Below are 55,239 nucleotides of genomic sequence, written 5' to 3'. Positions count from 1 at the left end.
ACCACAGGGACGGACCAGATCGATGCCGAGGAGACCACGATGCGCGTGGTACGCCACGAGATCGCTCACCTGGCCCTCGGGAATTGGCTCGGCAACACTCCGCTCTGGCTGAACGAGGGCCTCGCCGAGGTCGTCGAGCGTCTGCGTTTCGAGCTCTCCTCGGCGACTGCCCCTGAACCCGGCAAAGACATCAGGGACGTGGCTCGACTCCGACGCTCAGGTCGGCTGCCGCCTCTGCGCACGTTCCTCGCGATGGGTCGAGCCGACTGGAATCGGATCGGTCCGGAGATAGCCTATCCCTATGCCTGGTCTATGGTGCATTTTCTGTTGGAAAGCCCGCAGCGTCGCTCCCTAACGACCGCGTATCTGAACACGATTGCGCAACATCGGTGCCGCGCGTTTGACCACGAGGCGCACCTGCACCGGGTGTATCCGGGTGGCCTGAGTGCGTTTTCCGCCGACTGGGCAGCCTGGTTGGCCAAAGGGCGACCGCTCGCGCTTCGGCATTAACGGCCCTCTCGGCCCTCAGTAGCGCTTCAAAAGATCGTCGTAGGCATCGAATCCGACCAGCTCGCGGAGCGTGCGGAAGTCGACGCGGCGTTGCGGTGTGCGTCCGGCGGCCAGGTCGGCGAGGGCCTCGCGCATGGCGAAGACGGCGGCGCTCAACAGGGTCAGCGGGTAGGCGGCGATGCCGTAACCGATCTCGGCGAGCTCGGTCGGCGTGAGGATGGGCGTGATGCCCTCCTCGAGCATATTGGCCATCTTGATGCCGGGGACCTCGGTGCAGAAGCGGCGCATCTCGGCCTCGTCGCGCGGTGCTTCGAGAAAGAGGATGTCGGCGCCGAGCTCCGCGAATGCCTGCATCCGCCGGAGCGCTTCGTCCAGGCCGATGGCGCTGCGGGCGTCGGTGCGGGCGACAATCAGGGTGCCTGCTCCTGCATCGCGTGCATCCACCGCGGCACGTACCCGGCGGATCGCCTCGTCGCGCTCCACGACCTCCTTCACCCCGGTGTGGCCGCAGCGTTTCGGCATCACCTGATCCTCGATCATGACGCCGGCGAACCCGGCACGGGCGTATTGATCGACGGTGCGTCGGACATTGGCCGGATTGCCGTGCCCCGTGTCGCCGTCCCCGATGACCGGGATGCGCACCGCATCGCAGATGGCGCGTCCCTGGTCGAGCATCTCGGTCACCGAGATCAGCCCGGTGTCGGGCAGGGCGAGGCGGCTCGCCGAGACGGCGAAACCGCTCATGAAGGTCAGCGGGAATCCGGCCTGCTCGATCAAGCGTGCCGACAGGGCATCGAAGCAGCAGGGCATGACGAGCATGTCGCCGCGATCGAGGAGTGTGCGCAGCCAGGCGGCGGGCTCGTTCAAGGGCGTCGATCCTGTCGTTGTTGCCGAAGCTCGAGTATAGCCGTCGACGGCGATCTGAGCGGCTGCTGCCAAACATTGCTGCGCCTTGACGATCGATGCCTGGAAGTCTATACGTAACGTATATATTCCTAGTGCCGAAGGTTCCGATGGAAACAGCAAAGCTCTTCTTGAACGGCAGCAGTCAAGCCGTTCGCTTACCCAAGGAATACCGCTTCCGGGGTGATGAGGTGGTGATCAAGCGTCTAGGCAATGCCGTGGTGCTCTTGCCCAAGGACGATCCCTGGCAGGTCATGTTCGATGCCTTGGCGGAGTTTCCGGATGACTTGACGCTGACGCGCGAGCAACCGGACACACAGGAACGGGAGCCGATCGCGTGATCGTCCTTCTGGATACGGACATCTGCATCTACGCGATCAATCAAAAACGGCCGGACATCCTTCGTCAGATCCGGAACTATCGCATCGGCGACGTCGGTATCTCGTCGATCACCTATGCCGAGCTGCGTTTCGGCGTGGAGAACAGCAGCCGGGTCGACGACAACCTGGATCGGCTGGAGCGCTTCCTGTTGCCGCTGGAGATCCTCCCTTTCGATGCCGAAGCCGGGCGCCGCTACGGACGGCTTCGCGTTGCGCTTAAACGCGCAGGCTGCGTGATCGGCCCGAACGATCTCTTGATTGCGGCCCACGCCCTGAGTCTCGACGCGACCCTGGTGACCAACAACATCAATGAATTTAAGCGGGTCGAGGGGTTACGGGTCGAGCAGTGGGGTTGAGCGATCGCGCGTACGGATCCATGTTTCGGCCATCCCGAAGAACATCCCGGACAGCGACGCAACCACACCATGACCGCATTCACGGCCTATTTCGACGGCGGCTGCCCGCTCTGCAGCAAAGAGATCGCCCATTACCGCCGGATCGACAAGGCGGGAGTGATTCACTGGGTCGACATTACGGATGACGGTGGCGCATTGGCCGAAGCCGGGATCGACCGCACGGACGCCATGCGCCGCATTCACGCCAAAGAGACCGACGGCCGCATCCTGACCGGTGTTCCGGCGTTCGTCGCGATCTGGCGTCGTCTGCCGGGATACCGCCGTCTTGCGGCCTTGGTGCAGGGTCTGCGCTTGGTCGGGTTGCTCGATTGGGGTTACGCGCGATTCGCGGATTGGCGGTTGATGCGCCGCTGTAAAGATGGCTCCTGCAGCTTGACGCCGTGAGGGGGGCGTCGGTCTTGCCTCCTGCCTCCAGCTATCAGCTCACCCAAACCTAAAGAAGCCCTCGCTCGGCCAGCGAGGTGCCCTCGCCGTCGCCGATGATGACGTGATCGAGTACCCGCACGTCGATCAGGCTCAGCGCCTCCTTGAGACGTTGCGTGATCCGCAGGTCCGCCTGGCTGGGTTCGGCCACGCCCGAGGGATGGTTGTGGGCAAAGATCACCGCGGCGGCGTTGGTGGCGAGAACCCGCTGCACGACCACTCGAGGATGAACGCTGGCCCCGTCGATCGTGCCCTGGAACAGCTCGTCGTAGCTGATGACCCGGTGCCTGTTGTCGAGGAAGAGGCAGGCGAAGATCTCGTGGGGCGAGCCGTAGAGACGCAGCTTGAGATAGTCGCGGGTGGCCTCCGGGCTGGTGAGCACATCCTGGCCTCGAATCCGCGAGAGTAGGTAGCGGTGGCTGAGCTCGAGGACGGCCTGAAGCTCGGCGAACTTCGCCTTGCCGAGACCTTTGCCCTCGCAAAAGCGTTTCTGGTCCGCGGCGAGCAGCCCGACGAGACCGTCGAAGTCCGCGAGCAGCTCGCGCGCCAGGTCCACCGCACTCTTGCCGCGCACGCCGGTGCGCAGAAACAGCGCCAACAGCTCGGCGTCCGAGAGTGCGCCCGCCCCCCGCTCCAGGAGCTTCTCCCGCGGCCGTTCACCCTCCGGCCAGTCCTTGATCGGCATGCGACCTCCGTCGATGGGTTGCGTTAAACTGCGGCCTGTTCCGCAGACGCAGTGTACACGTAAAGGTCATGGATCCAAGCCCCCGCAATCAGGTGCTGCTCGGTGTCGGCGGCGGCATCTCCGCCTATAAATCAGTGGACCTGGTGCGTCGCCTGCGCGAGCGCGGCTTCGTCGTGCGGGTGGTCATGACACACGCGGCGACGGCCTTTGTCGGTCCTTTGACCTTTCAGGCGGTCTCCGGGCATTCGGTGCGAACCGATCTACTCGACCCGGCGGCCGAGGCCGGTATGGGACACATCGAGCTGGCACGCTGGGCGGATCGGCTGCTGATCGCCCCGGCGACCGCGGACCTGATGGCCCGTCTGGCGGCCGGGATCGCCGACGACCTGCTGACGACCTTGGCCTTGGCGACCGAGGCGCCGCTGATCCTCGCCCCGGCGATGAATCAGCAGATGTGGCGTCACCCGGCGACCCAAGACAACCTGGCCCGGCTGGTGGCCCGCGGCGCGCGGATCCTGGGGCCGGGCGTGGGCAGCCAAGCCTGCGGCGACCAGGGCCCGGGGCGGATGCTCGAGCCGCTCGAGATCGCCGAGGCGCTGAGCGGCTCGGATCTGCAACCGCTGGCCGGCGTGCAGGTCCTCGTGACCGCGGGTCCGACCCGTGAGCCGCTCGACCCGGTGCGCTATCTGGGCAATCGCAGCTCCGGGCGCATGGGCTATGCGCTGGCGAGCGCGCTGACCGATCTGGGTGCACGCGTGGTCCTTATCAGCGGACCGAGCGCCTTGGCGCCGCCTGCCGTCGCCGAGCTGGTCAAGGTCGAGACCGCCTTGGAGATGCATGGCGCCGTGACGGCGCGCAGCCGCGACTGCGACATCTTCGTCGCGACCGCCGCGGTGGCGGACTACCGGCCCGCGGAGCCCGCGGAGAACAAGATCAAAAAGACCGCCGATGCGCTGGAGATCCGGCTGGTGCGCAACCCGGATATCCTGGCCGAGGTCGCCGCCCTGCCGAAGCCGCCCTTCACGCTGGGCTTCGCGGCCGAGACGAATGATGTCGAGCAGTACGCCCGGGGCAAGCTGAAGGACAAGCGGCTGGACATGATCGCGGCGAATCGGGTCGGGGGCGCGTCGGGCGGCTTCGAGCGCGACGAGAATGCACTCTTGGTGCTCTGGAACGGGGGGCAGCGCGCGCTGCCCATGATGTCGAAGGTCGAGCTCGCGCGCGAGCTGGCCGTGCTCCTCGCGGAACGTTATGCCCAAAGCCATGCTGCATCCTCTTGAGGTCAAGATCCTGGACCCGCGCCTGGGCCGCGATTTCCCCTTGCCGACCTACGCGACCGAGGGCTCGGCCGGGCTCGATCTGCGTGCCATGCTCGAGGCGCCGCTCGACCTCGCACCCGGCGCGGCCGAGCTGCTGCCGACCGGCATGGCCGTGCACATCGCCGAGCGCAAGGTCGCGGGTCTGATCCTGCCGCGCTCGGGTCTCGGGCATCGCCACGGCATCGTGCTCGGAAACCTGGTCGGGCTGATCGACTCGGACTATCAGGGGCCGCTCATGGTCTCCTGCTGGAACCGCGGGACGGCGCCCTTCCGGATCGAGATCGGCGAGCGCATCGCCCAGCTCGTGCTGGTGCCGGTCCTGCAGGCCGAGTTGAGGATCGTCGAGGACTTCGACGCGTCCGCGCGCGGCAGCGGCGGGTTCGGGCACACGGGCCAGCACTGACGCACCGCCGCCCATGGCCGAGGTCACCCCCGCTGCGCCGCCCGAGATCTTCCGCGCCTACGATATCCGCGGCATCCTCGGCCGCCAATTGACACCGGAGATCATGCAGGCGATCGGCTGCGCCATCGGCAGCGAGGCCGCGGCGCGCGACGATCGCACGGTCATGGTCGGACGTGACTGCCGTGCATCCAGTCCGGCCCTGACCAAGGCTTTGATCGCCGGGATCCGCGCCGCCGGGATCGATGTCGTCGACCTCGGCATCGCCCCGACGCCCCTGGTCTATTTCGCCTGCTGCGAGGCAGGCTCCTACGCCGGGGCGATCGTCACCGCCAGCCACAACCCGCCCGATTACAATGGGGTTAAGGTCGTTTTCGGCGGCGTGAGCGCGGATGCGGCAACGATTCAGGGCCTGCGGCGGCGCATCCTGGAGGGCGACCTGACCAGCGGTTCCGGTGGTCTTGTGAAGCGCGATATCTCCGAGCGCTACCGCGAGCGCATCGTCCGCGACATCCACCTCGCCCGGCCCATGCGGCTGGTGCTGGACTGCGGCAACGCCACCGTTTCGGCGATCGCTCCGGCCGTCTTTCGCGCTCTCGGCTGCGAGGTGATCGCGCTCGACTGCGACCCGGCCGCCGGGATGGGCGCGCGGGTTCCGGATCCGGCCCGCCCCGAGTGCCTTCAGGCTCTCGCGAAGCAGGTGGTCCAGGAGGGCGCCGATCTTGGGCTCGGCTTCGACGGCGACGGCGATCGCCTGGGCGTGATCGATTCCGGCGGCGGCTTCATCGCGGCCGACCGGGTCCTCATGTGTCTCGCCGTCGATATCCTGACCCGACACCCCGGAAGCGAGGTCATCTTCGACGTCAAATGCACGGGCCATCTCGCCGAGGTAATCCGTCGCGCGGGCGGTCGCCCGGTGCTGTGGCGCTCCGGTCATGCGCCTCTGAAGGCCCGGCTGCGCGAATCCGATGCGCAGCTTGCCGGCGAGCTGAGCGGACACATCATGCTCAGGGAGCGCTGGCTCGGGTTCGACGATGCACTCTATGCCGGGGCCCGGCTCCTGGAGGTCCTGGCGCGCGATGCTCGCCCGACGGACGCGGTCTTCCGCGACCTTCCCGGCGGTATCGCCACACCCGAGCTGGCCTTGCCGTTGCCCGAGGGGGATGCCGAGCGGATCATGGCGCAGGTGATCCGGCGGGCCGATCGCGTCGAGGATCTGACGGTGCAGACCATCGACGGTCTGCGTCTCGACGGCCCGGCCGCCTGGGGACTGGTGCGCGCCTCGAACACCTTGCCGAAGCTGGTCTTTCGCTTCGAAGGCGATGACCCGGCCGCACTCCGTGCCATGCAGGAGCGGTTTCGACTGCTCATGGCCGAGGCCGCGCCCGGGCTTGCGCTGCCCTTCTGATCCTTTCCGACCCGTTCCAATCCGAGCAACACCAAGCCGAGCGATTCCAAACCATGTCCATCCTCAACGAACGTGCCCACACCATCGCCCATGTCCTGATCGAGGCGCTGCCCTATATCCGGCGCTTCCGCGGCAAGACCATCGTGATCAAGTACGGCGGCAATGCCATGGTGGACGAGACCCTCAAGCAGGGCTTCGCGCGCGATGTCGTCCTCATGAAGATGGTCGGGGTCAACCCCGTGATCGTGCATGGCGGCGGGCCGCAGATCGGCTCCCTGCTCAAACGACTCGGCAAGGCGAGCGAGTTCGTTCAAGGCATGCGGGTGACGGACGACGAGACCATGGACGTGGTGGAGATGGTTCTCGGCGGGCTGGTGAACAAGGAGATCGTCAACTTCATCAACCGGCACGGCGGCTCCGCGGTCGGCCTCACCGGCAAGGACGGCGACCTGATCCGCGCCCGCAAGCTCCTGCTGCGGCGCGATGCGCCCGAGCTGGAGGCAACGGAGATCATCGATATCGGTCATGTCGGCGAGGTCGAAAGTATCGACGCCGCAGTCGTCCATATGCTGGTCGAAGGCGACTTCATCCCGGTCATCGCCCCGATCGGCGTCGGCGAGGACGGTCGTTCCTACAACATCAACGCCGATCTGGTCGCGGGCAAGATTGCCGAGGTGCTCAAGGCCGAGAAGCTCTTGCTCCTCACCAATACGACCGGTCTGCTCGATGCCGAGGGCAACCTGATCACGGAGCTGGATGTCGGCCGCGTCCACGCCCTGATCAAAGACGGCGTGATCGCGGGCGGCATGCTGCCGAAGGTGCAGTGCGCGCTCGACGCGGTGCACGGCGGTGTGAAGTCGGCGCACATCATCGACGGACGGGTCGAGCATGCGGTCATGCTCGATCTCTTCACGGATGAAGGCGTCGGGACCCTCATTCGCAGCCGTTGATCCGTGAAGAGCGTAGTTGTGCCGAGCCGAGCGAGGCACAACCAATCGTCGGCGCAAGTTGTGCTTCCTATCGTCAGCACAACCTACAGGCACGGATTGTTTCGGGAAACACCTATACCCCGTAGCGAGCTCGGTAGGCCCGGACGGTTTCGGCGAAGGCATCGAGCTCGGGCTGCTCGTCGAGATAGGTGACGAGGTCGGTCAGGCTGACGATGCTGAAGACCGGGATGCCGAAGGTCGCCGTCACCTCGGCGACGGCCGACCGTCCGTCCCGGCCCTGCTCCTGCCGATCGAGCGCGATCACCACGCCCGCCGGCTCGGCCCCGGCATCGCGGATGATCTGCACCGATTCGCGCACCGAGGTGCCCGCGGTAATCACGTCGTCGATGATGAGGATACGTCCGGTCAAGGGGCTGCCGACGATGAGTCCGCCCTCGCCGTGATCCTTGATCTCCTTGCGGTTGAAGGCGTAGGCGGTGTCGCGGCCGGATTGCGCGGCGAGTGCAATGCTGGTCGCCGCCGCCAGCGGGATGCCTTTGTACGCTGGCCCGAACAGCACGTCGAAGGCCGGGGCGGCATCCAGGATGCAGCGCGCGTAGGCGCTCCCGAGCCGGGACAGCCGCTCGCCCGTATTGAAGAGGCCGGCGTTGAAGAAATAGGGGCTTTGGCGTCCGGACTTCAGCGTGAAATCGCCGAAGCGCAATGCGCCGATCTCGGCGGCGAAGGCCAGGAATTCGCGTTGGTAGTCTTTCATACGGGTTTCCTTATCGAACCGGTGAGCTGATTGGCGAAAGCTAACAGCTAACAGCGCACTCTAAGACGAGGTACCGAGCATGATCGAGACAGCACCGGGGATCTACCTGACCGCCTTTCTGGTCGGCCTGCTGGGCGGCGTCCATTGTCTGTCGATGTGCGGCGGCCTGGTGGGTTCCTTGACCCTGGGTCTGGACCCGCGGATCCGTCGCGACCCCTGGCTGATGCTGCCCTATCAGGTGACCTACAACCTGGCGCGCATCGCAGGATACGCCACCGCCGGCGCCTTGTTCGGCGGACTTGGCGCTCTGCTGCTCCAGCTCGACGCCTTTCAGGTCATGCAGCGAGTCCTTTACGGCCTCGCCGGGGTCGTGATGATCCTGCTCGGACTCTATCTCGGCGGTTGGTGGCGTCTGATCGCCGTGGTCGAGCGCGCAGGCGTCCTGCTCTGGCGACGTCTCGAGCCCTTGGGGCGACGCATCCTGCCGGTCCGTAACCCCATGCAGGCTGCAGCACTGGGCTATCTCTGGGCCTGGATCCCCTGCGGTCTCGTCTACAGCGTCCTCATCACCGCGGTCGCCACCGGGAGCGTCCTGAACGGTGCCCTCGTCATGCTGGCCTTCGGCGCCGGCACACTCCCGAATCTGCTCGGCATCGGCCTCTTGGCCGGCGCCGCCGCGCGCATCTCCGAGCGCGTATGGGTCAAGCAAATCGCCGGGCTCCTGGTCATCGGCTTCGGCCTCTACGCCCTCTGGCAGCTCTATTAAACCGCGCCCTATTGCTCTATGCGGCGTTATCAGATGGTTTGGCGTCATCCGCAACTTTAAGCGCCGGAGCTGGCGCGGTTTAAGTCTTTAAAATTAAATCACTTAAACCGCGTCCGCTCAAAGGTTTGTTAGCAGCCGCATGCGTCCGCTTTAAGCCAAACCTCTCCTGTCGCTAAGAGACGCGGTTTAATCCGTGAAGAACTGCTGCTGCAGCTCGATCGCCGTGGGCTCGCCACCGGGCGGGGTCACCTGGATCTCGAAATCCACGATCTGCAGATCTGCGATCGGAAACTGGCCGACATAGGAGACGCCTTCCCCGACGCGGATCTCGCGCATCGGGATCATGCCTGCGGGGCCGTCGCCGGTGCGTGCGGTTGCCTCGACCTGTGCGGGTACGTTTTCACGCGTCCCGTCCGGGTGCGGCTTGACGACCGAGACGGTCAGCACGCCGTTGAGCTTGCTGCGCTGAATTCGGTAAAGATTCGCGATCTCGGGGTTGAGCGTCTCGGCCGTCATGGCGTTGGCGTAGATGCTGTAGTCGCCTGCCGTGACCGGGCCTTCGGCCCAGGCGCTTTGGGCGGCGAGCAAACCGGCGGCAATCAGAATCCCAAGGGACCGTTGAATGAACATGGTAAACCTCGTTTGGCGGATAAGATGAACCGCATCCATCGCGACACACATCGTCAGCACGTGGGCTCGGACGCACATGAATCAACGGCCGTCACAGTAAACGCGGATCAGAAGTTAAGAAAAATCTCTAAACCGCGCCAGCGCCGAGGCGACAGAGTTACTGCGGCACCGCGGGCCGGATGCAACAGGCCATGTCACTGCGAGCGCGGTTTAACCGGGATCGGGAAGCTCCGCGGCGCCTGAATCCGCAGACGCTTGTATCGCGACTGCTCGCCGCCGATGACGGACACCTTGGACGGCGCGACGCCGAAGGCATCGGCGATGAATTTCCGCAGCGCCATATTGCCCTTGCCTTCGACCGGGGGTGCCTTGATGGCGACCCGATAGTGATCGCCATCCGGCCCGATGAAGGCATCCTTCGGTGCGCGCGGTTTCACTCGCAGCGTCAGCTCCAAGTCATCGCCGTCCCATCGGTACCAAGACGCGGCGTCCGAGCCGCTTGCCGGCGCCGTGCTCGAGCGCGGCTTCAGAAGGGACTGCCGACCAGCCACTTCAGCGGCGGGATCAGCAGCATCTCGAGCAGAACCAACCCGATGATCACCGCCATGGGCGAGAGGTCGATCCCGCCGATGGGCTGAATCAGGCGCTGCGCCGGGCGCATGATCGGATCCGTCAGGCGTGTCAGGAGCGCGACCGCGGGGTTGTAGGGATCCGGATTGACCCAGCTCAGGATGACGCGAATCAGGATCCCGAACAAAAAGATGTTGATGAAGAGCTCGACGACCGCAGGCACGGCCCAACCGAAGGCGCCGAACCAAGGTGCGTTCAGCCCCAGCACCGCCACGAGCAGCCCCAGCTCGACTGACTTGAGCAGCCAGGCCAGCACCAAGGCGGCCAGATCCATGCCCGCATAGCCGGGAATCACCTGACGCAGCGGGCGCAGCACGGGCGAGGTCAGCTTGACCACGAACTGCGAGATCGGGTTGTAGAAATCGGCCCGCGCCCATTGCAGCAGGAAGCGGATCGCCACCAGGGTGATATAGAGCCCGAACAGGGTCTGGATCAGGAAGACGGCCGGGTTGGTCAGATAGGACGCGCTCATGCTTGCTCCGACAGGCTCCGTGAGATCTCGACCGCACGATCATGTGCGGCGTGCGCGGCGCGCTTCATCAGTGCGTGCAGATCGGCCTTGAGCAGGTGCTCGAGCGCACGTTCGGTCGTGCCGCCGGGCGAGGTGACACGCTCGCGCAGCTGTCCGGGCGTATCCTCGCTCTCCACCGCCATCTTGGCCGCGCCCAACGCGGTCTGGATGGTCAGGAGCCGGGCGGTCTCGGCGTCCAGCCCGAGCGAGATGCCGGCCTCCTCCAACGCCTCCATGAAGAGGAAAAAGTAGGCCGGACCGCTCCCCGACAAGGCGGTCACCGCGTCGATCTGGGCCTCGGTCTCGACCCAGCGGGTCAGGCCGACGGCGCGCAGAATGGTCTCGGCACGGTTACGGCCCTCCTCGCCGACCTCCGGACTGGCATGCAGCCCGATCGCACCCGTCTGCACCATCGCGGGTGTGTTGGGCATGGCTCGCACGACCGCCAAGGTGCCTCCGAGCCAGCGCTGAATCGCCTGCTCGGGCACCCCGGCCATGATGGAGAGCACGAGCGGGGTGCGTGCCGACGCGGCATCGGCGATCTCGGAGCAGACCTGCGCGGCGAGCTGCGGTTTGACGCAGAGCACCAGTGTATCGACCTCGGCCAGTGCCTCCCGATTGTCGGCGAAGACACGCACCCCGTAGCGGGTTTGCAGCATCTCGCGACGATCCGGGTTGGGGTCGGCCACCTGGAGCGAGTCCGGCGCATAGCCGTCGGCGACGAGTCCGGCGATCAGACTGGTGGCCATGTTGCCGCCACCGATAAAGGCAATCCTGGTTGTCGTCATGTCGAGCCCTAAAAGAGATCGGAGTCGTTGAGATGAGCGTTTAGCCGGCATTATACGGCCGCGGCCCGAAGACTGCCGTCCCCACCCGAACCAGGGTTGCGCCTTCGAGGATCGCCGCCTCCAGGTCGTCGGACATGCCCATCGACAGACAGTCGAGCGGGCGGCTCGGGGTGGCCAGCCGATCACGCAGGAGACGCAGGGCGCGAAAGGGCGCGCGCTGAGACTCTTCGTCCTCGGCGGGTGCCGGGAGCGTCATGAGTCCGCGAACATCCAGACCGGGCAGGGCCTCGCAGGCGGCAATCATGGCCGCGACCGCGTCCGGCTCCACACCGCCTTTGGATGCCTCGCCGCTGACGTTGACCTGGATGCAGACCTTGATCGGGGGCAGGCCGCTCGGACGTTGCTCGCTCAGTCGACGGGCGTGGGCCGGGTCGGACAGGCCGTGGACCCAATCGAAATGGGTTGCGATTTGACGGGTCTTGTTGGCCTGGATCCGGCCGATGAAGTGCCACTGGATATCCGTCAGGTCGGCGAGCAGTGCGATCTTCTCGATCGCCTCCTGCACATAGCTCTCGCCGAATGCCCGTTGACCGGCCGTATAGGCCGCACGCACGGACTCGGCGCCGTGGGTCTTGCTCACGGCGAGCAGCGCGACGCTGTCCGGCGGGCGCTGCGCGCGCTCGACGGCCGCGCGGATCCGGGCCTGCACCTCGCGCAGCCGCCCCGGGATGCCGTCGTCGCCGATCGCCTCGCGCCTGTCCATCGTCCGGCCCGTCAGACGTCGGTGCCCACGGACTCCAAGAGCGCCTGCAGCGCACGCAGGGCCTGACCCCGGTGGCTCAGACGGTTCTTGGTCTCCGGGTCCAGCTCCGCGGAGCTGCACCCGTGCGTCGGCACCCAGAAGATCGGGTCATACCCGAAGCCGTGCTCCCCGCGCGGGGCGGTGAGGATCGAGCCTTCCCAGGTGCCCTGACAGATGAGGGGTGTCGGGTCGGCGGGATGGCGCAGATAGACCAGGACACACTGGAATCGCGCGGTGCGCTTGGATTCTTCCACCCCCTCCAAGTCGGCCAGCAGCTTTTGCAGATTGACCGTATCGGATGCCCCGGGACCGGCGTAGCGCGCGGAATAGATGCCGGGCGCACCGGCGAGTGCGTCCACTTCCAGGCCGGAATCGTCGGCAAGGGCCGGAAGATCGCTGTAGCGTGCGGCGTGGCGTGCCTTGAGGATGGCGTTCTCCACGAAGGTCAGCCCGGTCTCGGCGACCTCCGGCACGGCAAAATCGCCTTGAGGAACCGCCTTGATGCGGGCGCTCAGCAGCAGTTGGTTGATCTCTCGGGCCTTTCCGGGGTTGTTGCTGGCGAGGACGAGGGCCTCGCCGGCGTGCGGGATACTCATGCCTTTCTCCTTGTCTGCTGATCGGGTGCGAGCACCCCTGTCATGCGCCTTCCAGTGCGGCGCGCTGAGCGGTCTGGATCTCTCGAATACCGGCGGCCCCGATCGCGATGAGTGCGTCGAGCTCGGCGCGGCTGAAGGGCACGCCCTCGGCGGTCCCCTGCACCTCGACAAAGCGGCCTTCGCCGTCCATCACCAGATTCATGTCGGTCTCTGCCGTCGCGTCCTCGGCGTAATCCAGGTCGAGAACGGCCACACCCTGTACGATGCCGACGGAGACGGCGGCGATCTGCGTGTGCAACGGATCGGTCGTGATCTCTCCGCGCGCCAGAAGCCCGTCGATCGCGTCGCGCAAGGCGACCCAGGCGCCGGTGATGGAGGCTGTGCGGGTCCCCCCGTCGGCTTGCAGGACATCGCAGTCGAGCGTGATCGAGCGCTCGCCGAGTGCGTTTAGATCCATCGCCGCGCGCAGCGACCGACCGATCAGGCGCTGGATCTCGAGCGTGCGGCCGCCCTGTTTGCCTCGAGCCGCCTCGCGCGGACTGCGCGTATCGGTCGCGCGCGGGAGCATCCCGTATTCGGCGGTCACCCAGCCTTTGCCCTGACCCTTCAGGAAGGGCGGAACCTGCGACTCGACGCTCGCCGTGCAGAGCACGCGCGTCTCGCCGAACTCGACCAATACGGAGCCTTCCGCGTGGCGGGTGAAGCCGCGGGTCAGGCGAATCGGGCGCAGCTCGTCGGGGCGGCGTCCGGAGGGTCGCACAGAGGCGTTTGCAGAGGTGTCTGTCATAGCGATGCTCGATCTCGAAACCGGAAAGGGTGTGGCGTGGCGGGACTATTCGGATGCGCTCGACGGTATGCCCGCAACCCTGTCCGGGCTCCGGGCCACCTCCTCGAGCACCGCCGCGAGGAGCTCTCCGGCATCCTGTGGACGGTCGCCGACCTCCAGCGACATCGACCAATCGACCAGCCTGAGCAGTGGGAAAGGATACCGGGTTTTCAGCTCCACCGTGGCCGGAATCAAGGTGTCCTCCTTCTGGCGCTCGGGTGCGGGGGGCGGGGTGCGCCCTTCCATGCAGGCGCGGATGCTGGCCCCGACTGCGTAGACATCGGTCCAGGGCCCGATGTGACCGTCGCGCAGATATTGCTCGATCGGCGAATAGCCCGCCGTGATCACCTGTCCGCCACGCGCGCGTCCCTTCGCCAAGGGGTGCACGGCGCCGAGGTCGAGCAGCATGGGTCGATTGCCGTGTCTCAGATGGATGTTGCCGGGCTTCACGTCCAGATGGACCATGGAGCGTCGATGCAGCAGCGACAAAGCATCCAGGACCGGGATGAAGACATCGAGGATGAAGGTCGTGCTGAGCCCGCCGCGACGTTCCGCGACATAGGCCCCCAGGTTGCGTCCCCGCTCGTTGGGCATGACCAGATAGCCCGTATCATTGGCGAGAAAGAAATCCAACACCCGAACGATCGATGGATGTTTCAGCGCGGCAAGGGCCTTGGCCTCCTGAAAGAATAGCTTGCGCCCTTGATGGAGATTCTCGGCAAGCTGCGGCTCACTCGCCATCACGCGCCTGGCACGGTCGCGCCGCGCGATCTTTTTGGGCATGTATTCCTTGATGACGACCTCTTCGCCCGAGTCCTCGTCGTAGGCGAGGTAGATGAGACTGAACCCGCCCTGCGCGATGGTCTTCACGACCCGGTACGGCCCCAGCAAGGTGCCGGCGGGAAGGCTGTCTCGGGCGACGGCCATGATGGTCTCTGTCGGTCTCCGTTCGATGTTCGGCGGCACGCAGCCGGCCGCGGGGGCGTCAGCCGCCCGGGACGGAATCCTGCGCCCGCGAGCGAAACAAGGCAATCGATCGACGGGCAGGGGCGGTCGATTCCCGACGGGATCCCGCCCGGGCTCGCCCGGAGCCCGGCAGACTCCGAACAAGGCGCACTCGCAACCCTACGCGCTAGGACCCGGGACTGACGGGTGGCATCGTGCGTTTCGCCGTTTCGCCGTTTCGCCGTTTCGCCGTTTCGCCGTTTCGCCGTTTCGCCGTTGCGTCGGACAGGTCGACCCGGATAATGGAAGCCCCGAGTCCGGATCCATGCAGAGGGTTGCGCACTCGGTCTCGCTGCCGCTCGACGCGCCCGAGCGCCGACGCCCATATCGTCACCCCCACACCACCCCATCACCCAAGGGACGACCCCATGATCAAAAGTATGACGGCCTTCGCACGCGAGTTGCGCACCGGTGATTTCGGCGAGCTGACGTGGGAGCTGCGGGCCGTCAACCACCGCTATCTCGAGCCGCACCTGCGGTTGCCCGAGGAGCTACGTGCGCTCGAAACCAGCGTGCGTACTCGCCTGGCGGCCCGTGTCCAACGCGGCAAGCTCGACTGCAACCTGCGCTACGTCCCGGCGGTCGGGCTTACCGGAAGTCTGCGGGTCAACCGCGCCTTCGTCGAGCAGCTCTTGGCTGCGGGGCAGGAGGTCGGCTCCATTATCGGTCGCGGGGTCGAGCCCTCGCCCTTCGAGCTGCTGCGCTGGCCCGGCGTGCTCCAAGAGCAGGACCGCGACCTGGACGAGGTGACAGCCGCCGCGCTGGACCTCTTGGAGACGGCCATCGACACCCTGCTGGCGACCCGCGAGCGCGAGGGCGAGCGCCTCGAGCGACTGCTGGTCGATCGCTGCGATCGCCTGCAGGAGAGCGTGGTTCGCGTGCGCGCCCGGATGCCCGAGGTGATGACGAGCGTGCGCCGACGGCTCGCCGATCGACTCGCCGAGCTTCGCGCCGAGCTGGACCCCGCGCGCTTGGAGCAGGAGATGGCGCTGGTCGCGGCCCGTCTGGACGTCGACGAGGAGATGGACCGTCTCGAGGCCCATGTTGCCGAGGTCCGCGACGTCCTCAAACGCCGCGAGCCGGTCGGGCGCCGCCTGGATTTTCTCATGCAGGAGCTCAACCGCGAGGCCAACACCCTGGGCTCCAAGTCCGCCGATGTCGAGGTCACCCGCGAGGCGGTCGAGATGAAGGTCCTGATCGAGCAGATGCGCGAGCAGGTTCAGAATCTGGAGTGACGCGGCGTTTCCGAGAGTCGCCTCGAGCGTCGGGCCGCGATCGCCGAACGCTTCTGCGTCAGGCGATTGAGCTGATCCGCAAATCGGTCGAGCGCGCAGCCTATCCGAGCGGCGAGGGCGACTCGGCCCCTCTCTCGCATCAGGCCCCGAGGATGCGTCGATAACCGGCCTCGACCCGTTCCAGATGGCGTCGGGGGGAAAAGAATTCGGCGCGAGCGGTTCCCTTCGCACGCAAGGAGGCGTGCATATCATCGTCCTCCGCAAGGGCGTCGATGGCGTGCGCGATCTCGCCGGTGTCGCGCGGATCGACGAGATAGGCCGCGTCCGCGGCGATCTCCTTCAGAGAACTGTTGTTTGAAGTAATCACCGGAGTGCCCATCTGCATGGCCTCGAGCACGGGAAGACCAAAGCCTTCGTAAAGCGAAGGGAAGATCATTGCTCGCGCACCCTTGACCAGGTACATCACTTGCCAATAGGGGAGATATTCGAAGCGCCGGATCCGACCCTCCCGCGCATCGTTCTCGCAGAGCAGATCGAGCCGATGGAGCTCGTCGCGACAAAGCCAGCCGGCTTTGCCCGCGAAGACGAGCGGTAGATCGGATCGTGCCATCAAGTAGGCATCGATGAGCCGCATCACGTTTTTCTTCGGCTCGATCGCACCGTGAAACAGAAAATAGCCCCCGGGCTCAAGGCCGAAGTTGGCCTTCAGAAAGCGGCTTAGGGTTTCCGCTTCGATCTGTCGAATCTCCTCGGGAATACTCACAGATTGATAGGTGACGTGCAGACGCTCTTCCGGTAGGTCGAGCAGTGTAATGAGGTCGCGCTTGCTCTGCTCCGAGACGGCGAAGATGCCATCGGCATGACGCAGCGACGCCCGCATGATCCGCTGGTAGTGCAATAGGTTCACGGACGTGCTCTCGGGCAGGACAAGCGGAATCGCGTCGTGCGCCGTGACCACGTTGGCCACATTGTCCATGCGCACCGGCAACGGCGAGCTCAAGTGGAAGATCTCCACCTCGGGAAGCGCGCGAATCCGCAACGAAGTCCCGAAGATGCCGGCCATCGCTTGGGCGGAGCGATAGAGAGACGCGATATTGTGGGTTCCCGTGAAGACGGGACATCCGTCCGGCAACAGAGTGACGGCGTTAGTCCGGGTTTCGGGTATCGAACGCGCCCGCAGCGGTCTACCCAGCACGTGGGCGATGACGTATAAGGGCAAACGCGGCATCCAGGCACGCCAGTCCGCTGCCTCCGGCTCGCCGCGGGTCGCCAAGGCTTGCAGCAGGCGGGCGCGCAGGAGCGACTCTTTCCGGCCGATGCCGCCGAGACCATAGATGATCTCGACCTGATGCCCGTAGCGGGTGAGCGTATTGGCTAATTCTCGAGAGTAGGTAGAGAGCCCGGTTCCCTGCCTCAGACCCAACGCAAAGCCGTCGATCGCGATCTTCAACGCCGTTTGACCCCGGGGGTATTCGCCGTCTTTGCGGTTTTGACTCTTTGGGACACCTTCGCATGGGCATGGTATCCGCCGTCGGGTTTAACGAACTCCAGGAGCCTCTCCCGATCGGCGCGCAGCGGCTCGAGGATCCGGACGATCCGATCGACAAAGATCGCGGGGTCGGCCTGGATGGTATCGACGCGAAACACATGATGCGGCGACTGCAGCGACTCCTGAAAACGACGCACCTTTTCGGTGTGATTCAGTGCGACCTCGATCAGCCTCTCGCGCTGCTCCTCCCAATCGCGCCCGTCGTGACTTGCGGACGAACGGGCAATCTCGAGAGGATCACGATACACGAACAAGAAGCAGGGATTGATCAGGAGATCCTTGACTCGATCGATGTAGTAGATGTTGTTCGGAACCTTCCATCCCCAGTGCCGACGTAGGAGGTTTCTGCGGCGAATGACGGGGGCGAGCCGCTCCAATGCCTCGCCGGCTTGTGTCGGGGGGATCCTGAACTCCGGGTCTTCGTACTGAAGCGTCCGATATCGCCCCATGTGGACGCCGGCCGCGCTCAACGCACCCGCCAATAGACTCGTGCCGCCCCGTGGGCATCCCAGAACGACGAAGGTGCGACGCGTGCGTGTGGGCAAGTACTTCAAGAGGGTCGTTGCGACGGATGTCATGGCTTCGACCCTGCCGCGAGGCGTGTCAACCGGCTCGGAAAGTCAGACAGCCATTGCTCGCAACGGTCATTGACGTAATCGAAGACCTGATAATCCAGGCGGTTGCGCTTGACGAACAGGGTTCGGCCCTCGTCGCTGCTCGGGTAGGAGGTCGCGACATTGCGTTGCAGTGTGGCGGGCGGTGCCATCCCGAATGCCTCCGCCGTGCAGGCAATCAGGCGGCCGACCTCGGCGTGCGGAACGACCGCGATGTAACGCTGCTCGAGGTGGGCGCGCACCCGCGCAAACGGCCACCATCGCGTCGATCCACCGAAATACCGAGCCAAGTAATCGACACCGCAGCCGTATCCGTTGCGCACCGCGATCTCCACGGCCTCGCCGAGCGTGCGCTCGCCGATCAATGGGTAGGCCGGGTGTCGGGGTCTAAGACACACGAAGGCATGGAATGAGCGGAAGCGTTCGAAGGGGTCGCGCACCGCGGCAAGATAGACCGCGCGCCGCTCGAAGCACCCCTCCCAAGCCCCGAAGTGAAAGTGTCCGGACAACAGCCGAATCCGGTGACGATCCGCGGCCGCCATCTTGTCGGGGCGTTCAGTCCCGCGCATGCGAAGGTCCACAACCTCCCCGGTGCCCAGGATTTGCATGAGCGATCGGACCAAGGTCGACCCCGCTGTCTTTTCCAGGTGCGTATGCATCAGTAGGTTGTGCTCGAAGAAACACGCAAGACGCGGAGGAGCCGTGATCCGCCTCACGCGGTTGGTCTTGGATTTCGGCGGCGGATCGAGGCGTTTCGTCTGCTCGGTGTCCAGTTGGATCTCCGGGATACTTTCGGCCGCCTTGATCAAGGCCAGATCAATCGTGTCGAGATCCTCGCCCGCGTGCCGCTCGAGCTGCGGCCCGCATCGTTGAAGCAGAAATAGGGCCTGATTGATCGTCAGCTCGTCGCGATGGCGGCGAGGGGCGCCTTTGTTGAGCTGTGTGAAGGCGTGTTGATGGACATGCCTGACCAGCTCGCCGAGGTCGAGTCCGGCGGGCAGGTCCAGCCGCAACTGATCCGAGATGCGGCGCAAGAAGTCTTCGCCGCGGAATGCCACCTCGTCGTAACGGGTTGCGATGAAGCCCGGCAGTGCGATCCATTCCTCGAAGGCGGCAAGGTGCGACTCGTAGGTGGCGAGTGCCGTCCGGAAGTCCTGCATCTTTGCAAAGGCACCCCGTCCCCGACGGTTGGCCCGATCGCCTGCATCCATGAGCGACAACAGGGTGTCGCGCGGATCCCGAAAGTTCGCTTGTCCCATGATCAGTCCCTCCTCTGCGAGCTCACGGACCGCAGGCGTCGGGGCGCCGTGGGTCTTGATGGCCAACAGGCGATGGGGCGGTGCAACCGCTTCGATCCGTTGCGCCTCTCCACGATCGAATTGCCGCATCGCCCCCCGGCTGAGGAAGTTGACCTTCTTGTCTTCCGCGATCAGCGTGCCTCGCAGCCGCACCTGCGCGTGGCCCGCGGCCTCGAGCAGGGCGCACGTCAATTCGAACGCCAAGGTGCTTCCGGATTTGGGAATCCCGAAACAGAAATAGATCACTGCTCTCGGCCTGCCGTGGATCCGCCTGGAAACGCGTAACCGAACATCTCGATCTCGAGGGCATAACGTTCGGAGACGATCCTGCGGCCCGCGTCGGAGTACATGGCATCCACTGTCGCCCAAGGTGGCCGCATGCCGGATTTTTTGCGTGTCAAGCGGTGCGGCTCGAAGGGGACGCCCACCCGCGTGCAGATGCGCTCCAGATCGGGAAGCAGAGACTCGTAACGGATGACATCCGAGAGGCAATATTCGCCGTCGATCATGAACTTGTTGCTGTCCATCGGCGGGCCGTCGGTCTCTAGCCAGATTTGGAACGCGTCGCGCTCTCGGGCCGGATCGCCGACCGACCCGCCGCGGCGGTGTTTCTTGAAGAAGAACGCGGAGACCGCTTTGTCGTAGGGGTTGCGGATGGTCGCGAAACGCAGGTAGTGATGCCAGGTCTCGTCACCGAGACCGTCGCGAATCTTCTTCGCCGGCATATGCGCCCTCCAGTCACGCCTGCCGCCGTGCTGCTTGCCGCGGGATCCGACGATCCCGTACTCGGAGACCAAGGTGCCGGCGCGCTCCGGACGAGATAACTCGGGAGGCACGCAGAACGGCTCGAAATAGAGCTCGACGGAGGTGCCGGCTGTCTTCTTTGTCTTCAAATAGATGAAGCGATGGCGATGGCTGACCAGCATAGGCGTCGTCTCTGTGTTGCCGGGCTTGCCGAACCGGCGCGTGCTCATAGCGGGGATCCCTTCCAGATGACGGGTGCACCTGGACGTGTGGCCTCAGGTGTCCTCGTCGGGATCAAGGTTTTCATCGGCCGCGTTGCCCATGAACGGGCATCTCGCGGGCGACTTACCCTGCTGCAGATCGGCATAGCACTGCAATAGCGGGTGGATCCGGCCGACGAGCATCATCTGACCGGCAAGTCCCTGGAGCAGGCCGATGACCTTACGCAGAAACAAAAGATACACGATGATCGGTCCCAGATCGTCGGTCAAATGGCCGCCCGGCAGAACCAACAGCGGAAAGACAACCAAGGCGACAGGGAAGAGATACTCGACCATCATGGGGCCGCGCTTGCTTTCGCGACGGATGTGCAGCTTGCCTTCCATGAGCTCCGCGACCGGGCCCGCCTCGTACATCAAGCGCACGCGCTCGCGCAACGCGCTCGGCGTGCCGGCATCCTCCGGCTCGGCGTCGAGGTCCGCGGCCAGTGTCTTGATGTCGTCGCGCGCGCGGGCGGCCAAGGCCCGGTTGTCGACAATGGCCCCGGTGACGGCTCCGACCGATCGCGCGTAAAAGAGTCCGGCGACCGTCGCGCACAGCAGGAACGCAAGCGTCAGGGCCGGACTCAACCACAAGAGCACGCCGATGAACACGACCAGCTCCATCGCCTCGGCGAGTCCCGAGGCCACTTGTCTCATTAAAATGCCGCAGCCGAACGAGACCGATCCCAGGACGTCGTTGACCGCTCGTCGGCGTCGGCCGGCGGGCTTGACCGAGCGGACCTGTCCCAATCCACGGATCGCGGCCTCGGTCGCCGTGTCGCGCACGAGCGTCAAGGCCGATCGGTAGTTCAGATAGCCGACCTCCAGTGCGCCGATCGCGAGCGCCACGGCCAACCCGATCAGCAGCAACAGACCCGTGGCACCCGCCGGCAGCGACCAAGGACCGAGCACCAGGTTCTCGTTTGCTTTGGTGGCGAAACCTATCAGAGGCATCAACGCCAGGTATCCTGCTGCGTTCAGGCCCGAGGCCAGTACCCCCAACAGTCCGATGCGGACCAATGTCCGGACATGCATCGGGGCGAAGGAGCGCAGCACGCAAAGGATCGGCGCGAAATAGTCGCCGAACGCCGCGATTCTTTTCGAGATCATGGTGTGCACCCGGAGCGGGACGTCGATGTGCGGTACCTTCATGGCGCGGTTAGTATGAGGGCAGGGTAGGGCTGCTGCGAGTCTTTGCGAAGGCGTGGCAGACCCCCGAGTGGTGGACGCCGTTGCGCGTCAGGTGCATGCGACCGCAGGAGCGCGCGCTCCATGAACGAGGCGTTGTAGAGGACTTGCGTGAGCGAACTCTCGGATGTGTCGAGAACGGACCCGAGCGCGCCGCCGAGGTCGGGCGACAGCGGGCACCTTGCCGGCAGGGCCTTGGCCGCCGGCCGTTGGCGGAGTGCCCCTGCCTTTCCCGACGACGACCCCCATTGGAGCGCTGCGCTGGCGACGCTCCGAAAACTGCTCGCGGCCTATACCTTCGAGCGCGTGCTCGCCCCGATTGAGTTCCTGGACCTGTCGGGGCCTACCGCCTCGAGCGCGATCGAGAGCTACCTCAGGGCGCCCGGCGACCGCGATCTGCTGCTCCTGCACAAGGGTCAAATCGACCAATGGTCGCGGTGCGCGCTTGAGGGGTTGCCCCGGTTCCGCTGTCTCTGGGCCAACCCGGTGTTCGCAATCTATGCGCACCGTCGTCGCTGGATCCTTCCGGACCTGCGCACGCGACGTCACATGCCGGACCCGCAGACACTTCGACGCCTTGCGATCGAGCTACCGGACCGGCCCACCGTGCTCTTGATCAGCGCGGGTGGTATGGGCAACCTCGGCGACGACGTCGTGACACAGTGCGCGGCGCGCATCATCGAAGCCGCGCACCCCGAGGTCGTCATCGAGCGACGGGCGCCGCCTGTGATGCGTGGCGACATCGCTCGAGCCAGCTGCATCGTTCTGGGCGGCGGCGGGTTGCTCTACGATAGCTGTCCCTACAACCTGCAGAACTACAGCCTCCCGCTGCTGATGGCGGCCGAGCTGGGCCGTCCTGCGATCTGCTTGGGGATCGGAACCCAGGGCATCCGTACCGACCCGGGGCGGCGTCTGCTCGGTCGCGCGCTGAGCGAGTGCCGCTGGGTGTCGGTGCGGGACCCCGGGGATGCCGAGGTCGTGCGAGACATCGCGCCCGCTGCCGAGGTGTCCGTCGATCAGGATCTGGCATTTCGAGCAGGCCGTGTCTCTCGCTCCCGAGGATCCGATCAACACCGCCCGACGCGTATCGGCGCGTCCTGGGTTTGCTCCCGTCGGCTGCTTGCGGCCGCGCGCATGCGCGAGTACCAGCGCGTCATCGAGGACACGGTCGCTCTGGCCCCGCCCGACGCATCGGTCGAGCTTGTCGTGCAAAGCCGCGACGATCTGCCCATGTACCGCGAATGGCAGGAGCGGCATGGCTGTCGGATTCGAGGCTTCGACGGCGAGTCGATCGAGCAGGTGCTGGACTACTATGCCGGCCTCGATCTTGTCCTCACCTCCCGCTACCACGGCTTCATCTTCGCGCTGCTCACCGAGCGCCCGGTGATCTGTACGGGCAACCTGCGGGGCAAGATCGACCGATTGATTCGCTCCGCCGTTCCCAGCGCAGCACCCTGTTTCATCCCGATCAAGCAGTTCGATCGCCGCGCACTGCAACGAAGCCTGGAGCTTTTTGCCCGCGATCCTTCGGCCCTCACGCCCCGCCCGAGCGAGGTGGATGCCTGCATCGAGCGTGCTCGGGCCCTCGACGAACGATTCGCAAGGCAGTGCCCTTTGTAGCGATTCATGCGGTCGCACGGCCGAAAGCCGCAGGGCGACCGACCGGATGAACGCTCGATCCGCGTGCGCGCCGGGCGCAGGCGCGATATTCTGAGGGTGCTTATCCGGTGGCCGGTCGCGTGCCGGCTGCCCGATCGCGAGCCTCGTTTTGACTTTCGGTGTCGCGCCGGACGCCTCGGCAGCCCGGCATCCGCGCGATCGGGGTCGGCATCGGCCGGACAACCCCTACTTCAAGCAGTCGAGCGCATCATGAGCGAAGGCATCCTTTTTATCGTCTCGGCCCCGTCGGGTGCCGGGAAGACCTCGTTGGTCAAGGCGCTCTTGGCGCGTGATCCGGGGCTTTCGCTGTCGGTCTCCTGCACGACGCGCGCGCCCCGCGCCGGTGAGCAAGACGGCGTCCACTATCACTTCATCGATCAGGTGCGGTTTCGGCAGTCGGTCTCCGCAGGTGCGTTTCTTGAGCATGCGGAGGTCTTCGGCAACCTCTACGGGACCCGCGAGGCCGACGTGCGCGCCGCGCTCGCTGCCGGGCACGATCTGATCCTGGAGATCGACTGGCAGGGGGCGCGTCAGGTGCGCGAGCGGTTTGGCTCGGCGGTTGCGATCTTCGTTCTGCCGCCGTCGATCGCGGAGTTGGAGCGTCGTTTGTGCGGGCGGGGCACCGACAGCGACGCGGTGATCGCGGGTCGGATGGCGCAGGCGCGCGACGAGATGGCGCACGTCGAGGAGTATGCCTATCTGGTCGTCAACGACGTGTTCGACACGGCCCTGGACGCACTCGCGGCCATCGTCCTCGCCGAGCGGCAGCGTTTCGAGCGTCAGCGGCCGCGGCTGAAGGTCCTGCTCGATGCCCTGACCTGATGCGGGTGCGCCGCCGCTCCCTGCTGCTTCGCCATGTATGTTAGGCTCTTAGCACAAGGCTGCCGCGTGCGCGGTCGGCTCGGAGGGGCATGAACGGCGCGCCCGCCCGCCTGTCAAAGATAGACGAGTCCTCGCACCCGCGTCCGTCGCATTACCCGGCCCTTGGCGCCGGCGCCCCCGGATTTTCAAGACCCCGATGGAGATGATTTCGCATGGCCAGAATTACCGTTGAGGACTGCCTCAATCACGTCGACAACCGCTTCGACCTGGTGCTGCTCGCAACCAAGCGTGCCCGTCAGCTGGCGAACGGCGTCGAGCCGATCCTGCCTTGGGCCAACGACAAGCCCACCGTCATGGCGCTGCGCGAGATCGCCGCGGGCCATATCTCGACCGCGATGGTGCAGGCCGCACAGCGCGAGATCGACGAGACCACGGCTGCCTTGGAGCAGGCGCTCGCCGAGGAACTCGCCTCCGAGCTCGGCGAGGCGGAGCCCAAGGGCGATCCTCGCGAGTAGGCCCGGTATGCGGCACGACGAGGCTCGGCGACCGACCCCGGGGGGCGACCAGACAAGGGTCGACGCCCCTGCCGAGCGCACCTCGTCATGAGTCCGTTCGATCCAGGATCCATGCAAACCGCCCTCGTACCCCCGATCGACCCGGTCCCCATGCCGCCGGTTCATCCCGTCGCGGGCGCGTCCGATCGGACCCCCGTCGCCCGCTACCTGATCAGCGACCTCTGCGCTTACCTCGAGACCTATCTCCCGCCCGAGCAGGTCAGCGAGTTCTACCGGGCCTATCTGTTCGGGGCCGAGGCGCACGAGGGACAGAGCCGTAAATCGGGTGAGCCCTACATCTACCATCCGGTCGCGGTCGCGCGCATCCTGGCCGAGATGCACATGGACTATAAGTGCCTGATCGCGGCCCTGCTTCACGACGTGATCGAAGATACGTCGGTGGACAAGGAGCAGGTCGCGGAGGTCTTCGACGAGGAGATCGCGGATCTCGTCGACGGGGTAAGCAAGCTCTCGCAGATCGAGTTCGAGTCCCGCGCCGAGGCGCAGGCAGCGAGCCTTCAGAAGATGCTGCTCGCGATGACGCGCGACATCCGCGTCATCCTCATCAAGCTCGCCGATCGACTGCACAACATGCGCACCCTCGGGTCCATGGAGCCCGAGAAGTGTCGACGGATCTCGCGCGAGACGCTCGATATCTTCGCCCCGATCGCCAATCGTCTCGGCATCAACCGTGTCCGGGTCGAGCTGGAAGAGCTGGGTTTTCTGCACCATTGGCCCTGGCGTCGTCACGTCATTCAGCGCGCCCTGCAGAAGACCTGCGGCGCGCGCGTCGAGATGGTCGGCACAGTGGAGACGGCACTCAAACGCGCCCTGCATCAGGAGGAGATCCACGGGGAGGTGGAGGGTCGACGAAAACACCTCTACGGCATCTACCGCAAGATGCGCGAGAAGCATCGCGCCTTTTCGGAGGTCGTCGACGTCTTCGCGTTCCGGGTGACGGTGGACCGGGTCGACACCTGCTATCGGGTTCTCGGGCTGGTCCACAATCTCTACAAGCCGGTGCCGGGGCGCTTCAAGGACTACATCGCCATCCCCAAGGCGAACGGCTATCAGTCGCTCCACACGGTGCTGATCGGCCCGCAGGGCATCCACATCGAGATCCAGATCCGCACCGAGGACATGCAGCGCATGGCCGAGACCGGGATCGCCGCGCACTGGCTTTACAAGAGCGGCGAGCAGTCCACGGCCAATGCCACGACGCTGGCCTCGGAGTGGTTGCAGAATCTGCTCGTGATGCAGCGCGGGGCCGGCAACTCTGTGGAGTTCTTGGAAAATGTGAAGGTCGATCTCTTCCCGGACGAGGTCTATGTCTTCACGCCCAAGGGCCGGATCCTGACGCTCAAGCGAGGTGCGACGGTGATCGACTTCGCCTACGCGATCCACTCGGATGTCGGCAATACCTGTGTCGCCGCGCGGATCGACCGGCGCATGGTCTCGCTCAGCACCAATTTGCGCAGCGGCCAGACGGTGGAGATCATCAACGCACCCGGCGCCAAGCCGAATGCGGCTTGGCTGAATTTCGTCGTGACCGGTAAGGCCCGCGCGAGCATCCGCGGCTATCTCAAGAACCTCAAGCAGCGCGAGGCCCAGGTGCTGGGGCGGCGCCTGCTGACGGCGGAGCTCGGCACATTCGGTGCCGAGCTGGACAATCTCGATCCGATCCGTGTCGCGGCATACCTGGAAGAGGCGAATCAGCGCACGCTTGAGGACCTGCTCGGGGATATCGGGCTCGGCAATCGCCTGGCCGCATTCGTGGCGCGTCGCTTGGCCGGGGGCGACGACGACGAGGCGACCCAAGCGATGCAGGCCGATAAGGATCTGCATCCCCACCGCTTGGCGATTCGCGGCACAGAGGGGATGGTGGTGAGCTTCGCGCGCTGTTGTCGGCCGATCCCGGGCGACACCATCGCCGCGCTCTTCAGCCCGGGTCGCGGGATCGTGGTCCATCGCAGTGAATGCCGCAACCTCGGCAGCCTGGAGACAAAACGGGACAAACGTCTGGATGTCGAGTGGGCCAACGAGCCGGACGGCGAGTTCCCGACCGAGATCCGGGTGGAGATCGGCAATCGACGCGGTGCGCTCGCGGTGGTCGCCGGGGCTATCGCCGAGCTGGGCTCCAACATCGAGAACGTCCACTCGCGCGAGAAGGACGGCATGACCACCGCATTGGAGTTCCTCATCCTCGTGAAGGGCCGCGCCCACCTCGCGCGCATCATGCGCCGCCTGAGACAGATCCCGCTGGTCCTACGCATCACCCGGATCCCGCGCTGACGTTCGGGATCGCGATCCGGCGCCGTACCCGCGTGGCGCTCGGGTTGCATCCGAAACGCATCGGCGCCATCTCACCGGCCAGATGCGTGGTTGGAGACCGCCCGACCCGCGACCACCAAGCCGTACGCTCTCGAGCGTGCCTCAGACAAGGGCCGACTCATGTCCGAACTCACGATCGACGAGCGCTGCTCGCTCACGCGCCGCATCATGTCGCTGCTGGAAGGTTGGAATCTCGGCGCGAGCGATATCCTGGTGCTGCTTCAATTGCCTGCCAGCATCAAGGCGCGGAACCTCTCGCGCTATCGGGACGAGGACTGCTTTCCGGACGACCCGCTGGTCAACCGGCGGCTCTCGTATCTGGTGCGGATCGAAGACGCGTTGCACACCTACTTTCCGCGCAATCCCGAGATGCGCCACCTCTGGGTCAAACGCGCCAACAAGCAGTTCAACAAACGCGCGCCGATCGCGGTGATGGTCGAGGACGGGGAGAGCGGACTCATCTCCGTCCTTTCTCATCTGGACTGCACCTTCGCGTGGGACATGACGGGGTCGAAGGCCGAATACGGCAAGGGGTGACCGCTTGCGTCTCGGCGGTCCAACTCTGAATCAAGCCGCGGGTGGTTCGTCGGCAAGCCAGTCACGCGGCTTGAGGAAGCGCTCGTAGAGCTCGGCCTCCGGGCTGCCGGGCTCCGGGCGATAGTCGTAGCGCCAGCTCACCTCCGGCGGGAGCGACATCAGGATCGACTCGGTGCGCCCGCCCGATTGCAGTCCGAACAGGGTGCCTCGGTCGTAGACCAGGTTGAACTCCACGTAGCGACCGCGGCGGTATTTCTGGAAGGCACGCTCGTCGTCGCCGTATTGCTTCGCCCAGCGGCGATTCACGATGGGCAGGTAGGCCGGCAGATAGGCCTCCGCGACGCTGCGCATGAAGGCGAAGCTGTGGTGGAATCCGCCTTCGCTCAGATCGTCGAAGAAGAGCCCGCCGACCCCGCGGGGCTCATCGCGATGCTTCAGATAAAAATAGCGGTCACACCAGTCCTTATAGCGCGGATAGAGGTCCTCGCCGAACGGCAGGCAGGCCTCGCGTGCGGCGCGGTGCCAGTGCCGCACGTCCTCCTCGAAGCCGTAATAGGGCGTCAGATCGAAACCGCCGCCGAACCACCAGACCGGCTCGGCGTCGGGTCGCTCCGCGATGAAGAACCGCACGTTCAGATGCGAGGTCGGCACGTAGGGGTTCTGCGGGTGTACGACCAGGGACACGCCCATCGCCTGGAAACTGCGCCCGGCCAGCTCGGGGCGATTCGCGCTCGCCGAGGGTGGCAGGCGCTCACCGAAGACATGCGAGAAGTTGATGCCGCCGCGCTCGAAGACGGCTCCGTCCTGCATGATGCGCGTGCGCCCGCCACCGCCGCCCGGACGCTCCCAGGCGTCCTCGCGGAAGCCCGCTCCGCCGTCGGTCTCGCGCAGTGCCGCGCAGATGCGGTCCTGCAGATCGAGCAGATAGGTCTTGACGGCGTCGGCGTCGGGTCGATCGGACATCGCGGCAACTCCTCGCAGGTGCGGTTATCATGAGATGGCTGGTCGGATAGTACCGAATGTTGACCCGTTGAGGTCCCCCTCGCCGAGCTCGACCTGATTGGACCCTCGGTCCTGCGAGTCCCGCGAGCCACAACACCATAAGGAGACAACCCGATGTCCATCGTCCTGCGCTCGCTGCTGATCGCCCCCGTCCTGCTCGCCGGCTCCGCTTTTGCGTTGGCCGATCAATCCGTTGCCTTCCTGACCTACCGGTCCTCGGTCCCGGATGCCTGGGTCGCGGAGACGCCCAAGAGCGAGATGCGTCAGCTCCAGTTCAAGGTGCCTGCGTCCGGTGCCGAGGGCGGCGACGGGGCCGAGTTCGTCGTCTACTTCTTCGGACCCGGTCAGGGCGGGACACTGGAGGCCAATATCGAGCGCTGGCAGTCTCAGTTCCAAGGCCCGGACGGCGCGCCGGTCGAGCCGACCGTGACGCAGATCGGCACCGAGACGATCCCCGCCACCCTGGTCGAACTGCGCGGAAGCTACGGCCGCAGCGTCGGCATGGGTCCGGGCGACGACGTGCTGGCCGATCGGATGCTCTTCGCCGGCGTCATCGAGACCCCGGAGGGTAACCTCTACCCGCAGATGCACGGCCCGGCGGAGCTGGTCGCGGCCCAGCGCGAGGGTTTCATCGCGTTCGTGAAGGGGATCCAGGCGGCGGCTCCGACGACGCCATAAGCCGAGCCCTCGGAGGCAGACAGGATGCCGCGTCGGATCCTATTGCTCGTCGTCGCGATCCTGGCCATCGCCGTTTCGGTCGGCGCCGCCGGCCTGTTCTTGGTCGCCAAACGCGGCGAGCCGAGCTATACGGGCAGTCTCGCCATTCCGGGGCTCGAAGCCCCGGTGCGCGTTCGCTACGGGCCGCACGCGATCCCGACGATCGAGGCCGACAGTCTCCATGACCTGCTGTTCGCTCAGGGCTATGTCGTGGCGCGCGAGCGGATGTGGCAGATGGATCTGCTGCGCCGTCTCGCCGGCGGACGACTGGCGGAGGTGTTCGGTGCCCGGGTGCTGCCGGCGGATCGCTTCTTTCGCACCATGGGGCTCGATCGCGAGGCGGTGCGCAGTCTGGCTGCCTTGAACCTCGAGGAGATGTCTCTCCTCGAGTCCTATGCGGCGGGCGTGAACGCTTATCGGACCGAGGCGACCGCCGAGCGTCGCCTGCCGCTCGAGTACCTGGTCGTGCGCGCCGAGCCCGCGCCTTGGACCCCGCAAGACAGCCTCCTGATCGGCGGTTACATGGCCTGGACCCAGTCCTACAACCTACGTGCCGAGCTGACCTTCCTGCGTCTGGCGGCCCGCATCGGTCCGGAGCGGGCGCGCGAGCTCTTCCCGACCGATGCCGGGATCCCCGCGCCGGAGGTGTCGCCGGAGTTGGTGCGCGAATTGGCCCAAGAGCAGGGGCGCTCCCCGACGCGCGGCGACCGGCAAGTGCCGACGATCGAGCCCGTGTTGGAGATCGTCGCCCGGCTCGGTCTGCCGTTGCCCGCGGCGGCGAGCAACGGCTGGGCGGTGAACGGACCCCGCACGACGGACGGCAAGGCTCTGCTCGCCAACGACCCCCATCTCGCCGCGTCCAGGCCGGGGATCTGGTACATGCTGGAGCTGAAGGCGCCGGACCTGCATGTCGCCGGGGCGAGTCTGCCCGGTGTTCCGCTGGTGATGATCGGGCACAACCGTGATCTTGCCTGGGGCTTCACCAGTACCATCGCCGATACGCAGGACATCTTCGTCGAGCGTCTCATGCCCGACGGGAAGAGCGTCGAGCGTGCGGACGGGCGGCCCGAGCCGATCGCGACCCGGGCCGAGCGCATCTCGGTGAAGGGCGCCGAACCAGTCGACCTGGTCATCCGCTCGACCGGCAACGGTGTCATCGTCAACGATATCTTGGGTCCGATCACCAAGACGCCCATGGACCTGCCGAGCCTGGACACGCCCCGCCTGCTGGCCCTGCGCGAGACCAACGATCTCCCGGATCGCGCCTTCGCCGGGCTGCTGCGTCTCAACCGGGCCGAGACGCTCGCAAAGGCGGGCGAGGCCATCCTGGAATTCAAGCACGTCGTCCTGAACCTCATGTCGGCGCACCGCGACGGCGGCATCGCCCTGCAGGTCAGCGGTGTCTTGCCGCAGCGCGGCAAGGGCTCGGGCGCCTTCCCCTCGCCGGGGTGGGTCGACGGCTATGCCTGGCAGGGGCTCGTCCCCCAGACGCGCAACCCGCGGCGTGTCGATCCGCCCGGGGCGGCTTTGATCACCGCCAACAACCGTATCGTCCCGGTCGACTATCCGGTGACGATCAGCAATGCCTGGATGGCGCCCTTTCGCGCCGCGCGCATCGCCGAGCGGCTCGATGCGGCCGGCCCCTTGACGCCCGAGACGATGGCGGACATCCAGACCGATCGCATCAGCACCCATGCACGGTTGGCCCAAGCCGCCCTGCGCGGGATCGCGATCGATCTGCAGGCGGTGGATCAGGCCGCTTGGAACATCGCCGCCGAAGATCTGCTCGCTTGGGATGGCGACATGGCGGGGTCCAGCCGGTCCGCAGCCTTCTACGCCTTGCTCGAGCCGGCGCTCTACAGGGCGCTCTACGAAGACGAGCTCGGGGATGACCTCGAGGCGATGACGGCGATGGCGATGTTCGCCTACAGCCCCTTGCAGGAGATGCTCCGCAGCGGCCGGTCGAGCTTCTGGGACGATGTGACGACGCGTTGGACCGAAGGCCCGGCCGAGATCTGGGCGCGTGCGATCAAGGCTGCGAAGGCGGATCTCGATGTCCGGATCCGCAACCCCGACGACGCGCGTCTCGATCGGATTCGCACCCTCACCTTTCCCCATGCCTTCGGCAGCCTGCCGCTCGTCGGGCGTTTCTTCGACGTCGGCCCGATCGGCGTCGGCGGAAATGCCGATACGGTGAACGTCATGAAACCGATGCCGCTCGCACCCGAGGCGTCCGTTTTCATCCCCTCGATGCGGGTCGTCTACACCCCCGCGGATTGGGCAGGTACCCGCGGCGTGCTTCCGCTCGGCCAGTCCGGACACCTCGCATCGCCCTATCGAACAGATCAGCTCGATGCTTGGCTGACGGGCGGGACCTATGCCTGGCCCTGGAACGGGCCGAGCGCGCAAGAGACGATCGGTGTTTTGATGCTGGCGCCGGGTCTTTGAAGGACATGGTTGGCTTCGCCTCCCGAGGCCCGGCGGAAGCAATGCGGATCCGGCGACTCTTAGGTGTGGGTTTAGGTTTCCAGCCAGAAGGTCACGGGTCCGTCGTTGACCAGCCCGACCTGCATGTCCGCGCCGAAGCGCCCGATCGAGACCCGGGGATGAGCGGCGAGCGCCCGAGCGACCAGGTCGTCGAACAGGCGCTCGCCCTCTTGGGGCTGCGCGGCGGAGGTGAAGCTCGCACGGGTCCCTTTGCGGGTGTCCGCGGCGAGTGTGAATTGCGGCACCAAGAGAAGCCCGCCGCCTATGTCGCGTAGGCTGAGGTTCATGCGGTCGTCGGCGTCCGGGAAGACCCGATAGCCGAGCAGACGCTCCAGCAGACGTTCTCCGCGGGCGGTTGTATCGCCCCGCTGCACACCAACGAAGACCAAAAGGCCGCGCTCGATGGTGCCGATCGTCTCGCCCGAGACCTCGACGTGCGCACGGGAGACACGTTGCAGTAAGCCGATCATGCTGAATCGCGTCCGGAGTGCCAGGACGTGTTAGTGGGTTGGATCGGGCTTGTCTTGATCCATGTCATCGGTGAGACGCGATTCAGAAGATTCAACCTCGCTTAAGACTCGAGCCGGTTTGTTGTGGATCAGCCAAGTGCATCGGCAAAGCGGGCGGTCGCCGCCACCAAGGCCATGCGGATGCCGGGCTCGAACGCCGAGTGACCGGCATCGGCAATCACCTGCAGCTCGGCCGTCGGCCAAGCCTGACGGAGATCCCAAGCCGAGCGCATCGGGCAGATGGTGTCGTAGCGGCCTTGGATGATGATGCCAGGGATGTCTCGGAGACGATGGGCGTCTTCGAGCAGCTGATTCGGTCGGAAGAAGGACCGATTCATGAAGTAGTGACACTCGATCCGCGCCAAGCTCAAGGCCACATGCGGATGGGCGAAATGTGCCTCGATGTCCGGATTCGCCCGCAGTGTCGCCGTGCGGCCCTCCCAGACCGACCAGGCTTGCGCCGCGGCGAGACGGGTTGTCTCGTCCTCGCCGGTCAGGCGTTTGTGGTAGGCGCAGAGCAGATCGCCGTGCTCCTCGACCGGGATCGGGGCGAGAAACTGCTCCCAATAGTCCGGGTAGATCCAGCTCGCACCCTCTTGATAGAACCAACGAATCTCCTCGTCCCGGCAGAGAAAGATCCCGCGCACCACCAGCGCCGTGACGCGATCCGGATGGGTCTCGGCATAGGCGAGGGCTAGGGTCGAGCCCCAGGAGCCGCCGAAGACCAACCAGCGCTCGATCCCGAGTCGCTCGCGGATCCGCTCGATGTCGGCGACCAGATCCCATGTGGTGTTTGCGGTCAGCGATGCGTGGGGTGTCGAACGCCCGCATCCGCGTTGATCAAACAGGACCGCGCGATAGCGATCCGGGTTGAAAAAGGCGCGGTGGGCTGGCTCGCAACCTGCACCGGGTCCGCCGTGCAGAAAGATCGCGGGGATGCCGTCGGGCCGACCGCATTCCTCGACGTAAAGCCGGTGGTCGTGGTCGACGTCCAGCGTATGGGTCGCAAAGGGCTCGACGGGGCGATAGAGATCGGGCATGGGGTATGTGTGATGGTGTGATTCGTTACTGTTTAGCCGCCAGCCGCCAGCCGCCAGCCGCCAGCCGCCAGCCGCCAGCCGCCAGCCGCCAGCGGTCGTCCTTTGGCGTAGCAAAGAGCCGTCAGCTCTCAGCTCTCAGCAGCAGGGTAGACGCTCCTGTTCGAGATCGGCTCGGTCCAAGGGCGGACGCGACGATTGACTCGCAAACACCGCGTCGGCCTAGCCCTAAGCCGAGTCGCGACAGCCGTATCGCGCCTTATTCGTCTTCTTTAACCTAAACCGCGTCTTGCCGTCGCCGATTGTGGCGTCGAGGCCAAACCCGCACACAATCCATGCCTGTCGCTCCGGACGCGGTTTAATGCGGTTTAGCCTCGGCTGGCCCGCTTGCGATCGTTCTCGGTGAGATGCCGCTTGCGCACCCGGATCGCCGTGGGCGTGATCTCCACCAGCTCGTCGTCTTCGATGAACTCCAGTGCCTGCTCCAGGGTGAACTTTACCGGCGGGGTCAGCAGGATGTTCTCGTCCGAGCCGGCGGCGCGGATGTTGGTCAACTGCTTGGCCTTGAGCGGGTTGACGGTGAGATCGTTGTCGCGCGAGTGGATCCCGACGACTTGGCCTTCGTAGACCTCGTCGCCCGGGGAGACCATCATGCGCCCGCGCTCCTGCAGGCTGAAGAGCGCGTAGCCGAGCGCCTTGCCGGTGCCGTTGGAGATGAGTGCGCCGTTGCGCCGCGGGGCGATGCCGCCCGGATTGGCGGGGCGATAGCGATCGAAGATGTGATACTTCAGCCCGGTGCCGGAGGTCATGGACATGAAATCGGTCTGAAAACCGATCAGGCCGCGCGAAGGGACCTCGTAGTCCAAGCGCACCCGGCCCTTGCCGTCCGGGACCATGTCCTTGAGCTCGCCGCGACGCTCGCCGAGCGCCTGCATGATCGCGCCTTGGGATGTCTCCTCCACGTCGACCGTGAGCTGCTCGTAAGGTTCGCAGATCTGTCCGTCGATCTCGCGGAAGATGACCTCGGGGCGCGAGACGGCCAACTCGTAGCCTTCGCGGCGCATGGTCTCGAGCAGGATCGACAGATGCAGCTCGCCCCGACCGGAGACGCGGAACTTCTCCGGATCGTTGCCTTCCTCGACACGCAGGGCGACGTTGTGGATGAGCTCGCGCTCGAGGCGGTCCTTGAGCTGACGCGAGGTCAGATACTTGCCGTCGCGCCCGGCGAAGGGCGAGGTGTTGACCTGGAAGGTCATGGTCACGGTCGGCTCGTCGACGGTGAGCGGGGGCAGTGCCTCGGCATGATCCGGATGGCATAGGGTGTCCGAGACGTTCGGCGCCTCGATGCCGGTCAGGGCGACGATGTCCCCGGCGGTGGCGAGCGGCACTTCGTGGCGCTCCAGCCCGAGATAGCCGTAGACGATGCCGACCTTGGCCTTGTAACGCCCGCCGTCCGGCTTGACCACGACGATCTGCTGATTGGGCCGCACGCTGCCGTGGCGGATGCGCCCGAGCGCGATGGCCCCGACGAATGAGCTGTAGTCGAGCGTGGAGATCTGCATCTGGAAGGGCGAATCCGGATCCACCTCGGGCGCGGGACAATGCTCGACGATCGCCTCGAAGAGCGGCGTCATGTCGCCCTCGCGCACTTCGTTGCCCAGCCCGGCATAACCGTTCAGGGCCGAGGCATAGATGATCGGGAAATCGAGCTGCTCGTCGCTCGCTCCGAGCCGATCGAACAGATCGAAGACCTGGTCGATGACCCAATCCGGCCGCGCCCCCGGGCGGTCGATCTTGTTGATGACCACGATCGGGCGCAGACCATGCTGGAAGGCCTTGCTGGTGACGAAGCGCGTCTGCGGCATCGGCCCTTCCTGGGCATCGACCAACAGCAGTACCGAGTCGACCATGGAGAGCACGCGCTCGACCTCGCCGCCGAAGTCGGCATGGCCCGGCGTGTCGACGATGTTGATGCGGTAGTCGCGCCAGCGCAGCGCGGTATTCTTGGACGTGATGGTGATGCCGCGCTCCTTCTCCAGCGCGTTGGAGTCCATCACCCGCTCGACCGGCCCGAAGCGATCCCCGAGCGTCCCGGATTGCTGCAGCAGCTTGTCCACCAGCGTGGTCTTGCCATGATCGACATGGGCGATGATGGCGATATTGCGTAACGTCTCGATCACGAGTGGAGCTCCGGAGAAGATGAAGTCGGGGGTCTGGTCAAGCGATGGGTTCGGTTCGAGCGGACAATCTTGGTGCCGAGCCAACGCGAGAGTATATACCCTACGCCTGTGAATATTCGGTGATCGAATGAACCGGCCTCGAAAGGCCCGCGATGTCCGGCTTCACCATGCCCCGGTGGCACGCCCTTGTGCTCGGGTCAGTGCAGCGCACGCGGTCCTCGGGACATGACTTCAAAGCGATTCGACGCGGTTCAGACCGGCTTGTAGATCTGCGCCCCCTCCTTCCTGAACTCGCTCGCCTTCTCTTGCATGCCTGCCTCGAGGGCGATTTCCACGTCGTCGAGCCGATGTGCGAGTGCATAGTCACGCACGTCCTGAGTGATCTTCATCGAGCAGAAATGCGGTCCGCACATGGAGCAGAAGTGGGCGACCTTGTGTGACTCGTGCGGCATGGTTTGGTCGTGGAATTCACGCGCACGCTCGGGATCCAGAGAGAGGTTGAACTGGTCCTCCCAACGGAACTCGAAGCGGGCTTTCGACAGGGCATTGTCGCGGATCTGCGCGCCGGGCAGTCCCTTGGCCAGATCCGCGCCGTGTGCGGCGATCTTGTAGGTGACGATGCCGTCGCGCACGTCCTGCTTGTCGGGCAGGCCCAGATGCTCCTTGGGCGTGACATAGCAGAGCATGGCGGTGCCGTACCAGCCGATATTGGCCGCACCGATGCCGGAGGTGATGTGGTCGTAGGCCGGGGCGATATCCGTGATCAGCGGCCCCAAAGTGTAGAAGGGCGCCTCGTAGCAGTCTTTGAGCTCCTTGGTGACGTTCTCCTCGATCATCTGCAGCGGGACATGGCCGGGGCCTTCGATCATGACCTGAACGTCGTGTTCCCAGGCAAACTTGGTCAACTCGCCCAAGGTCTCCAACTCCGCGAACTGGGCGGCGTCGTTGGCGTCTGCGATCGAGCCCGGGCGCAGTCCGTCGCCCAGGCTGAAGGAGACGTCGTACGCCTTCATGATCTCGCAGATCTCGCCGAAGTGGGTGTAGAGGAAGTTCTCCTTGTGGTGCGCCAGACACCACTTGGCCAGGATGGAGCCGCCGCGCGAGACGATGCCGGTGAGGCGCTCCGCGGTCAGAGGGACATAGCGCAGCAGCACGCCGGCGTGGATGGTGAAGTAGTCCACGCCCTGCTCGGCCTGCTCGATCAGGGTGTCGCGGAACATCTCCCAGGTCAGCTCCTCGGGCTTGCCGTCGACCTTTTCGAGCGCTTGGTAGATGGGCACGGTGCCGATCGGCACGGGCGCGTTGCGCAGGATCCACTCGCGCGTCTCGTGGATGTTCTTGCCGGTGGAGAGATCCATCAGGGTGTCGCCGCCCCAGCGCGCCGACCAGACCATCTTCTCGACCTCTTCCTCGATGCCGGAGGTGACGGCCGAGTTGCCGATGTTGGTGTTGATCTTCACCCGGAAGTTGCGCCCGATGATCATGGGCTCGAGCTCGGGGTGGTTGATGTTGGCCGGGATGATGGCGCGCCCGCGGGCGATCTCGTCCCGGACAAACTCGGCCGTGATGGTCTCGGGCAGGCTGGCGCCGAAGGAGTGGCCGCGATGCTGGCGCAGGAGCTTCGTGTAACGCGGGTCGGCGCGCAGCTCGTCCAGGCGCATGTTCTCGCGGATGGCGACGAACTCCATCTCAGGCGTGACGATGCCGGCGCGTGCGTAGTGCATTTGGGTGACGTTGTGCCCCGGTTTGGCTCGCCGCGGCGTGCGGATGTGCTCGAAACGCAGATGTGCGAGCTTTGGGTCGGATTGGCGCTCGCGTCCGAAGGCCGAGGTGGGTCCGTCGAGTAGCTCGGTGTCGTCGCGCTCTTGGATCCAGGGGCTGCGTAGATCGGCCAAGCCGGCGAGCAGATCGATGTGCGCCGTTGGGTCCGTATAAGGCCCCGAGGTATCGTAAATCATGATCGGCGGATTCTCTTCGATTCCCGCGTTGGTCTGCGTCGGGGTCAGCGTGACCTCGCGCATGGGGACGCGCAGGTCCGGGCGCGATCCCGTGACATAGATCTTGCGCGAGCTTGGAAAGGGCCGCGTGACCTCGTCGGACAGCTCGGCGGTCTTCTGGGCGAAGGCCTGTGGGATGGCGCTCATGGAATCTCCTCTCGACGGACGCGTGGCGTATGGTGGCGCCATTGATATGGGGCCGGATCGGCCGTATAGGCTGCGGTCCGAACGGATGTTGGCGCACGACGATGGTCGGCGCCATCCGGCGGGAGGAGCGGCGGGGTGATCGGGACGCAAACGAATCCCGAGTCGAGGCGGCAGGAACCGAGAGCCCGCTAGGCTCATGGGATACACTACCCGGATCGTCGCGCCGACCGCTCGATTGCGGTGTCCGGCGGGCTCGGTTATCGCTGCGGACCGGCGCCCTTGATCCGTCCTCGTCGCCTGCTTTCCTGCGCCGGCATGATCCGGATCAGGTTCGAAGGGTCTTTCTCAGCCCGTCGCGTGACTGCATCATTGAACCGTACGGCGCCGGTCGGTCGACAGCCATCTCGGTCGGATTCGGTCACGCGTACCGGACACCCCCAGCAGCATGTCGGCTGAAACTATCGAAAGGCCGTCGGGATTTCAACCCGATCGAACCGCGGGTACGCCGCGGTCCGGCTTTACGCTTGACCTTTGGGCTCGGGCTGCCGATCCTGAGGTCGGTCTCAAGGGAGTCTGCTCGCGTTGACGGTGTAGGACCGGGCAACGGCAGACAGGATCTCTCGACGTCCCACCGAGGCGCTTTCGCACATGAACGACGCAAGTTTCGCGACTTCCGAAAACAGGATCTTCTACCTCGGCGACGACTCGACACTGTCCGCCGGGCTTGCGATCCTGATCCAGCCGGCCGGGTTGTGCCTCGACGCTTTCGAGGATCTCGACGCGCTCGAAGCCGCGCTCGGGCGGACGCGGCCTCGAGTGCTGATCCTCGATCTGCGCTACGTCTCGTCCGGCGCCGGCCCATCCGGTTTGATCGAGCGTCTGACGGGAACCGGGGCCACGAAGCCCGAGGTGGTCTGTATTGCCGACGCCGAGAACATCGAGACGCGGCTCCAGGTGATGCGGGCCGGTGCGCGCGGCTATTTTCCGACCCCGGTTGCCGTGTCCGACCTGGCGAAGCGCCTCGTCGAGTTGAGCGGTCCGGTTGAGAGCAGCCAGCCTCGGATCCTGGTGGTCGAAGACGACCCGCTGCAGGCCAAATACATCGCGTTGCTGCTGAGCAAGGCGGGGATGGAGCCGCACATCGTCGATCAACCGCTGGAGATCCTCCGGAAGATGCATGACATCCAGCCGGATCTGGTGCTGATGGATCTCTACATGCCGGATGCGAGCGGTACCGAATTGACCGCGATCATTCGCGATCACGGCGAGTACTTCGACACGCCCATTATCTTCCTCTCCGCCGAGACCGACCCGGACAAGCAATTGGAGGCGTTGCGGGTCGGCGGCGACAGCTTCATTGCCAAACCGATCCAGCGCGAGCAGCTGATCGGTGCGATCGAGCATCGCATCCGGATGTCGCGTCTGCTCAAGGATCGCCGGGTCAACGCGGATCAGGGCGAGGTCGTCCCGGGCGTGCTTTCGAAGGAGGCGTTTTTGCGTGGTCTCGATCGCGTCGTGCACGACCGAGAGGCGCCCTCGCCCGGGGTTGGTCTTGTGCTGATCGAGCTCGATCGGTTTCAGGACATCTCCAATGCCTTGGGGAGCGACGGCACGGAGCGGCTGTTGCGTCAGCTCGAGGAGAAACTTGTCGACCAGCTCGCACCGCAGGAGTGCGCGGCGCGCCTGGATGATTGCACCTTTGCCGTGCTGGCCCGGCGGGTGACCCGCGACGCGTTGGAGGGGTTCGCGGAGCAGCTTCTGCGTACCTTCGGCGCCACCAAGCTTCGGGCCGAGGACAAGCGCCTCGCGCTTACCGTGACGATCGGAATCGGGCTCTTTACGCCCCCCGCAGACGACGCCATCACGATGGTCTCGCGCAGCCGTACCACCGTCGCCCGGGCGCGGCAGGCGGGCGGGAATCGGGCGCGGGTCTGGGCTCCGGTCATCGCCCCCGATCGCGGCTCGGACTACGAGCGACTGCTCAAGCAGTTGGTCGACACTGCGGTCAATCAGGACGGACTGCTGATGATGTTTCAGCCTATCGTCTCGCTCGGGGCGAACGTCGGGGAGCTCTACGAGGTGCAGCTTCGGTTGCGTACGCTCGACGGCGAGCACGTTCCTGCCGGAGACTTTCTCCCAGTGGCCGAGCGTAGCGGGTTGATGCCGAGGATCGATCGTTGGGTGTTGGAGCATGCGCTCGATGTCATGGACGTAGAGCGCAAGTCTCACCCCAAGCTGCGACTCTTGATCCATCAAACCGTCGCCTCGGTTGCGGACGAGCAGTGGCTTCCCTGGTTCCGCGATCAGATGGTTCGGCGCAATCTGATCCGGCGCCGTCCATTGCTTCAGTTCCAGATGCACGACGTCCGAGAGCACTTGGCCACGGCCAAGCCCCTTGTCGATGTTTTACGCAAATACGGGATTCAGGTCTGCGTCGCCAACGTCACGGGCAATGCAGCGGATCTGGACTTGCTGGCGGATCTGCCGGTCGCCCTTGCCAAACTCTCCTTCGCGACCCTCATCAACGCGGATCCGGCCGAGCTGATCCAAGTGGTGCAGCAAATCAGAACACATGGTGCATCCGTCATCGCGGCCGGCATCGAGGACCCGGCCACGATCGCGCGGGTCTGGAATTGTCGCCCCGACTACATTCAAGGTAACTCGGTCCAGATGCCGAGCAGCACTTTGAGCTACGATTTTCATCACTCAACCGACGACATCTGAACAGCGTTCCGGTGAGCAGTCATGTTCCTTTCGATGGCGAATGGCTGTGGACGCCGAGGGATCCGTGCTGGACTCGGTGCGGGGATCCAAGGCAATGACATGCAATGAGCGCGGGCCGGTCGACGGTGTCGCGAAGCCGTTCAATCACGTGGGCCGTCTGCTCCTTGCGCCCCGTAATGCCGAGCTTTGTCCGGATCGGGATCGACTCGTTTCCATCCTGTCCGAGTCCGGGTTCATCGCCGATCGCATCCCGGATCGCGAGTGCGCCTACCTCGTCGGGTCCGAATTTTCCACGCTGCTTGCCTTCGTCGGGTGCGCGGTCGCGATCGCAAGCGAACCGCGGACCGGCAGCCCCTTTTGTCACGTCGTGGTCCCGCCGGTCTCGGCATATCCGCGCTGGTGTCACGGCCGCAATACGCGCGCACCGCGTTGCCCCGTTTGCCGCGCGCGCTTGAACGATTGGCCAACGCGCGTGGAGCAATTCGAGCAATCGACGAGGACGCCCGGATCGGATAGGCAGGATTCCGCCGTGGTCTGCCCGATGTGCGGCGAGTCTCGTCCGATTCGGTCTTGGGATTGGAAGCACCAAGGCGGGTTTGCGCGCCTGCTCATCCAGGTCGAGGAGATCTTTCCGGGCGAGGCGGTGCCGACAGAGGGCTTTCTCGATCTGCTCGAGCGCGAGAGCGGCTGTGCGTGGCGCTATTTTTACGTGCAGGACTGAGCGAGCGGTCCAGTGAATCGGCTCAGTGAATCGATGCGGTGAAGCGGCGATTTGATCGGCGGCGCCCGGAGTCCAGCTTGCCCGGCTCAGCGGGCCGATTCAGGATCCGGCCCGTCCTCGTACGCCGAAAAGGCGACGCCTTCGGGTAACTCGATCGTCATGCTGATCGGAAGGTGATCGGACAAGGCATAGTCGACCACCCGGGCGGCGACCACGCGGAGCGGCCGAGAAACCAGGATGTGATCCAGATTGTGCGTCGGACGCCAGCTCGGGAAGGTCTTGAGCTCGCAGTCGAGTCCGCGCATCGCGGCTTTTCGGACCATGGCCCGGAGCCCTTTCGAGTCGCACCCGCAGTTGAAGTCGCCCATGATGACGAGATACGGGTGTTGCTCGGACAGGGCAATCAGGTAGTCGAGTTGACGCCGCCGTGCGCGCCATCCGAGGGCCAGATGGACGATTGCCACGGCAAGGGTCTCATGGTCCGAAAGCCCGAGCTCCGCCACGACGGCGCCGCGTCCGGGCAGCCCCGGGAGCTTGTGCTCGGTGATCCGCTGCGGAGGTAGGCGGCTGAGCAGCCCGTTGCTGTGCTGTGCGAAGGGTCCGAGGTTGCGGTTGACCTGTCTGTACCAGTGCGGGAAGGCGCCGTGGCGGGCCAGATACTGGATTTGGTCGATGTAGGCGCTGCGCAGGGAGCCGGCGTCGACCTCTTGGAGGCCGACCAAGTCGAACTGATGCAGCAGTTGGGCGATGCGGGTCAGATTCGCCAAGCGCTCGGGGTGCGGGAGGATATGCTTCCAGCTGTTGGTGAAATAGTCGCTATAGCGGCGTGAGTAGATGCCGGCCTGGACATTGAAGCTCAGGAGCTTGAGACGCCGTGCGTCGGTCGAAAGCGAGGACGCGTGGGAGACGGCTTGATGGTGCGCGCGACCGGGCACGGCATCGATTCGCTCGGCACCGACCGTCGGGCCGGCTCGCTTCGCCTGCCCGGCTGCGCGCTCACCTTCCTCGGCTTTGATCAAGCCGGGCTCGGTCGGCCCTGAGTCCAGTGCTCCGATGATCAATCTCCGCAATCGAAGGCAATCGCGCTGACGGGATGCGCGAATCGACGGTTCGGAAACGACTCCTCCGTGAGTCGTCCCGGTTGCCGCGCGTAACTTACTTATTCAACCCTTGGATGTACTGAGCCACCGCGGCGATCTCCTGATCGCTCAAACGTGCCGCAGCGCCGCGCATCATCCCGTTCGGATCGTTGGCACGCAGCGCACCGCGGAAATGCTCGAGGGTTTGCTTCGTGTAGTCAGAGTGCTGCGCCGATATACGCGGGAACTTGGCGAGCGATTGTCCTTGGCCGGCCGGGCCGTGACAACCGCTGCACGCGGGGACGCCGGTCTCTGGGTTGCCCCAGCGATAGATGGATTCGCCCTTGCTCGCCAACGCGGGATCCGCTGCGCCCGGGGTCTTGGGCTGCGTCGCGTAGTAGGCGGCTAGATCCAGGACCTCCTGATCGGTCAACGGCATGGCCATCGGGGTCATTTGCTCGTTGGCGCGGCGACCGGCCTTGAAGTCCATCAACTGTTTCACGATGTATTCCGGGTGCTGACCGGCCAGCTTGGGCCAGATCGGCACGATACTGTTGCCCTGCGGGCCGTGGCAGGCGATGCAGATGACATTCGCCTTCGCCTCGCCGGCTTGCGGGTCTCCGACCTGAGGGGCGGCGGCCTGATGTCCTTCGGACGCTTGAAGCGCGCCGCTTACCAACGCCGCTGCCACCGTAACTGTTATCAGCCAATTCTTAACCATGGAGGATGCCTAATCGGGTCGTGATTCATGGCCGCGACACCTTGCGCGGATCGACGGCCTGGTCGGGGGGCGAGAAAAACCATGGATGTATATCAGAACATCCGCATATGGGTCAAACCAGCGGCGTCGGGTGTCCGCCGAAATGACCCTCCGATACCTGCTCAGAGACAGGCAAGGAGACCGATAATTCCGCTCTCGGGTGCGGTGGCCCTGATGATTTGACCATGCGATTCTTGACGATAATCCCGTGCGGCAGGCCACGCTGGATGGGTCGTCGCCTGCCGCACGGTGCGCATGTCTGCGGGTGCGCGCTTAATGCGCCGTGCGCTGCATCTGCACCTCGATTCGGCGTACCGGCGCTTCAACGGGTATGCGCGAGCCGTCTTCGAAGGTCAGGGTGAGATCGACCGTGTCACCCGGCTCCAGCGGTTGTTTGAGGCCGATGAGCATCACGTGCAGGCCGCCCGGCTTCAAGGTGACCGTTTCCCCGGCGGGAACCTCGATCTTCTCGATCCGGCGCATCCGCATCATCCCGTCCTCTTCGACGTGTGTGTGCAGCTCGACGACCTCCGAGACGGCGCTTTCGGCCCCGACCAGCGCCTGATTCTCCCCGGTTTGGTTTTCCAGAGACATGAATACGGCGCTGTTCGGCTGGCCGGGCGGCACCGCCCGAGCGTAGGGATCGCCGATCGAGACCTCCGCGCCGAGAGCCGAGAAGGAGAGGGCGGTGAAGAGGGTAGCGGCGAGCAGGGGCGATGCGTATCCGGGCATGATGTGTCCTCCAATAAACGGCATGGGTTCTGGGTTGCGGGGTTTGCTGTCCTAAGGTTCGGACTGCTTCTCGGTGGACGGGCTCGATCCCAACAGTGTCCGGATCGCCGCGACGATCTCCGCGGAGGGGGTGGCGTGGTCGAGGTTGCGCACGAGCTTGCCCTGCGTATCCACAAGATGACTGTAGGCGGAGTGGTCGACGACATAACCCATCGCCGAGTCGGCCAGATCGGTGCGCCTGTAGGCTGCGCCGTACAGCTTGGCGACCTCGGCGATCTGCTCGGGTGTCCCGGTCAGGCCGATGATCTCAGGGTGGAAATAACCACTATACTCGGCGAGCCGCTCGACCGAATCCCGCTCTGGATCGACGGTGACGAAGAGGACCTGAACCCGCTCCAACTCATCGGGCGTCAGCGCCTTGAGCGCGGCCGCGATCAGGACCAGATTGGTCGGGCAGATATCCGGACACCAAGTGTAGCCGAAGTAGATCAGAACCACGTTGCCGCGCAGATCGACGAGGGAGACCGGGCCGTTTGCGGAGTCGAGGGCGAAGTCACCGCCCTGTGGCGGCGAGGACAGTTCCAGCGTGCCGTGCTTCGGCCCTTCCGGATCCACACCGACCCCGTTCGGGGTCCAGAACCACAGCCATGCCAAAAGTCCGACGAGGACCAAGATAGCAATGATCAACAGCTTTCGCGTCATGATCGAGAGCCCTGCGGGGAAGAGTCGATCCCGGCATCTTGGCCGGCGGGGTGCGATTCGCCTTGACGCACATCAATCATGTGGCGAAGCCCCGGCCGGGCTCGGGCTTTTGCGCGATAGGACTCGTGCACTGCGTCATTCGCCCCGCATTTACGCTTCCGGCCGTGCTCGACCTCGCGGGCGGGTGGATTAAGCCGTGCGCGCTCTGACCGATTGGTGGCAGGCGCGCGTGCTCAAGCGCGAGCATGCACGGGTCGATCCCCACGACTGGGCGCGGGTCCGGGACGCCCTCCCGCTGCTCGAGGATCTGAACGAAGAGGAAACCCGGCGTCTCGCCGATCTGGCCCTGCTCTTCTTGCGCGATAAACGTCTGGACCCCGCGCAAGGGCTCGAGTTGACGGACACGATGCGTCTGGCGATTGCTCTGCAGGCATGTCTTCCCGTGCTGGAGCTTGGGCTGGATTGGTACCGCGGCTGGTATGCCGTCATCGTCTATCCCGAGGAATTCGTCCCCGAGCGCGAGGTCATGGGCGACGACGGTGTGGTCTGGACCGAGCACGAGGCGAAGAGCGGCGAGGCATGGGAGCAGGGCCCGATCATCTTGTCGTGGGCGGATGTCGAGGCAGGAATGGAGCGCGACGGCTACAACGTCGTCATCCACGAGCTGGCTCACAAGCTCGACATGCGCGACGGGTCAGCGAACGGCTGTCCGCCGCTCCACGCAGGCATGTCTCCGAAGGTTTGGGCCGAGACCTTCTCCGCCGCCTACGAGGACCTGTGTCGACGGGTCGACGCCGAGGAAGAGACCCCGATCGACCCCTATGCGAGCGAGTCGCCCGCGGAGTTCTTCGCCGTCGTCAGCGAATACTTCTTCGAGCTGCCCGATCTGCTCTACGGGGAATATCCGCAGGTCTACGATCGGCTCCGAGACTTCTACCGTCAGGATCCTCTGGGCCGTTTGGGGCGTCCGGCGAAAACGCTTTGAGGTCGTAGCGTCCGCGGCTCATCCGCACCTGTAAGCGTCCGGCCGTGGACATGCGGCAGACGCCGTAAGGGGTGAGCGCGATCCGGTACAAGCGCCCTGCCTGTGCCGGATCGAGATCCCGATGGGTGAGTTAGGCGATCTCCTCCGCGCGAGCTGATTTGCGGCGGGCCGATACCGGCGCGGAGGATGCAGCGGCTTGGGACGCGCCGGCCTCGAGGTCTTCAAGCACCGACGTCGGATTCGGCTTGTCGTAACAGCCCATCATCGAGGCCCAGAGCCCGAGCCATTGGTTGTGCAGACGCATGGCATTGGATGCCGTTCCCCGCCAACTCACCGCGACATCGTCCGAGCTGCCTCTCGTCGGATCCTGATTCGACGACAGTTGGCCGATGACGGCCTGGTACCAGGCATCGCCAAGCTGCCGCTGCGTGTCCATCCAGGATACGAGCATGGAATCAGAATGTCTGAGCCATTCGAACCAGAAATCCGACATGGCGGCTTCGTTGCTGGCGATCTCGGTCTGAATCCTGCGGAGATAGGAGACCATTTCCTCGTTTTTAATCAGCCCGTCGGGAATGATCCCCTCGAGCGGCCGGAACGGATGAGCAGAGACCTCTTGGCCGGTGCCTGCCTCGGGATTGAAAGCCATATCCGCTGATCTCGCGTGTTCGTTCATTCTCACCTCTAAATGGGGCAGTGATTCGGTAGAGACAGGATAAAGAGCGTCCGGAACAGCGACCATCCGTGTTGCTACGGAGCGAACCCCCTATTGCCGCTGCGGTGGTGCCGATTCCCACAAATCGGTTTGGCTTAGGCTGTCGTGATCCCGACAGCCGTACCGGCCTGGCGTCAGCTGAACGAAATTTTTCAATCGGTTAAGCAATCGCAAAGACTAGGCATTGTCTTTGCATGCGTGCCTCCCAGAGACATCTTTTCGCGGGGCCTGTGCCCCATCTGCGGAGGCAGCGTGATGGAGTTGAAGGTGATTGCCGATGCCGCGGGCGCGCCCGGCGGCGGTTGCACGTCGAGCGGCTGCGGTGCCGGCGGCGAGAAGCTCGCCCATCTGCCCGAGGCGATTCGCGCCAAGATCAACAACCATCCCTGTTTCTCCGAGGATGCGCATCATCATTACGCGCGGATGCACGTCGCCGTCGCGCCCGCCTGCAACATCCAATGTCATTACTGTAACCGCAAGTACGACTGCTCCAACGAGTCGCGCCCGGGCGTCGTCTCCGAGGTGCTGACCCCGGATCAGGCGGTGAAAAAGGTCATTGCCGTCGCCGCGGCTATCCCGCAGATGACGGTGCTCGGAATCGCCGGTCCGGGCGATCCGCTCGCCAATCCGCAGCGCACGCTGGAGACCTTCCGCCAGCTCTCCGAGAAGGCACCCGACATCAAGCTCTGCGTCTCCACCAACGGCCTCGCGCTGCCCGGTTTGGTCGACGAGATCTGCAAGCACAACATCGAGCACGTCACCATCACCATCAACTGCGTCGACCCGGACGTGGGCGCCAAGATCTATCCCTGGATCTTCTGGAACAACCGCCGGGTGACCGGTCGCAAGGCCGCCGAGATCCTGATCGCGCAGCAGCAGAAGGGACTCGAGATGCTGGTTGCGCGCGGTGTCCTGGTCAAGGTCAACTCGGTCCTGATCCCGGGTGTAAACGCCGAGCACCTCAAAGAGGTCAGCCGCGTCGTCAAGGCCAAAGGCGCCTTCCTGCACAACGTGATGCCGCTCATCGCCGAGCCCGAGCACGGCACCTTCTACGGGTTGATGGGCCAACGCGGCCCGACCAACGAGGAGCTCAGCGCGCTGCAGGACGCCTGCGCCGGGGACATGGCTATGATGCGCCATTGCCGCCAATGCCGCGCGGATGCGGTCGGCATGCTCGGCGAGGATCGCGGGGATGAGTTCACGCTCGACAAGATCGCCGAACAGGAGGTCGATTACGCCGCGGCGATGGCCCGTCGTGCCGAGGTCCATGCCGCCATCGAGGCCAGCCGCACGGCGCAGCGCAACCAGTCCAGCGAGACCTTCGTCTCCATCGCCTCCCTGACCCGGCGCCGCCCCGCGCGCCCCGAGCCCCGTCCGGTGTTGATGGCGGTGGCGACCACCGGCGGCGGCCTGATCAACCAGCATTTCGGCCACGCCCGCGAGTTCCTGGTCTACGAGGCCAGCGCGAGCGACGTGCGCTTCATCGGTCACCGCAAGGTCGACCTCTATTGCTCGGGCGACGAGACCTGCGGCGACGGCGAGTCGGTTCTGGCCAAGACCATCCGCGTCCTCGACGGCTGCGAGGTCGTGCTCTGCTCGCGCATCGGTTACGAGCCTTGGGGGCAGTTGGAGGCCGCCGGCATTGCGCCGAACGGGGAGCATGCGATGGAGCCCATCGAGGACGCGGTTGCCGCGGTGTATCGCGAGATGGAGGCGGCAGGACTGCTCGAACGCTCCGGCGGTACAGCGCAGAGAATGAGCGCCTAAAACGCAGAATCAGCGGAGACCAGTCATGGCTTACAAGATCATCGAAGGTTGCGTGAATTGCTGGGCGTGTCTGCCCCTGTGTCCGAGCGAGGCAATTCGCGAGGCACTCCCGCATTTCATGATCGATGCGCGCGCCTGTACCGAGTGCGAGGGCGACTTTGCCGATCCACAGTGCGCGAGCATCTGCCCGATCGAGGGGGTCATTCTGGACGGTCTCGGCGTGCCGGTGAATCCGCCGGGGTCGTTGACCGGTATCCCGCCGGATCGGTGGGCGGAAATACGCACCCAGATCCAGGCCCGCTGAATCGCACGTCCTGTGATCCGCGATGTCGGGGTTCAAGCGGCCTTTGAGCAGTCCGCAGCCTTGGCGGGGCGCGGTTCGGAAATTTTTATTCGGTTGATGCGGAAGGGAAAGGTGAGCTGATGTCGTCTGTGCTGTTCTACGAAAAGCCGGGGTGCCTGTCCAACGCCAAGCAGAAGGCGTTGCTGGCGACGCTCGGGCATCGTCTGACGGTGCGGAGCCTGCTCGCCGAGCCTTGGACAGCCGAACGGCTGCGTCCGTTTTTCGGGAATCTGCCGGTTCGTGACTGGTTCAATCCGACCGCGCCTCGCATCAAGCAGGGCGAGGTTCGGCCCGAGACCCTGGACGCAGCGACGGCCTTGGTGCTGATGCTGGATGATCCGCTGCTGATCCGCCGACCTTTGATCGAATCCGAGTACGGCTGCGGCTGCGGCTTCGAGCCCGGTTCATTGCTGACGGCGCTCGGCGTGACGCTTGCGGCCGATCAGGACTTGCAGTCCTGCTCCCGAAGCGGGCCGGATCCTCGGTGCGATCTGCCGACCGACGGAGCGGCTGCCTGATGTCGCCCGCCGCATCGGTCATCGCTCGGGATCGTTCCGATCAGGATAGGGCCGTCGAGGTCGCGCCCGGCGTGCACTGGATCGGCGCGCTCGATCCGGGTCTGCGCACCTTCGATATCATCCTGCGCACGGCCAACGGCACGACCTACAACAGCTATCTGGTGCGGGGCGAGGAGGGTGTCGCGGTCATCGACACGGTCAAGGCCGAGTTCGCCGAGGACTTCTTCGCGCGCCTGGAGTCGGTCGCCCGCTACGACGAGATCCGCGTCATCGTGCTCAACCATCTGGAGCCGGATCACACCGGGGCGCTTCCCGAGCTGATGCGCCGCGCGCCCCAAGCGCAGCTTTACATCTCCAAGCGCGCCACGCCCATGCTCAAGGCGCTACTCAAGCCCCGCGACGACCGGCCGCTGACCTACAAGACCGTCGGTACGGGCGACGAGGTCTCGCTCGGCGGACGGACGTTGCGCTTTCTGCACACGCCATTTCTGCACTGGCCCGATACCCAGTGCACCTGGTTGGCGGAGGAGGGGGTGCTCTTCTCGGGCGACGTCTTCGGTTGTCACCATTGCGATGCACGGCTCTTCAACGACCTCTGCGGCGATTTCCGCTTCGCGTTCGACTACTACTACGCCCACATCATGCGGCCCTTCAAGGGCTATGTCGTGGATGCGCTCAAGCTGATCGAGCCGCTGCCGATCAAGCTGATCGCCCCGACCCACGGACCCATCCTGCGCGATCGACCGCGCCGCTATGTCACCCGCTATCGCGAGCTGTCCACGCCCAGTCTTGCCGAGCGTATCGATCAAGGCGAGCGCTCGCTGATCATCTTTTACATGAGCGCCTACGGCAGCACCGCGCGCATGGCCGAGGCGATCCGCGCCGGCGCGGAGGAGGCGGGCGGGATCCGCGTCTCGCTCTACGACCTGGAGGGCGGCGAGATCCAGCCCTTCGTGGATCTGATCGAGTCCGCCGACGCCCTGGTCCTGGGCTCGCCGACGATCAACGGGGACGCGGCCAAGCCGATCTGGGATCTGCTGTCCTCGCTCGCCGTGATCGATCTGAAGGGCAAGCTCGGTGCCGCCTTCGGCTCCTACGGCTGGACCGGCGAGGCAGTGAAGATGATCGAGGATCGCCTGCGCGGGCTGAAGCTCCGTGTACCGGTCGCAGGTCTGCGTATCAAGCTCATCCCGACGGACGAGGAGCTCGAGGAGTGCCGCGACTTCGGGCGCGCGCTGGCCGGGGCACTCGTGCGCGGGGAGCAGGGGCGGGTCATCGACTTCGCCGACTTGGGCTAAACCCTTTCACCATTCACAACCATCGACAATTCAGGAGTCAGACACCATGGCGAAAGCCAAGATTACATTTTCGGATATCGAGCAGACCGTCAACGTCCCCGCCGGAACGCGGGTCATCGAGGTCTCCGAGCGGATCGGCGCCGGCATCATCTACGGCTGCCGCGAGGGCGACTGCGGTACCTGCATGATGCATGTGGAGGAGGGTTGGAACAATCTGACCGAGCCCTCCGTGCTCGAGGAAAAGGTCCTGCGCGAGAACATGGCCAGCCGTCATGACCGGCTCGCCTGCCAGGCTCAGATCCTCGGCGACTGCAAGGTCAAACCGGCCTGATTCACCGCGACGGTCAGCCCGATGCCGACCCGTCGTCCCCGTTCGTGACCGACCGGAGCGCTCGCGGTGCCGCGCACGGCATCCAACGCCCGGTCATCGACCCAGAGAGACCCGTTACAATGCCACTCGTGACCTTTTCAAGCCCCGATTACAAAGACAAGACGGTTTATGCCGTGGCGGGAAGCCACACCGAGACCATCCTCAAGCTCGCCAAGGAATACAAGGTGCCCTTGCACCACGACTGCCAGGACGGCGAGTGCGGCAACTGTCTGGTGCGCGTCACCAGCGTCGACCGCAAGGGCCGCATGAGCGGCTTCCTGACCGACAAGGAGCGCAGCGTGTTGGTCGAGCTGGGCAAGCTGACCAAGGACGACATCGATCGGATCGCCGTCGACGACATGCCGAGCGAGTGGCGTCTGGCGTGCCAGATGATCGTTCGCGACGAAGACATCCTCGTGGAGTACTGAGGTCGTGTCGGCCCTCGCCCTCGACTCGGAACAGGATGCCGGCCGCATCTATGCCCGCCTCATGGTCAGGGCGTTCGGGGCCGGCAACGATCAAGCCTTCGCGAGTATGATCGCGACCCGTGCCGCGGGCGGCGGAGCCATGCCGCCCTGGCTCGGTCTGGATCCGGCCGCATTTCATTGTTTGATGCGGCACCATTTTCCGCGAGCCGCTTCGCGCGACTTTCTCGACGCGATCGGCGGCGCGACATCCTCGCCCGAGGTGCGCGGCGACGAGCGCGAGGAGCTGGTTCGGCTGATGCTCATGCACAAGGCCGGCGACTCCCCGTCCGAGGTTTGGATGGCCCATGTGGTCGCCGCGGGCTGTCTGGCGAGCGACCATCTCTGGCAGGATCTCGGACTCTGGAACCGGGCGGATCTGACTGCGTTGATGCGCCGGAATTTCCCCTCCTTGGCCGGACGCAACGTCAATGATATGAAATGGAAGCGGTTCCTATACAAACAGCTCTGCGAGGCGGAAGGGATCTACACCTGCCGAGCGCCGTCGTGCGAGGTATGCACCGACTATCATGCTTGTTTCGGACCTGAGTACTGAGCTGGCTTGGACGACATCCAAGACCAACACCGTCTTTGATCGGGCGGCGGGAGCCTATCTCGGCCTCGCCGTCGGGGATGCGCTTGGATCGACCGTCGAGTTCATGACGCCGCGGGAGATCCGCGAGGTCTATGGGGAGCACCGTAATCTGATCGGCGGCGGTTGGTTGAGGCTGCGCAAGGGGCGGGTGACCGACGATACCGAGATGAGTCTCGCCCTGGGCAACAGTATCCTTGCGTCCGGCGGGGTCGATGCGCGCGGCATCGCCGAGGCGTTCAGCGACTGGATGCGCACCAAGCCCGTCGACATCGGTCACACGGTTCGCCGCGGCATCAGCCAATATCGCCTGCACGGCACCCTGGAGGTTCCCGAGAACGAGCACGACGCCGGCAACGGCGCCTGCATGCGCTGCCTGCCGATCGCACTCTTCACGCTCGGGGCTGCCGAGGAGGCAGTCGCCGAGGCCAACCGGATTCAATCCCACGTCACGCACCACAGTCGCTTGGCCGACGCAGGCACCCTGACCGTCATTCGCATGGTCCAAGCGGCGCTGCTGGGTCGGCCCAAGAGCGATCTGCGCCTGCTCGCGGAAGCGTTGGTCGCGCTCGAGCCGCAATATCGCTTCGATCGTCGCCGCATGGAGAATCCCGGCGGTTATCTGGTCGAGACACTGCGCGCCGTCTTCCAAGCGCTGTTCGCGACCGACAGCTTCGAGACAGCACTGGTGGATGTCGTTAATCGCGGCGGAGACGCGGACACCTCGGGTGCCATCCTCGGGATGATCGCCGGCGCGCTTTACGGTCCGGATGCCATTCCGCGACGGTGGCTCGGCGTCCTCGAAAAGGATACGGCCACAGCCTGCATGGATCAGGCCGCTGCGCTCTTGACGGCGTCGAGCCGGTATGAGGACAAAGGCTCCGCTCGGGGCGAAGGGAAAAATCGAAGCATCTCGTGATCTTATCCGATGCGTCTGCGGATTGCGGCTGAATTCCTGACCAATATACTCGGTTTCACGTTCCGGACTTTCCCGCACACCCGAGCAGGCACCGCACATGATCCCGTTCCAGTTGCACGATATGGAGACCGCCCCCCACTCCTCGCGCGCCATCATGGCGGATATGCAGCGCCACGGCGGAGACTTGCCCAACCTCCTGCGTACCCTCGCCGAGTCGCCGGTTGCGCTCGACGCCTATCGGCAGCTCGCAACGCTGCTGGGTGGCTCGAGTCTGACTCCGATCGAGCAACAGGTCGTCTATGTCACCGCGGCCCACACCAACCAATGCCATTACTGCACGTCCCCGAATCCGATGCTCGGCGATGATGCCCAAGCCGACGAGGTCACCTCGGCGATTCGTCGAGGACAGCGGCTCGTCGACGTGCGTCTCCAGACGCTGCGCCGCTTTACCGCCGCCATGACCGAGCACCGCGGATGGGTGCCGGAAGCCGATGTCGAGTCCTTCCTGCGCGCCGGCTTCACCCGGGAGAACCTCCTCGAGGTCATCACCGGGATCGCGTTGGTGACCTTGAGCAGCTACGCGAACCACGTCACCGCCACGCCGCTCGATCACCTCGCGGCCTGACCTGCCGATCGCACGAGGCGCGGCGGACGAGGAAACGCGCACCCTCGCCAGCCAGCACCATGCAGATCTTGTCGACCGGTGTGCCCTTGCGGCAGATCTCGCTCAAGTGCTCCTTCTTGTGGCCACAGCAGCAGGTGGTGAGCGCGCAGTAGTCGGCAAGGACTGCTCTGAACGGGCACAAGCCGTCGGTCGGGTTTGCGGCTCCGCGATCTCGGCGACCCTGAGGCACTAAGCATAGGGACGATTTCCCTTTGCGTCCTTCGTGCCTTTGCGGTTCAAATATTCCGATCGCTCCACCCACCCGAGTCTCGCCTCCCGCAATGAACGCCGCTGCCTCCGACGACGAACCCGTCTTGCTCGCCAGCGGCCTGGTCAAAAGCTTCGCCGGAGCGCGCGTGGTCGACGGCGTCGATCTGCGCTGTCGTGCCGGTCAGGTCCTCGGCCTGCTCGGCGCCAACGGGGCGGGCAAGACCACCGCGCTGCGGATGTGCTACGGATTCCTGCAGCCGGATGCCGGGACGATCCGCATCGCCGGGATCGACCGTGCCCTCGACCCGGAAGCGGCGGCCCGCTTGGTCGGCGTCTGTACCCAGGACGATACCTTCGACAGCGATTTCACCGTGCGCGGCAACCTGGAGCGAGTGAGCCGCTATTTCCGGCCACGGCTGCCGGATGTGCAGGCGCGAGTCTCGGCGCTGCTGACGCGCTTCGGCCTCGATCGTTACGCGCAGGCAAAGCCCGATACGCTCTCGGGCGGCTATCGACGCCGATTGATGATCGCCCGTGCCTTGGTCCATGCCCCCAAGGTCCTCTTTCTGGACGAGCCGACGACGGGGCTCGACCCGCAGGCGCGGTTCGGCGTCTGGGAGTTGATCGATGCCCTCAGACGGGAGGGTCTGGCGATCGTCCTGACGACCCACTACATGGATGAGGCCGAGCGTCTGTCGGACAACCTCTTGGTCCTGCGTGGCGGATGCGTCGTCGCCGAAGGTCTGCCCCGCAAGGTCCTCGGCGATCTGGTGGGCGAGCACATGCTGGTATTGGATGCGGGTGACCCTGCCGTTCCCGCGGTCTGCGCTTGGGCGCAAGGGGCGGGTCTACCCGAGCCCGCGCGCGTCCTCTCGGCACTGCATCTTGCGCTCGACGGTCCGGGTCTGGCGCAGTTCAGCGCCCGGTTCGGCGAGCTGCGATTCGAGGTCCGCAGCCCCTCGCTCGACGACCTCTTCATGAAGCTTTCGGAGCAGGCATGAGCCGCCGCGACCGTACCCTCTCCCGCTATCTCGCCGTCTTCCAGTGGCAGAGCAGGGCGGTCTTGGGACGGCATCTCAGCGTCTATCTGCGCAACTGGCACACCGCCGCCCTGCCGCCCTTGCTCGAGCCGATCATCCTGCTCCTGGCGTTCGGATTCGGGCTTGGCGCCTTCATCCCGAATTTCGCCTGGCGCGGACAGTCGATCTCCTATCTCGCCTATCTCGCACCCGGCATGCTCGCCTACACGGCCTTCATGACCGCCTTCTTCCAGGCGCTCTTCGCGGCCTACATCCGCATGCACTACCAGAAGACCTGGGAAGGCCAGTTGATTACCCAGATCCGGCTGGAGCATGTCGTGTGGGGCGAGCTGCTCTGGGCTGCGACCTTGGGGACCGCCTATGCCCTCATCGTCACGCTGGTGTTGGCGGGTTTCACCCTGGTCGGATGGCTGGATCTCAATTGGGCCGGCGCGCTGCTCGCGCTGCCGCTGCTGTTCCTCGCCTCGCTGGCGTTTGCCACGCTGGGCCTGCTTTTCACGGCGATCGTGCCCAGTATCGATCACATGAACATCCCCTTCTTCCTGGTGATCATGCCGCTCGGATTCGCCAGCAGCACTTACTTCCCGATGGAGGGCGACTCGCCCTGGACGCTCGCTTGGCTGACCCTGAATCCGCTGCATCACCTCGCCGAGGGCACGCGGCTGGTTCTGGTCAACGGCGAGATCAGTGTCCATCTGGCCGCGGCCTTCGGGCTTTTTGTGCTGATGATCCTGGTCCTGGTGCCGATCGACTATCGGCTGCTGCGGCGGAGGGTGTTGGGCGAGGGTTAGTCGCGATCGGTCGTGGCCGACGGAGACGAAGCCGCTATACTCAAACCGTGCTCGCGCCGTCATCTTCGACATTGAGACAGACCGCCCGGCGGCGCCTTGAATCCGCGACCATCCAAGCAGGAGCTGCAATGCATGTCATCGGGAAACAAAGCGGATTCACGCTGATCGAGGTCATGATCGTTGTCGCCATCCTGGGCATCCTGGCGGCGCTCGCCGTGCCTCAGTATCAGACCTTCACCACGCGGGCAAAGATCGGCGAGGGGTTGGTGCTGCTCG

General features: G+C 65.1%; 58 protein-coding genes and 1 riboswitch (1 of these 59 cut by a window edge). Of the genes, 32 read left to right on the top strand and 26 right to left on the bottom strand.

Annotation, left to right across the window (positions count from 1 at the left end):
* Positions 1-39 precede the first annotated feature (39 nt).
* Entirely contained in the window at positions 40-510 is a 471-nt protein-coding gene (locus BLV04_RS07865; protein ID WP_093029777.1) for a hypothetical protein, read from the top strand.
* A gap of 15 nt (positions 511-525) precedes the next feature.
* Here the strand turns inward: BLV04_RS07865 and BLV04_RS07860 are convergent, their stop codons facing one another.
* Complete coding sequence (locus tag BLV04_RS07860; RefSeq protein ID WP_093029775.1) at positions 526-1,377, bottom strand: isocitrate lyase/PEP mutase family protein; 852 nt, start codon at positions 1,375-1,377, stop codon at positions 526-528.
* 146 nt (positions 1,378-1,523) lie between these two features.
* On the opposite strand from BLV04_RS07860, the gene vapB reads away from it, so the two are divergent.
* The 3 genes from vapB to BLV04_RS07845 all read left to right on the top strand — a co-directional run bounded on the left by vapB (position 1,524) and on the right by BLV04_RS07845 (position 2,593).
* The gene (vapB, locus tag BLV04_RS07855; protein ID WP_093029773.1) at positions 1,524-1,754 is read left to right on the top strand and encodes a type II toxin-antitoxin system antitoxin VapB; all 231 of its coding nucleotides are present in this window, start codon (positions 1,524-1,526) and stop codon (positions 1,752-1,754) included.
* Complete coding sequence (vapC, locus tag BLV04_RS07850) at positions 1,751-2,149, top strand: type II toxin-antitoxin system tRNA(fMet)-specific endonuclease VapC (RefSeq protein ID WP_093029771.1); 399 nt, start codon at positions 1,751-1,753, stop codon at positions 2,147-2,149. The genes vapB and vapC overlap by 4 nt, the downstream gene beginning before the upstream one ends.
* 69 nt (positions 2,150-2,218) lie before the next feature.
* Complete coding sequence (locus tag BLV04_RS07845) at positions 2,219-2,593, top strand: thiol-disulfide oxidoreductase DCC family protein (RefSeq protein WP_093029769.1); 375 nt, start codon at positions 2,219-2,221, stop codon at positions 2,591-2,593.
* A 49-nt stretch (positions 2,594-2,642) separates the two neighbouring features.
* Here the strand turns inward: BLV04_RS07845 and radC are convergent, their stop codons facing one another.
* On the bottom strand, positions 2,643-3,317 hold the full coding sequence (gene radC / locus BLV04_RS07840) for a RadC family protein (RefSeq protein ID WP_093029767.1): 675 nt from the start codon (positions 3,315-3,317) through the stop codon (positions 2,643-2,645).
* A 68-nt stretch (positions 3,318-3,385) separates the two neighbouring features.
* Between radC and coaBC the strand changes: the two genes are divergently transcribed.
* From coaBC to argB, 4 genes are read left to right on the top strand one after another with little or no spacing between them, the layout of a single operon-like run.
* Positions 3,386-4,597 carry a bifunctional phosphopantothenoylcysteine decarboxylase/phosphopantothenate--cysteine ligase CoaBC gene (gene coaBC / locus BLV04_RS07835; RefSeq protein WP_093029765.1) on the top strand — a complete coding sequence of 404 codons (1,212 nt, stop codon included), beginning with the start codon at positions 3,386-3,388 and terminating at the stop codon, positions 4,595-4,597.
* On the top strand, positions 4,581-5,039 hold the full coding sequence (gene dut / locus BLV04_RS07830; protein ID WP_093029901.1) for a dUTP diphosphatase: 459 nt from the start codon (positions 4,581-4,583) through the stop codon (positions 5,037-5,039). Before coaBC ends, dut begins: the two co-directional genes overlap by 17 nt.
* Positions 5,040-5,052: 13 nt before the next feature.
* Complete coding sequence (locus BLV04_RS07825) at positions 5,053-6,444, top strand: phosphomannomutase/phosphoglucomutase (protein ID WP_093029763.1); 1,392 nt, start codon at positions 5,053-5,055, stop codon at positions 6,442-6,444.
* 53 nt (positions 6,445-6,497) lie between these two features.
* Complete coding sequence (gene argB, locus BLV04_RS07820; RefSeq protein WP_093029761.1) at positions 6,498-7,394, top strand: acetylglutamate kinase; 897 nt, start codon at positions 6,498-6,500, stop codon at positions 7,392-7,394.
* Between the two features lie 112 nt (positions 7,395-7,506).
* Here the strand turns inward: argB and pyrE are convergent, their stop codons facing one another.
* Positions 7,507-8,148 (bottom strand): orotate phosphoribosyltransferase, encoded by a 642-nt coding sequence (gene pyrE / locus BLV04_RS07815; RefSeq protein ID WP_093029759.1) that lies wholly within the window; start codon positions 8,146-8,148, stop codon positions 7,507-7,509.
* Between the two features lie 79 nt (positions 8,149-8,227).
* Here pyrE and BLV04_RS07810 point away from each other — a divergent pair, with 79 nt between their 5' ends.
* Positions 8,228-8,914 carry a sulfite exporter TauE/SafE family protein gene (locus tag BLV04_RS07810; RefSeq protein WP_093029757.1) on the top strand — a complete coding sequence of 229 codons (687 nt, stop codon included), beginning with the start codon at positions 8,228-8,230 and terminating at the stop codon, positions 8,912-8,914.
* Between the two features lie 186 nt (positions 8,915-9,100).
* Here the strand turns inward: BLV04_RS07810 and BLV04_RS07805 are convergent, their stop codons facing one another.
* From BLV04_RS07805 to BLV04_RS07770, 8 genes are all read right to left on the bottom strand, one after another.
* Complete coding sequence (locus BLV04_RS07805; protein ID WP_175534538.1) at positions 9,101-9,544, bottom strand: DUF4426 domain-containing protein; 444 nt, start codon at positions 9,542-9,544, stop codon at positions 9,101-9,103.
* A 194-nt stretch (positions 9,545-9,738) separates the two neighbouring features.
* Positions 9,739-10,074, bottom strand: a complete 336-nt coding sequence (locus tag BLV04_RS07800; RefSeq protein ID WP_245731794.1) for a DUF167 domain-containing protein — start codon at positions 10,072-10,074, stop codon at positions 9,739-9,741.
* Positions 10,071-10,646 carry a YggT family protein gene (locus tag BLV04_RS07795; protein ID WP_093029751.1) on the bottom strand — a complete coding sequence of 192 codons (576 nt, stop codon included), beginning with the start codon at positions 10,644-10,646 and terminating at the stop codon, positions 10,071-10,073. Before BLV04_RS07795 ends, BLV04_RS07800 begins: the two co-directional genes overlap by 4 nt.
* The gene (proC, locus tag BLV04_RS07790) at positions 10,643-11,473 is read right to left on the bottom strand and encodes a pyrroline-5-carboxylate reductase (protein WP_093029749.1); all 831 of its coding nucleotides are present in this window, start codon (positions 11,471-11,473) and stop codon (positions 10,643-10,645) included. The genes BLV04_RS07795 and proC overlap by 4 nt, the downstream gene beginning before the upstream one ends.
* A 40-nt stretch (positions 11,474-11,513) precedes the next feature.
* Complete coding sequence (locus tag BLV04_RS07785) at positions 11,514-12,236, bottom strand: YggS family pyridoxal phosphate-dependent enzyme (protein ID WP_093029747.1); 723 nt, start codon at positions 12,234-12,236, stop codon at positions 11,514-11,516.
* A gap of 11 nt (positions 12,237-12,247) precedes the next feature.
* A complete protein-coding gene (gene rdgB, locus BLV04_RS07780; protein WP_093029745.1) occupies positions 12,248-12,871 on the bottom strand; it encodes an RdgB/HAM1 family non-canonical purine NTP pyrophosphatase in 624 nt (207 codons plus the stop codon).
* Between the two features lie 40 nt (positions 12,872-12,911).
* Entirely contained in the window at positions 12,912-13,631 is a 720-nt protein-coding gene (gene rph, locus BLV04_RS07775; RefSeq protein WP_093029899.1) for a ribonuclease PH, read from the bottom strand.
* Positions 13,632-13,703: 72 nt separating this feature from the next.
* The gene (locus BLV04_RS07770; RefSeq protein WP_093029743.1) at positions 13,704-14,624 is read right to left on the bottom strand and encodes a serine/threonine protein kinase; all 921 of its coding nucleotides are present in this window, start codon (positions 14,622-14,624) and stop codon (positions 13,704-13,706) included.
* A 446-nt stretch (positions 14,625-15,070) separates the two neighbouring features.
* Here BLV04_RS07770 and BLV04_RS07765 point away from each other — a divergent pair, with 446 nt between their 5' ends.
* On the top strand, positions 15,071-15,937 hold the full coding sequence (locus tag BLV04_RS07765; RefSeq protein WP_093029742.1) for a YicC/YloC family endoribonuclease: 867 nt from the start codon (positions 15,071-15,073) through the stop codon (positions 15,935-15,937).
* Positions 15,938-16,076: 139 nt separating this feature from the next.
* Here BLV04_RS07765 and BLV04_RS07760 read toward each other — a convergent pair whose 3' ends face one another.
* The 5 genes from BLV04_RS07760 to BLV04_RS07740 are packed head-to-tail and all read right to left on the bottom strand — an operon-like array spanning position 16,077 to position 21,512.
* Entirely contained in the window at positions 16,077-17,387 is a 1,311-nt protein-coding gene (locus BLV04_RS07760; protein WP_093029740.1) for a glycosyltransferase, read from the bottom strand.
* Positions 17,384-18,064, bottom strand: a complete 681-nt coding sequence (locus tag BLV04_RS07755) for a sulfotransferase family protein (RefSeq protein ID WP_093029738.1) — start codon at positions 18,062-18,064, stop codon at positions 17,384-17,386. Before BLV04_RS07755 ends, BLV04_RS07760 begins: the two co-directional genes overlap by 4 nt.
* On the bottom strand, positions 18,061-19,602 hold the full coding sequence (locus tag BLV04_RS07750) for a sulfotransferase family 2 domain-containing protein (RefSeq protein WP_217633670.1): 1,542 nt from the start codon (positions 19,600-19,602) through the stop codon (positions 18,061-18,063). The genes BLV04_RS07755 and BLV04_RS07750 overlap by 4 nt, the downstream gene beginning before the upstream one ends.
* 38 nt (positions 19,603-19,640) lie before the next feature.
* Positions 19,641-20,372 carry a sulfotransferase family protein gene (locus BLV04_RS07745; RefSeq protein WP_093029736.1) on the bottom strand — a complete coding sequence of 244 codons (732 nt, stop codon included), beginning with the start codon at positions 20,370-20,372 and terminating at the stop codon, positions 19,641-19,643.
* Between the two features lie 45 nt (positions 20,373-20,417).
* Complete coding sequence (locus BLV04_RS07740; protein WP_139191880.1) at positions 20,418-21,512, bottom strand: ABC transporter ATP-binding protein; 1,095 nt, start codon at positions 21,510-21,512, stop codon at positions 20,418-20,420.
* Between the two features lie 189 nt (positions 21,513-21,701).
* On the opposite strand from BLV04_RS07740, the gene BLV04_RS07735 reads away from it, so the two are divergent.
* The 5 genes from BLV04_RS07735 to BLV04_RS07715 all read left to right on the top strand — a co-directional run bounded on the left by BLV04_RS07735 (position 21,702) and on the right by BLV04_RS07715 (position 27,493).
* Complete coding sequence (locus tag BLV04_RS07735) at positions 21,702-23,210, top strand: polysaccharide pyruvyl transferase family protein (RefSeq protein ID WP_139191879.1); 1,509 nt, start codon at positions 21,702-21,704, stop codon at positions 23,208-23,210.
* A 249-nt stretch (positions 23,211-23,459) separates the two neighbouring features.
* Positions 23,460-24,071: a guanylate kinase gene (gmk, locus tag BLV04_RS07730; RefSeq protein WP_093029897.1), complete on the top strand. Its 612-nt coding sequence runs from the start codon at positions 23,460-23,462 to the stop codon at positions 24,069-24,071.
* 212 nt (positions 24,072-24,283) lie between these two features.
* On the top strand, positions 24,284-24,586 hold the full coding sequence (rpoZ, locus tag BLV04_RS07725) for a DNA-directed RNA polymerase subunit omega (RefSeq protein ID WP_007193609.1): 303 nt from the start codon (positions 24,284-24,286) through the stop codon (positions 24,584-24,586).
* A gap of 150 nt (positions 24,587-24,736) precedes the next feature.
* Positions 24,737-26,917, top strand: a complete 2,181-nt coding sequence (locus BLV04_RS07720; protein WP_093029895.1) for a RelA/SpoT family protein — start codon at positions 24,737-24,739, stop codon at positions 26,915-26,917.
* Positions 26,918-27,076: 159 nt separating this feature from the next.
* Positions 27,077-27,493, top strand: coding sequence for a DUF2384 domain-containing protein (locus BLV04_RS07715; RefSeq protein WP_093029893.1), 417 nt, complete (start codon positions 27,077-27,079; stop codon positions 27,491-27,493).
* Positions 27,494-27,523: 30 nt separating this feature from the next.
* On the opposite strand, the gene hemF is transcribed toward BLV04_RS07715, so the two are convergent.
* On the bottom strand, positions 27,524-28,456 hold the full coding sequence (gene hemF / locus BLV04_RS07710; RefSeq protein ID WP_093029731.1) for an oxygen-dependent coproporphyrinogen oxidase: 933 nt from the start codon (positions 28,454-28,456) through the stop codon (positions 27,524-27,526).
* A gap of 153 nt (positions 28,457-28,609) precedes the next feature.
* Here hemF and BLV04_RS07705 point away from each other — a divergent pair, with 153 nt between their 5' ends.
* Positions 28,610-29,173, top strand: coding sequence for a hypothetical protein (locus tag BLV04_RS07705; protein ID WP_093029729.1), 564 nt, complete (start codon positions 28,610-28,612; stop codon positions 29,171-29,173).
* Positions 29,174-29,197: 24 nt separating this feature from the next.
* The gene (locus BLV04_RS07700; protein WP_093029727.1) at positions 29,198-31,660 is read left to right on the top strand and encodes a penicillin acylase family protein; all 2,463 of its coding nucleotides are present in this window, start codon (positions 29,198-29,200) and stop codon (positions 31,658-31,660) included.
* Positions 31,661-31,731: 71 nt separating this feature from the next.
* Here the strand turns inward: BLV04_RS07700 and dtd are convergent, their stop codons facing one another.
* From dtd to thiC, 4 genes are all read right to left on the bottom strand, one after another.
* Entirely contained in the window at positions 31,732-32,169 is a 438-nt protein-coding gene (dtd, locus tag BLV04_RS07695; protein ID WP_093029725.1) for a D-aminoacyl-tRNA deacylase, read from the bottom strand.
* A 128-nt stretch (positions 32,170-32,297) separates the two neighbouring features.
* On the bottom strand, positions 32,298-33,248 hold the full coding sequence (pip, locus tag BLV04_RS07690) for a prolyl aminopeptidase (protein WP_093029723.1): 951 nt from the start codon (positions 33,246-33,248) through the stop codon (positions 32,298-32,300).
* Positions 33,249-33,613: 365 nt separating this feature from the next.
* On the bottom strand, positions 33,614-35,425 hold the full coding sequence (gene typA, locus BLV04_RS07685; protein WP_093029721.1) for a translational GTPase TypA: 1,812 nt from the start codon (positions 35,423-35,425) through the stop codon (positions 33,614-33,616).
* Between the two features lie 251 nt (positions 35,426-35,676).
* Positions 35,677-37,569 (bottom strand): phosphomethylpyrimidine synthase ThiC, encoded by a 1,893-nt coding sequence (thiC, locus tag BLV04_RS07680; RefSeq protein ID WP_093029719.1) that lies wholly within the window; start codon positions 37,567-37,569, stop codon positions 35,677-35,679.
* A 285-nt stretch (positions 37,570-37,854) separates the two neighbouring features.
* A riboswitch (TPP riboswitch) is annotated at positions 37,855-38,018 on the bottom strand.
* A 199-nt stretch (positions 38,019-38,217) separates the two neighbouring features.
* Between thiC and BLV04_RS07675 the strand changes: the two genes are divergently transcribed.
* Together BLV04_RS07675 and BLV04_RS07670 are read left to right on the top strand one after the other, a co-directional pair.
* Positions 38,218-40,293, top strand: coding sequence for an EAL domain-containing protein (locus tag BLV04_RS07675; RefSeq protein ID WP_093029717.1), 2,076 nt, complete (start codon positions 38,218-38,220; stop codon positions 40,291-40,293).
* Positions 40,294-40,387: 94 nt separating this feature from the next.
* The gene (locus BLV04_RS07670; RefSeq protein ID WP_093029891.1) at positions 40,388-41,014 is read left to right on the top strand and encodes a hypothetical protein; all 627 of its coding nucleotides are present in this window, start codon (positions 40,388-40,390) and stop codon (positions 41,012-41,014) included.
* Between the two features lie 86 nt (positions 41,015-41,100).
* On the opposite strand, the gene BLV04_RS07665 is transcribed toward BLV04_RS07670, so the two are convergent.
* From BLV04_RS07665 to BLV04_RS07650, 4 genes are all read right to left on the bottom strand, one after another.
* The gene (locus BLV04_RS07665; protein ID WP_093029889.1) at positions 41,101-41,874 is read right to left on the bottom strand and encodes an endonuclease/exonuclease/phosphatase family protein; all 774 of its coding nucleotides are present in this window, start codon (positions 41,872-41,874) and stop codon (positions 41,101-41,103) included.
* 295 nt (positions 41,875-42,169) lie between these two features.
* Positions 42,170-42,814 (bottom strand): c-type cytochrome, encoded by a 645-nt coding sequence (locus BLV04_RS07660; RefSeq protein ID WP_093029715.1) that lies wholly within the window; start codon positions 42,812-42,814, stop codon positions 42,170-42,172.
* A 312-nt stretch (positions 42,815-43,126) separates the two neighbouring features.
* On the bottom strand, positions 43,127-43,585 hold the full coding sequence (locus BLV04_RS07655; protein ID WP_093029713.1) for a copper chaperone PCu(A)C: 459 nt from the start codon (positions 43,583-43,585) through the stop codon (positions 43,127-43,129).
* A gap of 51 nt (positions 43,586-43,636) precedes the next feature.
* Complete coding sequence (locus tag BLV04_RS07650; RefSeq protein ID WP_093029711.1) at positions 43,637-44,287, bottom strand: SCO family protein; 651 nt, start codon at positions 44,285-44,287, stop codon at positions 43,637-43,639.
* A gap of 196 nt (positions 44,288-44,483) precedes the next feature.
* Here BLV04_RS07650 and BLV04_RS07645 point away from each other — a divergent pair, with 196 nt between their 5' ends.
* Positions 44,484-45,272 carry a M90 family metallopeptidase gene (locus BLV04_RS07645; protein ID WP_093029709.1) on the top strand — a complete coding sequence of 263 codons (789 nt, stop codon included), beginning with the start codon at positions 44,484-44,486 and terminating at the stop codon, positions 45,270-45,272.
* 130 nt (positions 45,273-45,402) lie between these two features.
* Here BLV04_RS07645 and BLV04_RS07640 read toward each other — a convergent pair whose 3' ends face one another.
* A complete protein-coding gene (locus BLV04_RS07640) occupies positions 45,403-45,948 on the bottom strand; it encodes a hypothetical protein (RefSeq protein ID WP_139191878.1) in 546 nt (181 codons plus the stop codon).
* 294 nt (positions 45,949-46,242) lie between these two features.
* On the opposite strand from BLV04_RS07640, the gene nifB reads away from it, so the two are divergent.
* The 12 genes from nifB to BLV04_RS07575 all read left to right on the top strand — a co-directional run.
* Positions 46,243-47,754, top strand: a complete 1,512-nt coding sequence (nifB, locus tag BLV04_RS07635) for a nitrogenase cofactor biosynthesis protein NifB (protein WP_093029705.1) — start codon at positions 46,243-46,245, stop codon at positions 47,752-47,754.
* Between the two features lie 25 nt (positions 47,755-47,779).
* Entirely contained in the window at positions 47,780-48,058 is a 279-nt protein-coding gene (locus tag BLV04_RS07630) for a 4Fe-4S dicluster domain-containing protein (RefSeq protein ID WP_093029703.1), read from the top strand.
* Between the two features lie 119 nt (positions 48,059-48,177).
* Positions 48,178-48,615, top strand: a complete 438-nt coding sequence (locus BLV04_RS07625) for an ArsC/Spx/MgsR family protein (RefSeq protein ID WP_093029701.1) — start codon at positions 48,178-48,180, stop codon at positions 48,613-48,615.
* Positions 48,615-49,913, top strand: coding sequence for an FprA family A-type flavoprotein (locus BLV04_RS07620; protein ID WP_093029699.1), 1,299 nt, complete (start codon positions 48,615-48,617; stop codon positions 49,911-49,913). The genes BLV04_RS07625 and BLV04_RS07620 overlap by 1 nt, the downstream gene beginning before the upstream one ends.
* A 46-nt stretch (positions 49,914-49,959) precedes the next feature.
* A complete protein-coding gene (locus BLV04_RS07615; RefSeq protein WP_007193631.1) occupies positions 49,960-50,244 on the top strand; it encodes a 2Fe-2S iron-sulfur cluster-binding protein in 285 nt (94 codons plus the stop codon).
* Between the two features lie 119 nt (positions 50,245-50,363).
* Complete coding sequence (locus BLV04_RS07610) at positions 50,364-50,711, top strand: 2Fe-2S iron-sulfur cluster-binding protein (RefSeq protein WP_093029697.1); 348 nt, start codon at positions 50,364-50,366, stop codon at positions 50,709-50,711.
* Positions 50,712-50,715: 4 nt separating this feature from the next.
* On the top strand, positions 50,716-51,303 hold the full coding sequence (locus BLV04_RS07605) for a nitrogen fixation protein NifQ (RefSeq protein WP_093029694.1): 588 nt from the start codon (positions 50,716-50,718) through the stop codon (positions 51,301-51,303).
* Positions 51,278-52,258, top strand: coding sequence for an ADP-ribosyl-[dinitrogen reductase] hydrolase (gene draG, locus BLV04_RS07600; RefSeq protein WP_093029692.1), 981 nt, complete (start codon positions 51,278-51,280; stop codon positions 52,256-52,258). Before BLV04_RS07605 ends, draG begins: the two co-directional genes overlap by 26 nt.
* A gap of 97 nt (positions 52,259-52,355) precedes the next feature.
* A complete protein-coding gene (locus BLV04_RS07595; RefSeq protein WP_093029690.1) occupies positions 52,356-52,883 on the top strand; it encodes a carboxymuconolactone decarboxylase family protein in 528 nt (175 codons plus the stop codon).
* A gap of 320 nt (positions 52,884-53,203) precedes the next feature.
* Complete coding sequence (locus tag BLV04_RS07585; RefSeq protein ID WP_093029685.1) at positions 53,204-54,133, top strand: ABC transporter ATP-binding protein; 930 nt, start codon at positions 53,204-53,206, stop codon at positions 54,131-54,133.
* Complete coding sequence (locus tag BLV04_RS07580; protein WP_093029683.1) at positions 54,130-54,963, top strand: ABC transporter permease; 834 nt, start codon at positions 54,130-54,132, stop codon at positions 54,961-54,963. The genes BLV04_RS07585 and BLV04_RS07580 overlap by 4 nt, the downstream gene beginning before the upstream one ends.
* Positions 54,964-55,091: 128 nt before the next feature.
* A protein-coding gene (locus tag BLV04_RS07575; protein ID WP_093029681.1) for a pilin crosses the window boundary here: on the top strand, positions 55,092-55,239 show its start. The gene runs 326 nt beyond the window's last position; only the first 148 of its 474 coding nucleotides appear in the window; it begins with the start codon at positions 55,092-55,094; its stop codon lies beyond the right edge, outside the window.

The organism is Thiocapsa roseopersicina, from assembly GCF_900106925.1.
Taxonomy (GTDB): domain Bacteria; phylum Pseudomonadota; class Gammaproteobacteria; order Chromatiales; family Chromatiaceae; genus Thiocapsa; species Thiocapsa roseopersicina.
The sequence above is the reverse complement of the archived record's forward strand: the minus strand, read 5'-3'. Positions and strand labels throughout refer to the sequence as shown.

What these genes read in the sequence shown, in the direction of transcription:
- draG (WP_093029692.1), top strand. Translation starts at nt 51,278, where the DNA reads ATGCTTGTTTCGGACCTGAGTACTGAGCTGGCTTGGACGACATCCAAG.
- BLV04_RS07720 (WP_093029895.1), top strand. Translation starts at nt 24,737, where the DNA reads ATGCCGCCGGTTCATCCCGTCGCGGGCGCGTCCGATCGGACCCCCGTC.
- BLV04_RS07655 (WP_093029713.1), bottom strand. Translation starts at nt 43,585, where the DNA reads ATGCCCGGATACGCATCGCCCCTGCTCGCCGCTACCCTCTTCACCGCC.
- BLV04_RS07715 (WP_093029893.1), top strand. Translation starts at nt 27,077, where the DNA reads ATGTCCGAACTCACGATCGACGAGCGCTGCTCGCTCACGCGCCGCATC.
- BLV04_RS07865 (WP_093029777.1), top strand. Translation starts at nt 40, where the DNA reads ATGCGCGTGGTACGCCACGAGATCGCTCACCTGGCCCTCGGGAATTGG.
- BLV04_RS07595 (WP_093029690.1), top strand. Translation starts at nt 52,356, where the DNA reads ATGATCCCGTTCCAGTTGCACGATATGGAGACCGCCCCCCACTCCTCG.
- BLV04_RS07755 (WP_093029738.1), bottom strand. Translation starts at nt 18,064, where the DNA reads ATGACATCCGTCGCAACGACCCTCTTGAAGTACTTGCCCACACGCACG.
- BLV04_RS07700 (WP_093029727.1), top strand. Translation starts at nt 29,198, where the DNA reads ATGCCGCGTCGGATCCTATTGCTCGTCGTCGCGATCCTGGCCATCGCC.
- radC (WP_093029767.1), bottom strand. Translation starts at nt 3,317, where the DNA reads ATGCCGATCAAGGACTGGCCGGAGGGTGAACGGCCGCGGGAGAAGCTC.
- hemF (WP_093029731.1), bottom strand. Translation starts at nt 28,456, where the DNA reads ATGTCCGATCGACCCGACGCCGACGCCGTCAAGACCTATCTGCTCGAT.
- BLV04_RS07630 (WP_093029703.1), top strand. Translation starts at nt 47,780, where the DNA reads ATGGCTTACAAGATCATCGAAGGTTGCGTGAATTGCTGGGCGTGTCTG.
- argB (WP_093029761.1), top strand. Translation starts at nt 6,498, where the DNA reads ATGTCCATCCTCAACGAACGTGCCCACACCATCGCCCATGTCCTGATC.
- BLV04_RS07585 (WP_093029685.1), top strand. Translation starts at nt 53,204, where the DNA reads ATGAACGCCGCTGCCTCCGACGACGAACCCGTCTTGCTCGCCAGCGGC.
- rpoZ (WP_007193609.1), top strand. Translation starts at nt 24,284, where the DNA reads ATGGCCAGAATTACCGTTGAGGACTGCCTCAATCACGTCGACAACCGC.
- BLV04_RS07660 (WP_093029715.1), bottom strand. Translation starts at nt 42,814, where the DNA reads ATGGTTAAGAATTGGCTGATAACAGTTACGGTGGCAGCGGCGTTGGTA.
- gmk (WP_093029897.1), top strand. Translation starts at nt 23,460, where the DNA reads ATGAGCGAAGGCATCCTTTTTATCGTCTCGGCCCCGTCGGGTGCCGGG.
- BLV04_RS07770 (WP_093029743.1), bottom strand. Translation starts at nt 14,624, where the DNA reads ATGGCCGTCGCCCGAGACAGCCTTCCCGCCGGCACCTTGCTGGGGCCG.
- coaBC (WP_093029765.1), top strand. Translation starts at nt 3,386, where the DNA reads ATGGATCCAAGCCCCCGCAATCAGGTGCTGCTCGGTGTCGGCGGCGGC.
- BLV04_RS07580 (WP_093029683.1), top strand. Translation starts at nt 54,130, where the DNA reads ATGAGCCGCCGCGACCGTACCCTCTCCCGCTATCTCGCCGTCTTCCAG.
- nifB (WP_093029705.1), top strand. Translation starts at nt 46,243, where the DNA reads ATGGAGTTGAAGGTGATTGCCGATGCCGCGGGCGCGCCCGGCGGCGGT.
- BLV04_RS07675 (WP_093029717.1), top strand. Translation starts at nt 38,218, where the DNA reads ATGAACGACGCAAGTTTCGCGACTTCCGAAAACAGGATCTTCTACCTC.
- BLV04_RS07610 (WP_093029697.1), top strand. Translation starts at nt 50,364, where the DNA reads ATGCCACTCGTGACCTTTTCAAGCCCCGATTACAAAGACAAGACGGTT.
- pip (WP_093029723.1), bottom strand. Translation starts at nt 33,248, where the DNA reads ATGCCCGATCTCTATCGCCCCGTCGAGCCCTTTGCGACCCATACGCTG.
- BLV04_RS07825 (WP_093029763.1), top strand. Translation starts at nt 5,053, where the DNA reads ATGGCCGAGGTCACCCCCGCTGCGCCGCCCGAGATCTTCCGCGCCTAC.
- BLV04_RS07845 (WP_093029769.1), top strand. Translation starts at nt 2,219, where the DNA reads ATGACCGCATTCACGGCCTATTTCGACGGCGGCTGCCCGCTCTGCAGC.
- BLV04_RS07615 (WP_007193631.1), top strand. Translation starts at nt 49,960, where the DNA reads ATGGCGAAAGCCAAGATTACATTTTCGGATATCGAGCAGACCGTCAAC.
- BLV04_RS07745 (WP_093029736.1), bottom strand. Translation starts at nt 20,372, where the DNA reads ATGAGCACGCGCCGGTTCGGCAAGCCCGGCAACACAGAGACGACGCCT.
- BLV04_RS07625 (WP_093029701.1), top strand. Translation starts at nt 48,178, where the DNA reads ATGTCGTCTGTGCTGTTCTACGAAAAGCCGGGGTGCCTGTCCAACGCC.
- pyrE (WP_093029759.1), bottom strand. Translation starts at nt 8,148, where the DNA reads ATGAAAGACTACCAACGCGAATTCCTGGCCTTCGCCGCCGAGATCGGC.
- vapB (WP_093029773.1), top strand. Translation starts at nt 1,524, where the DNA reads ATGGAAACAGCAAAGCTCTTCTTGAACGGCAGCAGTCAAGCCGTTCGC.
- thiC (WP_093029719.1), bottom strand. Translation starts at nt 37,569, where the DNA reads ATGAGCGCCATCCCACAGGCCTTCGCCCAGAAGACCGCCGAGCTGTCC.
- BLV04_RS07620 (WP_093029699.1), top strand. Translation starts at nt 48,615, where the DNA reads ATGTCGCCCGCCGCATCGGTCATCGCTCGGGATCGTTCCGATCAGGAT.
- BLV04_RS07670 (WP_093029891.1), top strand. Translation starts at nt 40,388, where the DNA reads ATGACATGCAATGAGCGCGGGCCGGTCGACGGTGTCGCGAAGCCGTTC.
- BLV04_RS07765 (WP_093029742.1), top strand. Translation starts at nt 15,071, where the DNA reads ATGATCAAAAGTATGACGGCCTTCGCACGCGAGTTGCGCACCGGTGAT.
- BLV04_RS07650 (WP_093029711.1), bottom strand. Translation starts at nt 44,287, where the DNA reads ATGACGCGAAAGCTGTTGATCATTGCTATCTTGGTCCTCGTCGGACTT.
- BLV04_RS07785 (WP_093029747.1), bottom strand. Translation starts at nt 12,236, where the DNA reads ATGGACAGGCGCGAGGCGATCGGCGACGACGGCATCCCGGGGCGGCTG.
- BLV04_RS07640 (WP_139191878.1), bottom strand. Translation starts at nt 45,948, where the DNA reads ATGAACGAACACGCGAGATCAGCGGATATGGCTTTCAATCCCGAGGCA.
- dtd (WP_093029725.1), bottom strand. Translation starts at nt 32,169, where the DNA reads ATGATCGGCTTACTGCAACGTGTCTCCCGTGCGCACGTCGAGGTCTCG.
- BLV04_RS07805 (WP_175534538.1), bottom strand. Translation starts at nt 9,544, where the DNA reads ATGTTCATTCAACGGTCCCTTGGGATTCTGATTGCCGCCGGTTTGCTC.
- BLV04_RS07705 (WP_093029729.1), top strand. Translation starts at nt 28,610, where the DNA reads ATGTCCATCGTCCTGCGCTCGCTGCTGATCGCCCCCGTCCTGCTCGCC.
- rdgB (WP_093029745.1), bottom strand. Translation starts at nt 12,871, where the DNA reads ATGAGTATCCCGCACGCCGGCGAGGCCCTCGTCCTCGCCAGCAACAAC.
- proC (WP_093029749.1), bottom strand. Translation starts at nt 11,473, where the DNA reads ATGACGACAACCAGGATTGCCTTTATCGGTGGCGGCAACATGGCCACC.
- BLV04_RS07795 (WP_093029751.1), bottom strand. Translation starts at nt 10,646, where the DNA reads ATGAGCGCGTCCTATCTGACCAACCCGGCCGTCTTCCTGATCCAGACC.
- BLV04_RS07810 (WP_093029757.1), top strand. Translation starts at nt 8,228, where the DNA reads ATGATCGAGACAGCACCGGGGATCTACCTGACCGCCTTTCTGGTCGGC.
- dut (WP_093029901.1), top strand. Translation starts at nt 4,581, where the DNA reads ATGCTGCATCCTCTTGAGGTCAAGATCCTGGACCCGCGCCTGGGCCGC.
- BLV04_RS07740 (WP_139191880.1), bottom strand. Translation starts at nt 21,512, where the DNA reads ATGATCTCGAAAAGAATCGCGGCGTTCGGCGACTATTTCGCGCCGATC.